Source organism: Paraburkholderia sp. Ac-20340 (genome assembly GCF_017104965.1).
Lineage (GTDB): Bacteria > Pseudomonadota > Gammaproteobacteria > Burkholderiales > Burkholderiaceae > Paraburkholderia.
The window spans coordinates 57,219-114,514 of the sequence record NZ_JAAGPR010000028.1 but is presented as its reverse complement, the minus strand read 5'-3'; the positions used below and the strand labels follow the sequence as shown (position 1 = coordinate 114,514).

55 protein-coding genes (2 of these 55 cut by a window edge) are annotated in these 57,296 nt (G+C 63.2%); 19 read left to right on the top strand and 36 right to left on the bottom strand.

Translation table 11 applies throughout. The features are described from left to right. From G3N59_RS27920 to G3N59_RS27790, 27 genes are all read right to left on the bottom strand, one after another. Positions 1–180, bottom strand: the start of a protein-coding gene (locus G3N59_RS27920) for a Rieske 2Fe-2S domain-containing protein (protein ID WP_205986061.1). Its footprint begins 897 nt before the window's first position; 180 of the gene's 1,077 nt are visible here — the first part of the coding sequence; its start codon is at positions 178–180; its stop codon lies off the left edge, out of view. 130 nt (positions 181–310) lie between these two features. Beyond that, entirely contained in the window at positions 311–718 is a 408-nt protein-coding gene (locus tag G3N59_RS27915) for a hypothetical protein (protein ID WP_205986060.1), read from the bottom strand. Between the two features lie 70 nt (positions 719–788). After that, positions 789–3,218: an MMPL family transporter gene (locus tag G3N59_RS27910; RefSeq protein WP_205986059.1), complete on the bottom strand. Its 2,430-nt coding sequence runs from the start codon at positions 3,216–3,218 to the stop codon at positions 789–791. A gap of 49 nt (positions 3,219–3,267) precedes the next feature. After that, positions 3,268–4,269, bottom strand: a complete 1,002-nt coding sequence (locus tag G3N59_RS27905; RefSeq protein ID WP_205986058.1) for a sialidase — start codon at positions 4,267–4,269, stop codon at positions 3,268–3,270. 53 nt (positions 4,270–4,322) lie between these two features. After that, a complete protein-coding gene (locus G3N59_RS27900; protein ID WP_205986057.1) occupies positions 4,323–5,528 on the bottom strand; it encodes an acetyl-CoA C-acyltransferase in 1,206 nt (401 codons plus the stop codon). A 45-nt stretch (positions 5,529–5,573) separates the two neighbouring features. Next, on the bottom strand, positions 5,574–6,062 hold the full coding sequence (locus G3N59_RS27895) for a MaoC family dehydratase (protein WP_241024316.1): 489 nt from the start codon (positions 6,060–6,062) through the stop codon (positions 5,574–5,576). Beyond that, positions 6,062–6,865 (bottom strand): SDR family oxidoreductase, encoded by an 804-nt coding sequence (locus G3N59_RS27890; RefSeq protein ID WP_205986055.1) that lies wholly within the window; start codon positions 6,863–6,865, stop codon positions 6,062–6,064. Before G3N59_RS27890 ends, G3N59_RS27895 begins: the two co-directional genes overlap by 1 nt. Next, positions 6,862–8,070 (bottom strand): acyl-CoA dehydrogenase family protein, encoded by a 1,209-nt coding sequence (locus G3N59_RS27885; RefSeq protein WP_205986054.1) that lies wholly within the window; start codon positions 8,068–8,070, stop codon positions 6,862–6,864. Before G3N59_RS27885 ends, G3N59_RS27890 begins: the two co-directional genes overlap by 4 nt. Then, positions 8,067–9,251 (bottom strand): acyl-CoA dehydrogenase family protein, encoded by a 1,185-nt coding sequence (locus G3N59_RS27880; RefSeq protein WP_205986053.1) that lies wholly within the window; start codon positions 9,249–9,251, stop codon positions 8,067–8,069. The genes G3N59_RS27885 and G3N59_RS27880 overlap by 4 nt, the downstream gene beginning before the upstream one ends. A gap of 4 nt (positions 9,252–9,255) precedes the next feature. Continuing rightward, positions 9,256–10,134, bottom strand: a complete 879-nt coding sequence (locus G3N59_RS27875) for an SDR family oxidoreductase (RefSeq protein WP_205986052.1) — start codon at positions 10,132–10,134, stop codon at positions 9,256–9,258. Positions 10,135–10,177: 43 nt separating this feature from the next. Next, positions 10,178–11,329 carry an acetyl-CoA C-acetyltransferase gene (locus tag G3N59_RS27870; protein WP_205986051.1) on the bottom strand — a complete coding sequence of 384 codons (1,152 nt, stop codon included), beginning with the start codon at positions 11,327–11,329 and terminating at the stop codon, positions 10,178–10,180. A gap of 2 nt (positions 11,330–11,331) precedes the next feature. Continuing rightward, positions 11,332–12,390, bottom strand: a complete 1,059-nt coding sequence (locus G3N59_RS27865; protein ID WP_205986050.1) for an acyl-CoA dehydrogenase family protein — start codon at positions 12,388–12,390, stop codon at positions 11,332–11,334. Between the two features lie 60 nt (positions 12,391–12,450). Continuing rightward, positions 12,451–13,620 (bottom strand): acyl-CoA dehydrogenase family protein, encoded by a 1,170-nt coding sequence (locus G3N59_RS27860; protein ID WP_205986049.1) that lies wholly within the window; start codon positions 13,618–13,620, stop codon positions 12,451–12,453. After that, positions 13,617–14,444, bottom strand: coding sequence for an enoyl-CoA hydratase family protein (locus G3N59_RS27855; protein WP_205986048.1), 828 nt, complete (start codon positions 14,442–14,444; stop codon positions 13,617–13,619). The genes G3N59_RS27860 and G3N59_RS27855 overlap by 4 nt, the downstream gene beginning before the upstream one ends. A gap of 28 nt (positions 14,445–14,472) precedes the next feature. Further along, entirely contained in the window at positions 14,473–15,570 is a 1,098-nt protein-coding gene (locus G3N59_RS27850; protein ID WP_205986047.1) for a nitronate monooxygenase, read from the bottom strand. Beyond that, positions 15,567–16,451, bottom strand: a complete 885-nt coding sequence (locus G3N59_RS27845) for an enoyl-CoA hydratase (protein ID WP_205986046.1) — start codon at positions 16,449–16,451, stop codon at positions 15,567–15,569. Before G3N59_RS27845 ends, G3N59_RS27850 begins: the two co-directional genes overlap by 4 nt. 17 nt (positions 16,452–16,468) lie before the next feature. Then, positions 16,469–17,266, bottom strand: a complete 798-nt coding sequence (locus G3N59_RS27840; RefSeq protein ID WP_205986045.1) for a ketoacid CoA transferase — start codon at positions 17,264–17,266, stop codon at positions 16,469–16,471. 11 nt (positions 17,267–17,277) lie between these two features. Beyond that, a complete protein-coding gene (locus G3N59_RS27835; protein ID WP_205986044.1) occupies positions 17,278–18,165 on the bottom strand; it encodes a CoA transferase subunit A in 888 nt (295 codons plus the stop codon). 12 nt (positions 18,166–18,177) lie between these two features. Beyond that, positions 18,178–19,080, bottom strand: a complete 903-nt coding sequence (locus G3N59_RS27830; RefSeq protein WP_205986043.1) for a VOC family protein — start codon at positions 19,078–19,080, stop codon at positions 18,178–18,180. A gap of 97 nt (positions 19,081–19,177) precedes the next feature. After that, entirely contained in the window at positions 19,178–20,761 is a 1,584-nt protein-coding gene (locus tag G3N59_RS27825; protein WP_205986042.1) for a FadD3 family acyl-CoA ligase, read from the bottom strand. Positions 20,762–20,837: 76 nt separating this feature from the next. Then, positions 20,838–21,872 carry a ferredoxin--NADP reductase gene (locus tag G3N59_RS27820; protein ID WP_205986041.1) on the bottom strand — a complete coding sequence of 345 codons (1,035 nt, stop codon included), beginning with the start codon at positions 21,870–21,872 and terminating at the stop codon, positions 20,838–20,840. A gap of 21 nt (positions 21,873–21,893) precedes the next feature. Next, complete coding sequence (locus G3N59_RS27815) at positions 21,894–22,658, bottom strand: SDR family oxidoreductase (RefSeq protein ID WP_205986040.1); 765 nt, start codon at positions 22,656–22,658, stop codon at positions 21,894–21,896. Positions 22,659–22,674: 16 nt separating this feature from the next. Then, positions 22,675–24,363, bottom strand: coding sequence for an FAD-binding protein (locus G3N59_RS27810; RefSeq protein ID WP_346777947.1), 1,689 nt, complete (start codon positions 24,361–24,363; stop codon positions 22,675–22,677). 17 nt (positions 24,364–24,380) lie between these two features. Then, positions 24,381–24,893, bottom strand: coding sequence for a flavin reductase family protein (locus tag G3N59_RS27805; RefSeq protein ID WP_205986038.1), 513 nt, complete (start codon positions 24,891–24,893; stop codon positions 24,381–24,383). Beyond that, positions 24,890–26,650, bottom strand: coding sequence for an FAD-dependent oxidoreductase (locus G3N59_RS27800; RefSeq protein ID WP_205986037.1), 1,761 nt, complete (start codon positions 26,648–26,650; stop codon positions 24,890–24,892). The genes G3N59_RS27805 and G3N59_RS27800 overlap by 4 nt, the downstream gene beginning before the upstream one ends. Before the next feature lie 11 nt (positions 26,651–26,661). Then, positions 26,662–27,855, bottom strand: coding sequence for an acyl-CoA dehydrogenase family protein (locus G3N59_RS27795; RefSeq protein ID WP_205986036.1), 1,194 nt, complete (start codon positions 27,853–27,855; stop codon positions 26,662–26,664). Between the two features lie 52 nt (positions 27,856–27,907). Beyond that, positions 27,908–29,047: an LLM class flavin-dependent oxidoreductase gene (locus tag G3N59_RS27790; protein WP_205986035.1), complete on the bottom strand. Its 1,140-nt coding sequence runs from the start codon at positions 29,045–29,047 to the stop codon at positions 27,908–27,910. A gap of 273 nt (positions 29,048–29,320) precedes the next feature. Here G3N59_RS27790 and G3N59_RS27785 point away from each other — a divergent pair, with 273 nt between their 5' ends. After that, on the top strand, positions 29,321–29,671 hold the full coding sequence (locus G3N59_RS27785; RefSeq protein ID WP_205986034.1) for a VOC family protein: 351 nt from the start codon (positions 29,321–29,323) through the stop codon (positions 29,669–29,671). Between the two features lie 56 nt (positions 29,672–29,727). On the opposite strand, the gene G3N59_RS27780 is transcribed toward G3N59_RS27785, so the two are convergent. After that, positions 29,728–30,906, bottom strand: a complete 1,179-nt coding sequence (locus G3N59_RS27780) for a helix-turn-helix transcriptional regulator (protein ID WP_205986033.1) — start codon at positions 30,904–30,906, stop codon at positions 29,728–29,730. 383 nt (positions 30,907–31,289) lie between these two features. Here G3N59_RS27780 and G3N59_RS27775 point away from each other — a divergent pair, with 383 nt between their 5' ends. From G3N59_RS27775 to G3N59_RS27750, 6 genes are all read left to right on the top strand, one after another. Continuing rightward, positions 31,290–32,237, top strand: a complete 948-nt coding sequence (locus G3N59_RS27775; protein ID WP_205986032.1) for an alpha/beta hydrolase — start codon at positions 31,290–31,292, stop codon at positions 32,235–32,237. A gap of 7 nt (positions 32,238–32,244) precedes the next feature. Continuing rightward, entirely contained in the window at positions 32,245–33,060 is an 816-nt protein-coding gene (locus tag G3N59_RS27770; protein ID WP_205986031.1) for an enoyl-CoA hydratase-related protein, read from the top strand. Then, on the top strand, positions 33,057–34,250 hold the full coding sequence (ribBA, locus tag G3N59_RS27765; RefSeq protein ID WP_205986030.1) for a bifunctional 3,4-dihydroxy-2-butanone-4-phosphate synthase/GTP cyclohydrolase II: 1,194 nt from the start codon (positions 33,057–33,059) through the stop codon (positions 34,248–34,250). The genes G3N59_RS27770 and ribBA overlap by 4 nt, the downstream gene beginning before the upstream one ends. A gap of 16 nt (positions 34,251–34,266) precedes the next feature. Continuing rightward, the gene (locus tag G3N59_RS27760; protein ID WP_205986029.1) at positions 34,267–35,121 is read left to right on the top strand and encodes an SDR family NAD(P)-dependent oxidoreductase; all 855 of its coding nucleotides are present in this window, start codon (positions 34,267–34,269) and stop codon (positions 35,119–35,121) included. Between the two features lie 72 nt (positions 35,122–35,193). Further along, on the top strand, positions 35,194–35,880 hold the full coding sequence (locus G3N59_RS27755; RefSeq protein WP_205986028.1) for a hypothetical protein: 687 nt from the start codon (positions 35,194–35,196) through the stop codon (positions 35,878–35,880). A 73-nt stretch (positions 35,881–35,953) separates the two neighbouring features. Then, a complete protein-coding gene (locus G3N59_RS27750) occupies positions 35,954–36,859 on the top strand; it encodes a LysR family transcriptional regulator (protein WP_205986027.1) in 906 nt (301 codons plus the stop codon). 14 nt (positions 36,860–36,873) lie between these two features. Here G3N59_RS27750 and G3N59_RS27745 read toward each other — a convergent pair whose 3' ends face one another. Further along, positions 36,874–37,884 carry an aldo/keto reductase gene (locus tag G3N59_RS27745; RefSeq protein WP_205986026.1) on the bottom strand — a complete coding sequence of 337 codons (1,011 nt, stop codon included), beginning with the start codon at positions 37,882–37,884 and terminating at the stop codon, positions 36,874–36,876. Between the two features lie 336 nt (positions 37,885–38,220). On the opposite strand from G3N59_RS27745, the gene G3N59_RS27740 reads away from it, so the two are divergent. The 7 genes from G3N59_RS27740 (at position 38,221) to G3N59_RS27710 (ending at position 45,578) form a co-directional block, all read left to right on the top strand. Further along, positions 38,221–39,537: an MFS transporter gene (locus G3N59_RS27740; protein ID WP_205986025.1), complete on the top strand. Its 1,317-nt coding sequence runs from the start codon at positions 38,221–38,223 to the stop codon at positions 39,535–39,537. Positions 39,538–39,645: 108 nt separating this feature from the next. After that, complete coding sequence (locus tag G3N59_RS27735) at positions 39,646–40,974, top strand: FAD-binding oxidoreductase (protein ID WP_205986024.1); 1,329 nt, start codon at positions 39,646–39,648, stop codon at positions 40,972–40,974. Positions 40,975–41,653: 679 nt separating this feature from the next. Continuing rightward, complete coding sequence (locus G3N59_RS27730) at positions 41,654–42,370, top strand: ABC transporter permease (RefSeq protein WP_205986023.1); 717 nt, start codon at positions 41,654–41,656, stop codon at positions 42,368–42,370. Further along, complete coding sequence (locus tag G3N59_RS27725; protein ID WP_205986065.1) at positions 42,370–43,278, top strand: glycine betaine ABC transporter substrate-binding protein; 909 nt, start codon at positions 42,370–42,372, stop codon at positions 43,276–43,278. Before G3N59_RS27730 ends, G3N59_RS27725 begins: the two co-directional genes overlap by 1 nt. Before the next feature lie 10 nt (positions 43,279–43,288). Continuing rightward, positions 43,289–43,942: an ABC transporter permease gene (locus G3N59_RS27720; RefSeq protein WP_205986022.1), complete on the top strand. Its 654-nt coding sequence runs from the start codon at positions 43,289–43,291 to the stop codon at positions 43,940–43,942. Next, a complete protein-coding gene (locus tag G3N59_RS27715) occupies positions 43,939–45,108 on the top strand; it encodes an ABC transporter ATP-binding protein (RefSeq protein ID WP_205986021.1) in 1,170 nt (389 codons plus the stop codon). Before G3N59_RS27720 ends, G3N59_RS27715 begins: the two co-directional genes overlap by 4 nt. Positions 45,109–45,245: 137 nt before the next feature. Beyond that, positions 45,246–45,578 (top strand): hypothetical protein, encoded by a 333-nt coding sequence (locus G3N59_RS27710; RefSeq protein WP_205986020.1) that lies wholly within the window; start codon positions 45,246–45,248, stop codon positions 45,576–45,578. A 13-nt stretch (positions 45,579–45,591) separates the two neighbouring features. Here G3N59_RS27710 and G3N59_RS27705 read toward each other — a convergent pair whose 3' ends face one another. The 3 genes from G3N59_RS27705 to G3N59_RS27695 form a co-directional block, all read right to left on the bottom strand. Beyond that, entirely contained in the window at positions 45,592–45,819 is a 228-nt protein-coding gene (locus G3N59_RS27705; protein WP_205986019.1) for a hypothetical protein, read from the bottom strand. 145 nt (positions 45,820–45,964) lie between these two features. After that, positions 45,965–47,176 carry a M20 aminoacylase family protein gene (locus G3N59_RS27700; RefSeq protein WP_205986018.1) on the bottom strand — a complete coding sequence of 404 codons (1,212 nt, stop codon included), beginning with the start codon at positions 47,174–47,176 and terminating at the stop codon, positions 45,965–45,967. 70 nt (positions 47,177–47,246) lie between these two features. Then, on the bottom strand, positions 47,247–48,536 hold the full coding sequence (locus G3N59_RS27695; protein WP_205986017.1) for an MFS transporter: 1,290 nt from the start codon (positions 48,534–48,536) through the stop codon (positions 47,247–47,249). A gap of 318 nt (positions 48,537–48,854) precedes the next feature. On the opposite strand from G3N59_RS27695, the gene G3N59_RS27690 reads away from it, so the two are divergent. After that, positions 48,855–50,399, top strand: coding sequence for a methyl-accepting chemotaxis protein (locus G3N59_RS27690; protein ID WP_205986016.1), 1,545 nt, complete (start codon positions 48,855–48,857; stop codon positions 50,397–50,399). A gap of 57 nt (positions 50,400–50,456) precedes the next feature. Here the strand turns inward: G3N59_RS27690 and G3N59_RS27685 are convergent, their stop codons facing one another. Both G3N59_RS27685 and G3N59_RS27680 read right to left on the bottom strand, forming a co-directional pair. Further along, the gene (locus G3N59_RS27685; protein ID WP_205986015.1) at positions 50,457–50,681 is read right to left on the bottom strand and encodes a hypothetical protein; all 225 of its coding nucleotides are present in this window, start codon (positions 50,679–50,681) and stop codon (positions 50,457–50,459) included. A 127-nt stretch (positions 50,682–50,808) separates the two neighbouring features. Beyond that, entirely contained in the window at positions 50,809–51,771 is a 963-nt protein-coding gene (locus tag G3N59_RS27680) for a D-glycerate dehydrogenase (protein WP_205986014.1), read from the bottom strand. Positions 51,772–52,106: 335 nt separating this feature from the next. Between G3N59_RS27680 and G3N59_RS27675 the strand changes: the two genes are divergently transcribed. The 4 genes from G3N59_RS27675 to G3N59_RS27660 all read left to right on the top strand — a co-directional run bounded on the left by G3N59_RS27675 (position 52,107) and on the right by G3N59_RS27660 (position 55,970). After that, positions 52,107–52,865 carry an SDR family oxidoreductase gene (locus G3N59_RS27675; RefSeq protein ID WP_205986013.1) on the top strand — a complete coding sequence of 253 codons (759 nt, stop codon included), beginning with the start codon at positions 52,107–52,109 and terminating at the stop codon, positions 52,863–52,865. A 54-nt stretch (positions 52,866–52,919) separates the two neighbouring features. Beyond that, positions 52,920–54,239 (top strand): MFS transporter, encoded by a 1,320-nt coding sequence (locus G3N59_RS27670; RefSeq protein WP_205986012.1) that lies wholly within the window; start codon positions 52,920–52,922, stop codon positions 54,237–54,239. A 22-nt stretch (positions 54,240–54,261) separates the two neighbouring features. Continuing rightward, entirely contained in the window at positions 54,262–54,648 is a 387-nt protein-coding gene (locus G3N59_RS27665) for a VOC family protein (RefSeq protein WP_205986011.1), read from the top strand. A gap of 71 nt (positions 54,649–54,719) precedes the next feature. Continuing rightward, positions 54,720–55,970, top strand: coding sequence for a citrate synthase (locus G3N59_RS27660; protein WP_205986010.1), 1,251 nt, complete (start codon positions 54,720–54,722; stop codon positions 55,968–55,970). 37 nt (positions 55,971–56,007) lie between these two features. Here the strand turns inward: G3N59_RS27660 and G3N59_RS27655 are convergent, their stop codons facing one another. Further along, positions 56,008–56,946, bottom strand: a complete 939-nt coding sequence (locus G3N59_RS27655) for a helix-turn-helix domain-containing protein (protein ID WP_205986009.1) — start codon at positions 56,944–56,946, stop codon at positions 56,008–56,010. A gap of 57 nt (positions 56,947–57,003) precedes the next feature. Further along, positions 57,004–57,296, bottom strand: the 3' portion of a protein-coding gene (locus tag G3N59_RS27650; RefSeq protein WP_205986008.1) for a cupin domain-containing protein. It continues 76 nt past the right edge of the window; only the last 293 of its 369 coding nucleotides appear in the window; its start codon lies off the right edge, out of view; its stop codon occupies positions 57,004–57,006.

Here is a 57,296-nt window from a genome sequence, read left to right as displayed (position 1 = left end):
GCCATCGACAATACGAATGCGGCCCGTAGAATCGGCAAACGCCGCGAGCCGTCGGCCGAATATATTCAGCGTGTGCGGCTGCCCGTCCTGATACTCGCTTGCGAGGCCAAGGCAGTGCCAGCCCCGGGCGTAGCGTTGTACGAGCGGCTGGGCTTCGATCTTGTAGGGACGTGCGGACATAGGTTCTCCTCCTGTTTGAATGGAGCGCGTGGCATATAAGATTGCTCATGCCACCTTAATCGCGCGCCGCGCACCATTCATCGTCCCGACGGACTAGGGACGAACGAGGAGAATATGACCGCTGGTTCACTCAGTCATCGCACTTGATGTCCTGCTTGCGCACCACGATGATGAGCGGATAAGTACCGTGTTCGAGTTCGATGCGCGCGACCACCGTGGTCGTCACCGGGTCGCTGTCGTCGTACACGCTAACCTTGTCGTTGCGCAGGTTGACGAGGCCCACGCAACCCGTGGCGCGCCCGTCGTCGCCAACACGGCAGTCGATCTGGTGATCCGCGAAATAGCGGTAGCGGTCACGCTCGGGCAACGCCAGATATTCGCGCATGCTGGCCGCCGCGCCGGCCACTCCGCTGGCGCGGCCAATCGAGCATTCCTGTTGCGATGATGCCGCGTCGCTCGCGCTCTGAGCGTGCGCGAGCGGACTGCCGATGGCAACGGCCGCAGCAAGGGCGGCGAAAACTGAAGCAAGGTATTTCATGGCGCGAATCACGTTAATCGATGCGAAGCCTCGATTCTAACGGCATCGCGCCCGGGTCACAGCGAAGTCCTTACTGGCCTGCCTGCACCACCGCCGCGCTGCGCACCGTTTGCTGGCTGCCGAGCGTCTCGCGCCGCTCCGCGCGCTCCACACCGAGCCACGCTGCCAGCGCCGGCAGCAGAAACACCGCGCCAAACAGGTTGACCAGGAACATGAAGGCCAGCAGCACGCCCATATCCACCTGAAACTTCAACGCGGAAAGCGCCCACGTACCCACGCCGATAAACATCGTCACCGCCGTGAAAAGCGCCGCCGTGCCACGCTGGCGCATGGCCGCGCCAAACGCCTCCGGCAGCGGCGCGCCCGCGCGCAATTCGTGCTGCAATCGCTCGTACAGATAGATTCCGTAATCGACGCCCACACCCACGCCAAGCGTAATCACCGGCAGCGTCGCCACTTTGAGGCCGATACCCAACCAGGCCATCACCGCATTGCAGAGTATCGAAACAATCGTCAGCGGCACGATGATGCACAATACCGCGCGCCACGAGCGGAACGTCACGAAACACAGCAGCGCGATTGCGCCAAAGATCGACAACAGCATGGCGATTTCCGCATCGGCAACGGCTTCGTTGGTCGCCGCCATCACGCCCACGTTGCCGCCCGCCAGGCGAAACGCCACGCCTTTTGTTTCGTCCTCGGCAGCGAAGCGCTTGATCTCGTCGACGATGTGCGCGATCGTGCGCCCTTCGTGGTTATCGGTGTAGATCAGCACCTGGATCGCCTGGCAGTTTTCGGTGTTCATGCCGTTGTCGGGATCGAATGCGCTCGCGCCTTGCGTCAAGCCATCGCTCGAGCGCGGCAACGCTGCCCAGCGCGGATTGCCCTCGTTAAACGCGGCAATCGACACTTTGGCGAGCGACGGCACACTCACCACCGACTGCACACCGGCCACGCCACGCATCTGCATTTCAAAACGCTCGATCGCGCTCATCACCGGGTAATGAAGGCAGGCATCGTCATAACCTTGCGTTTCCACGATCACGGCAAGCGCATCCACGCCGATGTTGTACTGACTCGTGATGCGCGCGTTGTCCACGTTATAGCGCGAATTCGCACGCAATTCGGGCGCACCCGAACCGATATCGCCGATCTGCAATGCACGCGATGCCTGTGCGCCAAACGCCAGCAGACCGAGCGCCAATGCGAATACGCCCAGCGCCGGCAGCGGCCTCGCGAAGACACCAAAGCGCGCCCAGCCATCCGCTTTAGCACCGCTCTGGCCTCGCACCGCGCGACGCTGCGCACGCGCTAATGCACTGCGTTCAAGACGCGTGTACGAAAGCAGAATCGGCAAAAACACCTTGTTGGTGACGATCATCAGCAACACGCCCAGGCATGCCGTAATGCCCAGTTCTCGCACGATATCGATGCGAATACGCATGATCACCATAAAGCCCAGCGCATTTGTGAGCAGCGCAACGGTGCCCGGCACAAAGAGTTTTCGAAATGCGTCGCGCGCCGCATCGCTCGAATTGAGTCCAGTCGCAAGAGCCTGTTTCCACGCATTGGTCATTTGCACCGCATGCGATACACCAATCGAGAAGATCAAAAACGGCACGAGTATCGACATCGGATCGATACCTAGCCCGAGCATCGGCAATGCGCCCAACAACCACACTACCGGCAGCAACGCCACGCACAACGCAAGCGCCGTCGTGCGCAGCGAACGCGTATAGGCCAGCAGCAGCAATGCCGTGATCGCAAACGCAATGCCGAAAAACACCATCACGCCCGCAATACCCGCTTCTACATCGCCCACCAGCTTCGCAAAGCCGATAATATCGACTTCGACATTCTGCCCGGCATAACGCGTGCGAATCTGTTCGAGTTGCTTCGCCACCGCGCTATAGTCAAGCCGCTTGCCAGTGACGGGATCGGTCTCGCGCAATTCCGCACGAATCAGCGCGGCTTTCAGGTCGTTGCTCACCAGCCGGCCGATCTGCCCGGATCGCGCCACGTTGCGGCGCACCTTCGCAAGGTCGTTCGGATTGTTGCTGCTGAACTGGCCGGGCACCACCACGTCGCCGCGAAAACCTGCTTCGGTCACCTCCGTGTAGCGCACGTTCGGCGTGAAAAGCGAAAACACGCGCGAGCGATTCACGCCCGGAATGAAGAACACATCGTCCGTCGCGTGACGCAGCGCGTCCATGAACGGCTCGTTGTAGATATCGCCTTGCCCCTTCCAGCGCAGGCTCACGAGGACCGTGTTCGCGCCCGGAAACGCACTCGCGTAGCGATTGAACACCTGCATATACGGGTGTTCCATCGGAATCATCTTGTTGAAGCCCGGATCGAGCCGCAGCCGCGTGGCCGAATAACCGAATGCAGCAGTCAGCGCCACGCAGATGGCGAGCAGCGCGAGACGATGACGCATGATCGCGCCGGCGCAGCGGTCCACGAAGCGCGCGAGCGCGGAAGGTCGGGAATTGGCGGTCATGTGCTAGCCTTTTATTTCGCAGTACGAGGTATAGATAAACGGCCCGGCTTCAGGATGGCGTATTAGCCTTTGCGGCCGATGCAGGCAGCGCCCAGCGCGTCACGCCCGCTTCGCCCGCTACGAGCAGGTGCACCTGCCCTGCCCCTTGCCCCGGAGCCTCGCCCAGCACGGCAGCCAGGCTTTGCACACCGCCTGCCTTGCGCACGGCATAGTGTTCGCCGCCATCGTCCGAGGTGACGATCGCACCGCCCTGGCCCACCAGCACCAGACGCCCGCCAGGCAATTCCGTTGCGCCGAAATACGAAACGCCGACGCCGCTGTCGATATGCGCCCACGTCTGCCCGTCGTCGTTCGAACGCAGCACGTTGCCGCGCATGCCATAGGCCAGCCACGAGCGATTACCCAGCGGCAAAACGCCAAAGAGCGAGCCCGCGTAAGGCGAGTCGCGCTTTTCCCAGTTCGCGCCGCCATCGCTCGACACCAGCAGCGTGCCCGTTTCGCCTGCGATGACGATACGGCCATCGGCGTCACCGGCAATCGCATTGAGATGGCGGTCGCCCGCCGGTGTCTTTTCCACACGCCAGGTCGCGCCTTCGTCCTGCGAAACCAGCAACTGGCCGAAGCTGCCCGCCACAAACATCGGCCCGTTGGCACGCCCCCAGATCGCGAGCAGCGGGTCCGAATGGCGACGATCGAAACGCACTTCCTGCCAGTGTTCGCCGCCATCGACCGTCCGCACGATCCAGCCGTCGTGCCCCACGGCCACGCCCACGCGCGGCGTGACGAAGAACACTTCGGTGAGCGTCGAGGCTTCATCCGGCGACACCGCTGCTCGCCGCCAGTTCGCCCCCGCATCGTCGCTCAGCAGGATCACGCCGCGCTCGCCCACCGCCACCGTGCGCGAGCCCGCCTGCGCGAGTCCGTTGATCTGCAGCCGGTTGGCCGCAATCGCGCTCGCGGGAAACGCGGGCAAAGGCCGTGGCGCAAACGCGAAGAGCGCCGCGCCCAGCACCGCCGCCGACATCAGCAAGCCCGGAAGCGAAGTTTTCATGGGGTGTCTCCTCGATGTTGTCGTGTGCTGCTTTCTTGATGCTGCGCTGCGTTTTATGCGGGAATCTCGAACAACGCCGCCGCGCCCATCCCGCCGCCGATACACATGGTCACCACGGCCAGCCGCGCACCGCGCCGCCGCCCTTCGATCAGCGCATGCATCGTCATACGCGTGCCCGACATGCCGAACGGGTGCCCCAGCGAAATCGCCCCGCCATCGACGTTCAATCTTTCCATTTGGATACCTAATTGATCTCGGCAATAGATCGCCTGGCAAGCGAATGCTTCATTCAGTTCCCAGATGCCGATATCGCTCACGCTGAGGCGATGCTTTTCGAGCAGACGCGGCACCGCAAACACCGGGCCGATACCCATTTCGTCGGCTTCGCAACCCGCCACCGCAAGACCGCGAAAGATGCCGAGCGGCGCAAGTCCTCGCGCGCGGGCACTCTGTGCGCTCATCACCACCACCGCCGCCGCGCCGTCCGAAAGCTGCGAAGCATTGCCCGCGGTGATGAATTCGCCTTGCGCCACGGCGTCGCCGCCGCTCCATACCGGCTTGAGCGCGGCCAGACTTTCGGCGCTGGTATCGGCACGATTGCATTCGTCGCGCGTGGCCCGCAGATCTTCGTGACCTGTGATGTTACCTTCCTTGTCGAACAAGGCGCGGCGCACATGCATCGGCGCGATCTCCGCATCGAATCGCCCAGCCGCCTGCGCGGCTGCGGTACGACGCTGGCTTTCCAGCGAAAACGCGTCCTGATCCGCGCGGCTGATGCCGTAGCGGCGCGACACCACTTCCGCCGTTTCGATCATCGCCATATAGGCGGCGGGTTGATGCGCAAGCACGCTTTCGGCACGCGCGCGATAGCTGTTTTTATGGCGATTCTGCGTGAGCGTGATCGACTCCACGCCGCCGGCCACGACAATATCGGCGTCGCCGCTCGCGATGCTGCGCGAAGCCACGGCAATCGACATCAAGCCCGACGAGCACATGCGATCGAGCGCCATGCCCGGCACACTCGCTGGCAAGCCGGCCGCCGCCGCTGAAAGCCGCCCGATGTTATAGCCTTGCGTACCCTGTTGCGCGGCGCAACCCATGATGACATCGTCGATCTCGCGGCCTTCCAGCCCCGCTCGCGCGATGGCAGCGCGCACCACATGGCCGCCCAGCGCGGGCGCCTCGGTATCGTTGAAGGCGCCCCGGTAGGCCTTGCCGATGGGAGTACGCGCCACCGAAACAATCACGGCTTCGTTCATCGAATGCTTTCCTGTTGCAAATGACCCAATAGAATTGGGTTGAAATCAGAAGTAATAGCGGCTGATGGTATCGGCGACGCAGCCCGGTTTCGACTCGCCTTCGATCTCCACGCTCACGCGTATCCATGCCTGCACGCCGCCTTCCAGTGCCTCGGCGCGCAAGAGTTCAGCCACACCGCGCACGCGCGCACCCACTCGTACCGGCGCGGGAAAACGCACGCGCTCGCAGCCGTAATTCACGCCCATGCTTGCACCATCGATACGCACGATCTGCGGCAGAAAATAATTGACGAGCGAAAGCGTCAGATAGCCGTGTGCGATGCAGCCGCCGAATGGCCCGCTACCCGCACGCGCGGGATCGACGTGAACCCATTGATGATCGAGCGTGGCATCGGCGAACAGATCGATGCGCGCCTGGTCGATAGCCAACCACGGACTCTCGCCCAGGCGCTCGCCCACCGCATCGAGCAAGTCGCCCGGTTGCGCAAATACACGCACCGGCGCGACGCTTTCATGAAGATCGGTGGCGTTCATCATGCGTGCTGGCTGCTCACAGAAAGCACTTCGCCCGTGAGATACGACGCGTAATCGCTTGCGAGAAACACCATCACGTTGGCCACCTCCCAGACTTCGGCGGCGCGCCCGAAAGCTTCGCGCGACGCCAGTTGTTCGAGCAATTCGGCCGGAGCCGACTTCTTCAGAAAATCGTGCAGCGCAATACTGGGCGCAACCGCATTGATGCGCACGCCATAAGGCGCTGCTTCCAGCGCGGTGCAGCGCGTGAGCGCCATTACGCCAGCCTTGGCCGCCGCGTAGTGCGCCTGTTCCGCCTGCGCGCGCCAGCCCAGCACAGAAGCGTTATTGACGATCACACCGCGCCCACGCGCCTGCATCGGCGGCAGCATCGCGCGCATCATGCGAAACGTGCCAGTCAGGCTAATGTCGAGCACGCGCGACCATTGCGCATCGTCCATATCGACTAGACGGCACGAGCCGCCCAGCCCCGCGTTGTTGATCAGCACGTCCACGCCGCCCGTTTGCGCTTCCGCATAGGCCACCAGCGCGCGCACGGCGGCTTCGTTCGAGACGTCGCAAAGCTGGCCGTGGATGTCGGCAAGGCCAGTTTCGTCGCGCAACTTCGCTACCGCATCGCTCAGGCGCTTCTCGTGGATATCGGAGACGATCAGCGCGCGGCAGCCTTCTTCCGCGCAACGCTTCGCCGCCGCGAAGCCGATGCCCGCACCCGCAGCGGCCGTAATCAGCACGCTCTTGCCTGCGAGGAGTTGATGCCCTGCTACATAGGCCGGTGCAACGGCGAGACGATGTTCTGCGTTCATGCTTGACCTCGAGGTTCTTTCGGCATGCCGAGCCCGCGCTCGGCGATGATATTGAGCTGGATTTCGTTGGTGCCGGCGTAGATTGTGTCGGCGCGCGAGAAGAGAAATACGCCTTGCAGGCGGCTGCGTTTCGTATGACCCGCGTCGGCGGCGTCGACGAAATTCGCCTGCTCGCCCAGCACGTCCATCGCCAGTTGCCCCAGATCGCGATGCCAGTTCGACCAGTAATACTTGTAGATCAGCGCCGCCTTGTCCTGAGCGCCGTCTGCGTTTGCCGCGCCCAGCATCCGCACCGCGTTATGGCGCATGACACGCAGCCCGGCCCACGCCTGGGCGATACGCGCGCGAATCGAAGGCTCGTTTGCCACGCCAGCCTCGCGCGCGGCTTCGATCACCCAGTCGAGCTCGCGAATAAACTGCATCTGCTGGCCCAGCGTGGAAATGCCGCGCTCGAAACCGAGCAGCGTCATGGCGATACGCCAGCCGTCGCCAGGTTCGCCCACCAGATCGGCGGCTTCGGCGCGCGCAGCGTCGAAAAAGACTTCATTGAATTCCGCACCGCCATTCATCTGCCGGATCGGGCGAATGTCGATCCCAGGCTGATCGAGCGGCACGAGGAAAAACGACAGCCCCTTGTTGCCGCGCGATTGCGGATCGCTGCGCGCGAGCACGAAAATCCACTCGGAGTCGTGCGCGAGCGAAGTCCACACCTTCTGCCCGTCGATACGCCAGGCGCCGTCCGGCTGGCGTTCGGCGCGCGTGCGTACGTTGGCGAGATCGGACCCTGCGCCGGGCTCCGAATAGCCCTGACACCAGAACTGCGTGCCGGCGAGAATGCCGGGCAGAAAGCGCGCGCGCTGGTCGGCGTTACCGCAGGCAATCAGCGTGGGGCCGAGCAGCCCTTCGCCGATATGGCCCATGCGGCCGGGTCCGCCTGCACGTGCATATTCCTCGTGAAAAATCACCTGATCGGCCACGCTCCAGCCGCGCCCGCCGACTTCCACCGGCCAGCCCAGTCCCGTCCAGCCGCCCGCCGCCAGTTCGCGTTCCCATGCCTTGCGCAACGCGGGAAATGCGTCTTCGTCGCCGGGGCCGCCGCGAAAGCGCAGGCAGGCGAATTCGCCACACAGATGCGCTTCCATCCATGCAGCAATGGATTCGCGCAGATGGCGCTCGCTGCGGTATTCATCGATGCGTGCGTTCATGCGTGTGCTCCTGCAACGTCGATTACGTGGCGTGCCAGCCAGTCGAGCAAACGCGGCGTCGATCCGAACAGCGCGCCAGATGCCTGAGCACGCTTGAAATAAAGCTGTGGATCGTACTCCCAGGTAAATCCAACTCCGCCGTGCAATTGAATGGCTTCCTGCGCACAGTAGCGCAGTGCATCGTTAGCGCTGGCTTTAGCGACGGCCACCTCGGCGAAAGCAGCCGCCGTCGGCGCGCCCTGCGTCGCGTCCCACACGGCCGCCGCGCCGAGCACTGCGGATCGCGCCGCTTCCACCGCGATCAGCATGTCCGCGCAGCGATGCTTGACCGCCTGAAACGAAGCGATCGTGCGGCCAAACTGCACGCGCTCCGACGTATAAGCGAGCGTGAGATCGAGACATTGCTGCGCCGCGCCGAGTTGTTCGGCGGCAAGCGCCAGCGCGGCGAACCATGCCGTGCAAGTGAGCGCATCACGCACCGTCTCGCCGCGCGCGAGGCAGGCCGAACGTGCAACGCCTACGTTTTCAAGCGCGATGGACGCGAAGGGCCGCGTGCCGTCCAGCGTCGTTAGCGGCCGGCGAGAAACGCCAGGCAGGGTCGTCTCCACGGCGAACAGCGCAAGCTCAGCGCCATCGCGTGCAGGCACGATCAGCAAATCGGCCATCACGCCGTCGATCACTGCGCCCGCTTTTCCGCTGAGTTTGTAGCCGTCGGCCGTTTTATGAGCCTCGATAGACCACGTTTGCGCATCGCCTGCCTCGAATGGCGCCGACTGCGCCAGCGCCAGCGCGGCCCGCGTCTCGCCCGCTGCAATCCGCGCAAGCCAGCGCACGATCTCTTCGTTGGGTTCCGCATGGGCACGCTCGTGCGGCAGGCATTGCGTCAGCGATTGCGCGGCCAGCACCGCCGTGCCGAAGTACGGCACGCACGCAAGCCGGCGCCCCAATTGCTCCATCACCAGCGCAAGCGCCTTCGCGCCCAGCCCCGCGCCGCCCGCCCGCTCAGGCACGCTCAAGCCACACCAGCCCAGTTCCGCGGCGATCGTCTGCCAGAGCGCCGCGTCGTAGCCCGCATGACGCTCCAGTGCGCGACGTACATCGGCGGATGCGCTTTGCTGCGCCAGCACTTCGGCGGCGCTATCGCGTATCAGCGCTTCCTCTTCGCTCAGCCCGAGATCCATGGCATCAGCTTCCATAGACACGCTGCGCCGGGCGAACCTGCGTGAGCAGCGCCGCCACGGCAGCGCCCACTTCGCCCGCCGGCCAGCGCGCGCCGCGATCCACGCGCGGGCCGCTGCGCCAGCCTTCGGCCACCGAGATCATGCCGCCCGCGACTTCGAAAACCTGGCCCGTGACATCGCCCGACTGCTCGCTCGCAAGCCACACGACCAGCGGCGCAACGTTCGCCGGATCGAAGGCATCGAAGCTGCCGTCCTCGGGTTTTTTCATCATGTCGGCAAAGACGGCTTCGGTCATGGCCGTGCGCGCCGATGGCGCCAGCGCATTCGCGCAGACGCCATAGCGCTGCAACTCCGCTGCCTGCATGAGCGTGAGCGCGGCGATGCCGGCCTTCGCCGCGCCGTAGTTCGACTGCCCGATCGAGCCTTGCAAGCCCGCCCCGGAACTCGTATTGATAATGCGCGCCGATACCGGCGTGCCAGCCTTGGCCGCGTCGCGCCAGCCACGCGCGAGAATCTGCGCGAGGCAAAAGTGGCCGCGCAGATGCACGCGCATCACGGTGTCCCAGTCGTCTTCCGTCATGCTCGTGAACATGCGGTCGCGGCACACGCCAGCGTTATTCACCAGCGCGTGGATGGTGCCGAACGCCGCTTGTGCCGCATCGACGATACGTTGCGCGGTGTCCATGCGCGTGATGTCGTCGGCGTTGGCGAGCGCGCGGCCGCCTGCCTGCACGATCTCGTCGCAGACGGCTTGCGCTGCCTCCGCGCGCAGATCGTTGACCACGACCGCCGCGCCTTGCGCCGCCAGTGCGAGCGCATATTCGCGCCCCAACCCGCCGCCTGCGCCCGTGACGATGACGGTACGTCCTGTACAGATTCCCATGCCTGACCTCTTGTGTAGTGCTCTTTCGTTTCGAAGCGTCGCTTCAAAGACGTTCGATGATCGTCACGTTCGCGAGTCCGCCGCCTTCGCACATCGTCTGGAGTCCGTATCGTCCGCTCGTGCGCTCCAGTTCATGCAACAAGGTCGTCATCAGGCGCGCGCCCGTTGCCCCCAGCGGATGACCCAATGCAATCGCACCGCCATTCGGATTCGTGCGTCCAGGGTCATACGCCGATTCCGCAAGCCAGGCCAATGCCACCGACGCAAATGCCTCGTTGATTTCGACGACATCGATATCTGCCAGCGAAAGCCCGGCTTTTTTTAGCGCGTGACGCGTGGCCGGAATCGGCGCGGTGAGCATCCAGAGCGGATCGTCGCCAAGCACGCTCAGGTGATGAATACGCGCGCGCGGCACGAGACCATAACGGCGCAATGCGTCCTCGGAAACGATCAACAGCGCCGCTGCGGCATCGCAGGTCTGGCTCGACACGGCTGCCGTCAACGAGCCGCCAGGGATCAGCGGTTCGAGCGCCGCCATCTTCTCCAGAGACGTATCGGGGCGCGGCGTTTCGTCGTGCGCGAGCCCAAAACACGGCACGATTTCACGGGCAAAACGCTTCGATTCGATCGCAGCAACCGCACGCCGATGACTCTCCAGCGCGTAACGCTCCATCACTTCGCGCGAAAGCCCCCAGTGATCCGCAATACGCTGCGCCGCGTCGAACTGCGATACGGGCGCATCGCCAAAGCGCGCGCGCCAACCCGTGCTGCCCGAAAAGGGATCGCTAAAACCCAGTGGCACCGCCGCCGTCATCGCAGACGAAATAGGAATCTGCGTCATCGTCTGCACACCGCCCGCGATCACCACGTCCTGCACGCCGCTCATGACGGCCTGCGCCGCAAAATGCACAGCCTGTTGCGAGGAGCCGCACTGGCGATCCACCGTCACGCCCGGCACCGTGAGCGGCAAGCCCGCAGCCAGCCAGCACGTGCGCGCGATATTGCCCGCGAGCGGGCCGATGGTGTCCACGCAGCCGAACACCACGTCGTCATAATCCTCTGCGGGAATGGCGTTACGTGCGACCAGCTCTTTCAGCACGAAGCCGCCGAGATCCGCTGCGTGCACCGCAGCGAGCGAACCTTTGCGCCGCCCCGTGGGCGTACGCAGCGCATCGACGATATAGGCCTGTTTCATCTTCACTCCAGTTCGAAAGTGCGAGCCGGACCGATCGGTGCGCGCGCATCGATCAGCGTGCGTGCGACGCGTTCACGGTGGAACGTCGTATCGCCCCAATGTCCAGCCAGCGCCCAGATGCGCTTGACGAAAATCTGCAAATCCAGCTCCCACGTGTAACCCATCGCGCCGTGTACCTGAATTGCGTTGCGCGCGGCGAGTTGTGCTGCGGATAGCGCGGCGAGCTTCGCGTGCGAGACATAAAGCGCACATTGCGGGTCGTTGGTCGCAAGCGCGCAGGCAGCGCGATACACCACGGGACGCGCGAATTCATAGCGGATCGCGACATCGGCGAGCAGGTGCTTGACGGCCTGATACGCGCCGATAGGCTTGCCGAATTGCTTGCGTTGCGAGGTGTAATCGATCGCCGCGTCCAGCACGCGCTGTGTGAGGCCGAGCAATTGCGCCGCTACGGCAAACGCGCCGTGATCGAGCATGGTGTCGAGCAAGGGCGCGGATTCTTGCGCATTGGCGATGCGCGTGGTTGCATCGGGTGTCCAGCCGAGCGCGAATAAACGCCGCGATGGGTCCACGCTTTCCACACCCTGCAGCGAGCAGGCTGCGGGCGTTACGCGATGCAACTCACCGTCGCGTTCGCACAGCAGCACGTGTGCAACATGCGCATCGGCCACATACGGATTGACGGGATGCCCGAGCGCAACGCGCGCGCCGCCCTGGGCAATCTGCGCGAGCAAGGTGTCGCGCCAGTCGCTTGCGGGCAGACGATTCAACAGCGCCACGGCCACCAGCGCGGTATCCATCAACGGATCGGGTCCGCCAAAATAGCCCCACGTTTGCGCGAGCAAAGCCCATTCGTTGGTGCTCATGCCCAGACCGCCTTGCGCCTCGGGCACCGTGACGCCCGTCATGCCCTGTTCGGCGAGCTGCGCCCAGTGCCGCTCCGAGCGGCCGGTTTCGCTTTCCCAAAGCTCGCGAATCAGTTCGGGCGTCAGCTCGGTCATCAGGAAGCGGCGTGCGCTATCGGCAAACGCTTCCTGGTCATCGTCGAATGAAAAGTCCATGTTTTGATCAGGAATCCATATCGAATGGTGTGTCGTGTATTCCGCTGTTCGACTGCCGGATTAACCGCGCGGCATGCCCAGCATGCGTTCGGCGACGATGTTGCGCTGGATTTCGTTGGTGCCCGCGTAGATCGGCCCTGCCTGCGCAAACAGAAAGCCGTCGAGCCAGTTGCCCAGGCGCGCGCGGTCCTGCGCACTGTGCGGCACCACCTCCGCCTGCGCGCCCAGAATATCGAGCGCCGTCTGATGCATGCGCAGATCCAGTTCCGACCAGAACACCTTGTTCGTGCTCGATTCCGCGCCAATATGCCCGCCCTTCTGCAAGCGGCTCGCCGTCATGTACGTGGATAACGCGTAAGCCTGTGCGTCCATCCAGGCCGTCGCCACGCGCTCGCGCAATGACGGATCGCGCCGCGCCGCTTCCGGGTGCGCAATCAGCAGATCGCGCAATGCTTCGGCGGTGCGCTGGAATCGCGCGGGCGAGCGCAGCATCAAGCCGCGCTCGAAGCCCGCCGTCGCCATCGCCACCTGCCAGCCCATGCCTTCTCCGGCGATGCGGTTCGCTGCCGGCACGCGCACATCGTCGAAGAAGATTTCGGCGAAACCGGTCTGCCCGTTCAACTGGCGAATCGGCCGTACCGTGATGCCCGGCGCGTTCAGCGGCACCATCAGGAAAGTGAGGCCGTGATGGCGCGTGGACTGCGGATCGGTACGAAAGAGGCCAAACAACCAGTCGGCCCAGACCGCGCGCGTCGACCAGATTTTCTGGCCGTTGAGCAGATAATCGTCGCCGTCGCGCAGCGCGCTTGCGCGAATCGCGGCCATGTCCGAACCGGCGTTCGGCTCCGACCAACCCTGCGCCCAGACATGCTCGCCGGAGGCCATCGCCGGTAGAAAGCGCGCCTTTTGATCTTCGGTGCCGAAGTCCATCAGCGTGGGGCCAAGCAGGAAGATGCCGTTCTGGTTCACGCGCATCGGTGCATCGGCGCGCCAGTATTCTTCTTCGAAGATCAGCCATTCGATCAGATCGCAGCCGCGTCCGCCCAGCTCGCGCGGCCACGTGACCATGCTCCAGCGCCCCGAATGCAGTGTGCGTTCCCAGTCGCGATGGGCCGCGAAACCCGCTTCCGTGTCGAAGCTCGGCAGCGGCGCACGCGGCACGTGATCGGCGAGCCAAGCGCGAATCTCCTCGCGGAAGGCGCGCTGTTGCGGCGTGTAGTCGAGTTTCATGCGCGGCCCTCGCGCGGTTGGCGTGCGTCGTCGAATTGCGCGCTGCGCTTTTCCACAAAGGCGCTGCGTGCTTCGGTCGAATCGTTCGTCATATAGGCCTGCAACGTGAAGCCCTGTTCCCAGCGGTATTTGTCTTCGAGGTCGCCGTCTTCCACGCCGTTAAGCGCTTCCTTGGCGAGCGCCAGCATCGCACCGCTCTTTTCCGCAATGCGCTGCGCGAGTTCAAGCGCCGCGTGGCGCAATGCTTCGCGCGGCACGACGCGCTCCACGGCGCCTAGTCGCCAGGCTTCATCCGCATCGACCATATCGCCGGTGAAGTACATCGCGCGCACCTTCTGGACTCCGAACATTCTCTGCAGATGCGCGCCGCCGCCCATCGCACCGCGGTCGATTTCCGGTACGCCAAAGCGCGCGCATTGCGAAGCAATCACAATATCCGCCGCCCCGCAGATGCCGATACCACCGCCCAGCACGAACCCATGCACCGCCACGATCACCGGCTTGGTGCTGCGATGCACTGCGCGAAACGTCGCGTAATTGCCCGCATTCACAGCGACGATACGCTCGGGATACGCCGCCAGTTCCTTGATATCGACGCCCGCGCAAAAGCCCCGGCCTTCGCCGCGCAGCAGGATCACGCGCACGCTGTCGTCACGGCCCAGTGCGTCGATGGCGGCGGCCAGCGCGTACCAGTCTTCGCTGTCGAGCGCGTTGACCGGCGGCCGGTCGAGCGTCAATTCGGCCACTGCGCCCTGCGTGCCCACGCGCGCGATCGTGAATGCCGGCCGGCGCGCGGCCCCTTCGTCATGGCTTGCTTGTGTCATGTTCCCCGTCCCTGTTTCGTGAAATGCGTCAGTGCGTGTTCTCGGCGAGTTCGCCCCGCAAGGCGCAGATTGCCTCGATACGTTCGACGGCCTCCTGCACGATGCGCTCGATCACTGCCGCACACGGTTCGATTGCGCCGATCATCGCGGCGGCCTGGCCACCCGGCAGCACGCCTTCGTCGGGCATGCCATCGACAATCGCGCGCTGGATCAGATATGGCGCATTCGCGGCCATCAGCGTCTGGCTCGCCGTATAACCGTGTTCGCGCAGCGCCTTCATGCCGATCGACGCCATCTGCGCCAGCGACAAGCCGTTCTGCCGCCGCCACGCCTGCGCCGTGCGCAACGCAAAGAGCGTGCGGCGCAGCGGCCCGAGCGCTTCCAGATGCAGCAGATATGGGTTGTCGATCATGCGCTGCGGCAGGCCGTCGAGCGCCGCGGAAACGCGAATCTGCGCCGGATCTTTCACGGCCACATAACGCGCGAGCGTTGCCTGCGGCACGGGAGATTCGGCGGTCATGAGAAAGCGCGTGCCCATGGCGATGCCCGCCGCGCCGTAACCGAGCGCGGCCGCCAGACCGCGCCCATCGAAGAAGCCGCCCGCCGCGATCACCGGCACCTGCACGGCGTCCAGCACACGCGGCAACAACAGCGTGGTGGGCACGGACCCCGTGTGGCCGCCGCCTTCCGCGCCCTGCACCGTGACCGCATCCGCGCCCAGTTCGACGGCTTTAGCCGCGTGCTTCGGCGCGCCGACCGTGGGAATGCACAGCACGCCCGCGTCCTTGAAACGACGGATCGTCGCGGCATCCGGCCCGCGCCCATAGCTCACCGCACGCAGCCGGTGGCGAATCGCCAGATCGACCACTTGCGCCGCGTTCGGCTGGAACATATGAAAGTTGATGCCGAACGGACGGTCCGTGAGCGACTTCACGCGCAGAATCTCGGCCTCGACATGATCGGGTTCGAGTGTCGCGCCCGCGAGAAAGCCGAAGCCGCCCGCGTTACAGGTCGCCGCGACCAGTTTCGCATCGGCCACCCATCCCATCGCCGTCTGAATGACCGGATAACGACAGCCGAGCAGATCGGTCAGCGGCGTCCGCAATGCGGAGATCGTCGCGCTCATGATCTGGATTCCTTATCGTCTGCCGAAGCGCGCTGCGACTGCGCCATTTTGCGCGCGTCATAACCGCCAAGACGGTCGCCGCTCACGAGTTCGTTATGCGCATGCGCGAAGTGATGCCAGGCGAAAGCCGCATCCATTGCCGCGCGTTTGCCCTGCAATTCCTCGACATGATTGAGCGCCTGCTTCGTCAATGCGAGTCCGAGACGCGGCATCGCAGCGATTTTTCCCGCGATTTCCTGCACCGTAGCGCTCAAGGTTTCGCGCGGCACCACACGGTTGAGCATGCCCATCTGCTGCGCGCGCTGCGCATTCATCCGCTCGCCCAGAAACAGAAACTCCTTGGCGATACGCGGATTCAGTTCGTAAGCGTGCGCGAAATACTCCACGCCGGGAATGCCCATGCGCACGACGGGATCGGCGAAGAATGCATCGTCGGAGGCGACGATCAGATCGCACACCCACGCGAGCATCAAGCCGCCCGCCACACACGCGCCCTGCACCATCGCAATGGTCGGTTTGGGCAGATCGCGCCAGCGCCGGCACATGCCCAGATACACTTCCTGCTCGCGCGCATAGAGGAATTCGCCGCCCTCCTTGCCAACGTGGTCGTACCAGAGCGACTGACGCTCGAACGAGACGTCGATATCGCGGCCTGGCGTGCCAATATCGTGCCCCGCCGAAAAGTGCTTGCCCGCACCGGCGAGCACGATGACCTTCACGGCATCGTCGTGCGCCGCGCGCCGGAACGCGGCGTCCAGCGCATAGGTCATCTGCGAATTCTGCGCGTTGTGATACGCAGGGCGATTCATCGTGATGGTCGCGATGCCGTTATCGACCGCGTAGAGCACCACGTCTTCGGTTTGCGCAAGCGTCTGCTGCATGTTGGCCTCGCTTCGCGTTACGCGCGCCGGGGCGCGGGATTATCGCGCAGGATCGACGCGCGCAGATTGTGCGGATCGAGCGTGCGCAGGATCTGCAGATCTTCGGCGCGCGGCGCGGCAGTGACGCTGATGTCATCGGCTTGCTGAAGCGCGAAGCCGGTTGCTGCCTGCACTTCGTCGAAGCTCACGCCCGGATGGAGCGAACGCACGCGCACCGCATGATCCGTGCCGCCGAAGTCCATCACGCAGAGATCGGTGACAATGGCGCGCAAATCCGTGAATGCACGCATGCCTTCGATCTCGCGCGCCGGGTTGTAGCCCACGCTGCAGACCATATCGACTTCGTCTGCCACGAAGGTTCGCGTCGTGTGGCTGGTCACGAAGAACGAATTCGCGTGATTGATGCTGTTGCCGGGAAAACCGCGCGCGCCCAGCAATTGCGTCTTCGGCTTTGCATAATCGCGGCCCAGCCAGGAGATATTTGCCTGCCCGTAACGGTCGATCTGCGTAGGCATGACCAGCGCGTGGCGGCGGCCGTGCCAGACGCAATCGAACACGCGCTCGTAGGTCATCCAGCCGCTTGCGGCCACACGGTACGCGTCATCGCGCGGGCCCAGCGGCACGGGCGATTCCACCAGATACGCTTCGCCGTCCGTGAGCATCAGCCCGGCGTTGTAGGCGAGACGTGCGAGACCCGCTGCGAGACGCGGTCCGGTGCCGATGCCGGTCGCCAGCACTTCGCCGTCGTCGCGCCAGAGCCGCGCCGAGGCGACGATCATCAGTTCGGCGAGGGAGTATTCCAAAGCGTCGTTCACGCGCGCTCCTATCAGAGAATCGGCAGCGGCAATGCCGCTACGTGGGAGGGACCGCCCGCGCCTGCGAGCCATGCGGATTCGTCGGGGCCGACTACGTCGCGCAGATAGGCCGCTGTCTGCTGTTCGTCGGCGGCTGCCGCACAATAAGCCTTCAAATGCGGCAGATCCCAGCCGTAGGCAGGCGCGCAGGAAGTGGGATGCGCACCGCACGGCGCATGCACCACGCCGCTCACCAGCGAACGCTCGAACGGATTGCGACGCGCAGCTTCGAGGTCCACACTCGCAAGCGACGTTTCCAGCGTCTCGCAACTCACGTATGTGCGCCTGGCCGCGCGCGCAAACCAGGCGTCGAAGAACGGATCGGGGCCATCGATACGGGTGTTGCCCATTGCATCGGCGGCATTGACGTGCAGCAGCGCGGCGTCGAGTTCGATTGCCGGCATCGCCAACAATGTTTCGGCATCCTTATAAGGTGAACGAACCGTGCGAAGCTGCGGTGCGTGGCGCAGCAGATCGGTGCCGAGCCCCACGCGGGTCGGCAGAAACGGCAGACGTGCAGCCGCAGCGCGCAAGCCGAGTTGCAGCAAGCCTTCGTCCAGTTCCAGCACGTCGATCGCACCGTTCTCGCGGGCACGGCGGAAATGCGGCTCCAGCGGAATCACGTCGAGCGACACGAAGCCGAACACCACCTTCTTCACCTTGCCAGCCGCGCAGAGCAGGCCCACATCCGGCCCGCCGTAGGCCACCACCGTGAGATCGCGCAGCGGCGAGCGCACGATCTCGCGCACCAGTGCCATGGGCTTGCGGCGCGGTCCCCAGCCACCGATGCCGATTGTCATACCGTCTTCGAGCTGCGCCACCACATCGCGCGCACTCAGACATTTATCGAGCGTTTTCATTCGCTTCCCTGTTTAAAAGCCGATGCTGAAATCGTGGCCCCAGAGGCTCACGCGCGTCGCTTCATAGACGCTGTGCTCGCTCCAGTCCACCTCCAGACCGCCAAAACCGTATTCAAGGTCGAAGCCGCCTGGCGTCTTCATATAGAACGACGTCATGCGATCGTTGCAGTGACGGCCGAGCGTGGCGGACATCTTCACGCCATGCGCGGCCACGCGGTCGAGCGCGCGGCCCACCTCGTCCATCGATCCGACTTCGGCCATCACATGGATGCAGCCCGAAGGCACGGCCAGATCCATGATCGCGAGGCTGTGATGGCGCGCGTTGCCGCAATGGAGAAAGTGAATGCGCTTTTCGGGTTCCGCGGGATCGGCGGTAAAGCGCACGCGGTAGATATCGGAGAGCGCGAAGCCGAGCACGTCGCGCAAAAACGCATCGGTGGCGTCGAAGGCCGGCGCGGGCAACACCGTATGTCCCAGACCCATGGCGCCGGTAACGAAGCCGGGCACGCCCACGGGCGAAACGAAGCGGCGAAAGTCCGCCCGCACGCCCCAGAAGAATTCATGCCGGTTGCCCGATGGGTCGAGGCACCAGACCATCGCCTGCACGCGGCGCAACGCGGTTTCCTGAGCGCTCGCGCGGTGCGGCTCCATGCCCGCGTTTTCCAGCTTGCTCACCAGGGACGCGAGCGCCGCTTCATCGGCCAGTTCCCAGCCCGAGGCGAAGTAGCGATCCTCCTTGCCCGGCACGATCAGATAGCGGAAGTCGCGCTCGTCCATCTTGAGGTACAACGCGCCGCTATCTTTTTCACCGGCCTCGTGCGCTTGCATGCCCAGCACGTCGCGCGCGTACTCGCGCCACTTGCCCGCATCCGCCGACTGCACGACGACGTAGCCCAATGCCCGCACATCGCTCATCTTCGCCCCTCCAGAAAACCCGTTGTAGTGAGGTCTATTCTGGCCGCGAGGGGCGGTACGAACATCGTCTGTTGAGACTATGATGTTCCGGCTTCGACTACGCTCCCGCGCCCTCAGCGAAGGCTTCGCGCAGACGGTACTTGAGTACCTTTCCGGCCGCGCTGGTGGGCAGAGCGGGCACGATTTCAATGCGGCGCGGCACCTTGTAATTGGCCATGTTGCGGCGCGCCCATTGCGCGAGCGCTTCGCCATCGGCTTGCGCGCCCGCACGCAGCACGACCCACGCGTGCCCCACTTCGCCCAGGCGCGCGTCCGGCACGCCGATCACGGCGATCTGCGCGACGGCCTCGTGCGCCGCGAACAGACGCTCGATCTCCGCCGGATAGCAGTTAAAACCGCCGACGATAAACATGTCCTTGATGCGATCCGTCACGCGCAGATTGCCGCCTTCATCGAGCGAGCCGATATCGCCGGTATGCAGCCATCCTTGCGGATCGATTGCATTGGACGTAGCGGCCGGATCGTCGAGATAGCCACGCATGACGTTGTAACCGCGCACCCAGACTTCGCCCGTTTCGTTCGGCGCGAGCGCGGCGCCGTCCACGCCTGCGATGCGCATCTCGACTCCAGGCATCGCGCGGCCCGAGGTTTGCGCGACGGTCTGGGCATCGTCGCCGTGGCGGCAGAGCGTGGCGAAGCCACAGGTCTCCGTGAGGCCATAGCCGGTCAGCACGGTTTCGAAGCCCAGTTCGGCGCGCATGCGTTCGATGAGGCTGGGCGCAATCGCGGCCGCGCCCGTCACCGCCACGCGCAATGACGCGAGATCGCGGCCCGCGAGGTTCGGCGCATCGAGCAGCGCGTAATAGAGCGTGGGCGGCCCAGGCAGAACGGAAATCCGTTCGCGCACCACACGTTCGAGCACGGCCTGCGGATCGAACACGGCATGCGGCAGCACGGTCGCGCCGCTCGCGAGCGCCGCAAGCCAGCCTGCCTTGTAGCCAAAAGCATGAAAGAAGGGATTGACGATCAGATAGCGGTCGCCCTCGCGCAGCGTGGCAATCTGCGCCCAGTCGTGCACGCCGCGCAGGTTCTGGCCGTGCGTCGTCATCACGCCTTTCGGGCGGCCCGTGGTGCCCGAGGTGAACATCACGTCCATCAGGCTATCCGGGCTAACCTGTGCTTCGCGCGCGTGAACCGCGTCGAGCGGCGTCTGCCCGGCGCGCTGCAAAAAGGTCTGCCAGCTTTCGCAGCCGTGCTCGACATCGCCATCGAATACGATCACGCGTTCCAGCGATGCGGGCCGATGCGGCGCCAGCATCGACGGATACTGCTCGCCAAGAAATTCGCCACAGCAGAACAGGATGCGCGCGCCGCTATCGGCGAGAATCGCCCCTGCTTCAAGGCCTTTCATGCGCGTGTTGACGGGCACGAGCGCCGCGCCCGCGCTCTGGATCGCCAGCGCCGCGACGATCCATTCCGCCACGTTGGGCGCCCAGATCGCCACGCGGTCGCCGGGTTCGATCCCGCACGCCATCAGCGCGCGTGCCGCTTCGATCCGCGCGGCGTCGAGTTGCGCGTAGCTGAGGCTGAGCGCTTCGGATTCGATCGCCATGCGTGCGCCGTAGCGCGCGGCGCCGCGTGCGATCAGCGCGGGCGTTGTGAAAATGCCGTTAGGCTTCATCCAGGGTCTCCGGAAAGACGAGCGCCGCCGCAAGACAAGCTGCGGCGGCGCGGATAAATCGGAACATAGTGTGACGCTAATCGGGGAATACGATGCGGATCTGGGCGCTCGCGGGCCTGGCGCTGCATGCCAGCGTCCAGCCGTCGGCACGTTCTTCTTCGTCCAGCGCGGCCTCGGCATTCAGCGCGACTTCGCCAGCTTCGACACGGCACATGCAGGCGCCGCACAAGCCGTTGCGGCAGGAACTGGGCGGCGCGAGACCGGCGCGCTCCATCGCGTCGAGCAAGGTCTCGCCAGGCTCGCAGGTGAAACGATGGCTCGCACCATCGAGCTGCGTTTCGACTTGCGCCTGCGCGCCTTCGCTTGACTCGCTGGTTGCGCCCGCAACTTTTTCAACGCGATCGGGCAACGAAGCAAAGCGCTCGACGTGAATCTTCGCGCGCGGCAAACCCAGCGCCAGCATCGCCGCCAAAGCGCTTTCCATAAAGAGCGCCGGGCCGCAGATAAAGCAGGTTTGCTGACTCCACGGCCGCGCGAGTTCTTCCAGATGACGTTGCTGCGGCACGCCCTGCACACTGTCGAGCCAGTGAATCACCCGCAATCTGCCCGGATGGCGCTGCGCCAGTTCGCGCAACGCCGCCCCAAAGATCACCGACGATTCATCGCGGTTCGCGTAGATCAGCGTGAGCATGCCGCGTCCGCCCACCAGCGCCGCCTTCAGGATCGACAGCACCGGCGTAATGCCGCTGCCGCCTGCGAACAGCAGCAGATCTTCGTCGAGCGAGCGCGGCGTAAAGACACCCGCGGGCGTCATCACGTCGATTTCATCGCCGGGTTGGACGGCATCGCATAGCCAGTTCGATGCGCGCCCGTCACGCACGCGCTTGACCGTGATCTTCGGCGCTGCGTCCACGCCCGGCGCGCTCGACAACGAATAGCAGCGCTGTAGCGATGCCTCGCCGTGCGGCAGGCGCAGCGTGAGAAACTGCCCCGGCCGGTAGGCGAATGTATCCGCGAGCGCGCCCGGCAGTTCGAACACGAACGAGCGCGCATCGGCGCTTTCGGCAATCACCTCGGCCACACGCAGCCGATGAAAACGCGCTTCGGTCATGGCAGGACTCGCGTGCATGCGTCAGGCAACGCCCATGATCATCTGCGCATTGTCGATGCGGTATTCGCTGCCGTTGATAAAGCGCGATGCATCGGAAGCGAGGAACAACACCAGTTGCGCGATATCTTCGGGCAGGCACATGCGCGAACGCGGATCGACCGACTCCGTGAGTTGCGCGCGGCCCGCTTCGGCCGAGCCGAAGAACGGTTCGGTCATCGGCGTGAGAATGCCGTCGGGGTGGATCGTATTGGCACGCACCTTGTAGCCCTGCGTCTTGCAGTGCGCAGCAATCGCACGCGTGAGCGCCGTCACCGCGCCCTTGCTCGCCGAGTACGCGCAGAACGCGCCCAGACCGCCCAGCGCCGCCACCGACGACATATTGACGATCGCGCCGCCCTTCTCCTTCATCGCCCGCACCGCCGCCTGGCAGCCGAGGAAATAGCCTTCGGCATTGATGCGCATGATGCGTTGCCACTGTTCGAGCGTAGCGTCCTCGATGCTGCCAAGCTGGAGGATGGCGGCGTTATTCACCAGCACGCCCGGCGTGCCGAAGTGCTTTTGCGTCGTGCCGAATACGTCGTTCCAGCCCGCTTCCGATGCAATATCGTGACGCACGAACAGCGCCGCATCGCCGATCTGCGCGGCCACCGCGTGGCCCGCTTCCTCGTTCACGTCGGTCAGCACCACGCGCGCGCCTTCGGCTGCGAACAGCAATGCGTCGGCCTTGCCCACGCCGCTTGCTGCGCCCGTCACGATGGCGATCTTGCCTTTGAGTCTGTCTCCCATCTTCGTTCTCTCTTTGTCAGTGTGTCAGTGGATGAAGGGGTAAAACGGTTGCGCCTGCAACGTTATTGTTTGAAGCGTCGTGCGCGGCCAGCACTTCACGTGCTGCTGCGCGGCCGGCCTGACGGCCCGACCAGATGCAATCGGCCAAAGACAGGCCGCTTACGTAGTGATTCGATGCCAGCCCGCGTGCGGCGCGCCCTGCGGCGTACAACCCTGCAATGGCGTTGCCGTTCGCGCGCAGCACGGCATGGGTGGTTTCGTCCACGCGCAGCCCGCCCAGCGTGATCGCCGGACAGGGAAACACGCGGCTATCGGCGGAAATATCGAGCGCGTAGTACGGCGCACTCGCGAACGCCGAGAGCATTGCGGCAGACTTGCCGAATTCGCCGTCGCATCCTTGCGCAAAGGCTGCGCGATAGTTGGCCAGCGTGCGTTCGAGCGTAAGCGGATCGGCGCCGATCAGCGATGCCAGTTCCGCCGGGGTATCGGCGCGCCGCCGGTTCGCAAGCATCAGCAGCAAAGCAGGCACGCTCTGGAATGCCCACAGACGCCCTCGCACGCATTCGCGCAACGCTTCACGCACGAGCGCAGAATCCAGAATCAGCCACGCACGGCCGTCACGCGTCTCGCACATCGCATGGCCGAGTTTCGCGCCATACACTTCCTCGTTGCAGAAGCGCTCGCCACGCGCATCGACCACGCAGCCGCGCGCCCACGCAAACGGCGGGTTGATAAATCGCCACGCGGAAACACGCTCCATATAATCAGCAACCCCGCCCGCCGATTCACCCAGGCGAATTCCCGAACCATCGCAAGCGGTGGTACCAAGCCGCCAGTTCGCGAGGTAATGCGGCGCGTGTTGCGCCACCATCTCGCGGTTGAAAATAAAGCCACCCGTTGTGAGCACAACGGCATTGGCGCGGATGTCGCGTACCTCACCTGCGTTCTGCTCCAGCTTGAGAATGGCGGTACGCAGGCGATCGGCCAGCGCGGGCAAGCCGTTGTGCAGCTTGTCGGCCCAACGCGCGAGCCGGGCATGATGCCTGCGGGCGCGGCCGGGCTTCACGCTCCAGACCTGCGCGCCCATCACGCGCCCCGTTGTATCGACGATCAGGCGGCGCACGCTGGCGTGCTGCTCGATCTCGACATTCGGTTCCGCTTCCACGGCGCGACGCAGCGTGGCGAACAACGCGCGCCCCGACATGCCGCGCGCCACCACGCGATGCCCGCGCGGCGCAGGCGGCACCTCGGGTGCGTCGCCCACGGCCTCGTTGCCCGAGTAATACAGGTAGGCGCGCTCAGGCGGATACGACGTCTTGCGCTCGGGCATCGTGGCGCTAAAGCGAACGCCGTGCCGTTCCAGCCACGCGAGTTGCGCCACGCTACCGTGGCAGAAACGTTCGAGCGCGGCAGGCGTGACCGCATTGCCCACTTCGCTGCGCAGATACGCGGCCATGGCTTCGGGCGTATCCGCGTAGCCCGCTTCGCGTTGATACGGCGTGCCGCCGCCCGCGTAAATCACGCCGCCACTCTTTGCGCTCGCACCGCCGCCTTCGAGGCGCTCGACGATGCGCACGCGTGCGCCCGCCTGTGCCGCTTCGAGCGCGGCGCAAGCACCCGCTGCGCCAAAGCCCGCAATCAGCACGCCGCAGGTGTCGTCCCAGCGATGCGCATTCGCATCGGCGATAACGAGTGGTGTTTCCACAGGCGTGGCGCTCGAGTTCATGCGCTGGTAGCGGCGTTCGTAGCGGTCGTATAAGCGCCATCGAGGTAAAGCAGCGGTTCGATGTCGCCGCTAAGCTTCACCTCGCGCAGCTTGCCGATAAACACCGTATGCGTGCCGTAATCGAAGCGTCCGTCCTGCGTGCAAAGCAGATTCGCCTGCGCGCCGTCCAGATACGGCACGCCCTGTTCCGAGCGCTGCCAGTCGCCGCTCGTAAAGCGCGCTTCGCCTTTGAGCCGGCCGCTGCAATCGATGGCGATATCCTGCTGGCTCGCCGCAAGCAGATTGACGCAGAAGTCCGCCCCGGCCGCGAGCGGCGGATACATCGACGACGACTGGTTGATGCAGATAAGCAGCGAAGGCGGCTCGGTCGACAGCGAATCCACTGCCGTTGCCGACATCGAATAACGCCGCTCGCCGTCGCAGCAGCTGATGACCGCGACCGACCGCGCAAGGCGGCGCATGGCCAGCATCATATCGGCGCGCAGCGGCTCGATTGAAAGTTCGCTCATTGTGTGACTCCACGAAACTCGCGATCCGTGCGCGAGGCTGAAACAGAGAAGGAAGCGCCGGCTTGCGCCGCGCAATGATCGGCGGCGCGATAGCCAAAGGTCATTGCGGGACCGAGCGTCGAACCGGCGCCCGGATAACTCGCGCCCATCACCGATGCGCTCGTATTGCCGATCGCGTAGAGCCCGGCGATCACGCTGCCATCGGCGCGCAATACACGTGCGTGTTCGTCGGTGACAAGGCCGCCTTTGGTGCCGATATCACCCGCATCGATGCGCACAGCGTAGAACGGCGCATCGCCAATCGGCGCGAGACACGGGTTCGGCTTCACCGCGGGATCGCCGTAATACGTGTCGAACAGATTGCCGCCTTTACCGAATTCTTCGTCGATACCGCTGGCTGCATAGTCATTCATGCGCGCAATCGTCGCGCGCAGTCCCGCCGCGTCCACGCCAATTTGTGCCGAGAGTTCGTCGAGCGAATCCGCTCGATGCAACAACGATCGATAGGAATCCGGAATACGTGAGTCTGGCATCATCGAACCCGGCATGATCGGGCCGCACGGATAACGCTTGCGAAAGCGCGCATCGAAAATCATCCACGCGGGCAGACAGGCGCCGGTTTTCGCATGATCGCGATACATCGCGTAGATGAATTCCGAGTACGGTGCGGCTTCGTCGACAAAGCGCTGACCCAGGCCGTTGACGATCACGCAGCCCGGCAGATTCCGCTCGACGAATAAGGCGCGCTGCTTCTCTTCGCCCGCCACGTTCAACGTAGGCGCGCCCCACACATGGGACATCAGTGCGAGCGCGCCGCCTGCGCGTTCGCCCGCGAGCATGCCGTCGCCGGTGTTGTGCGGTGGCGTGGCGCTCCACTGCGCTTCGGTAGGCTGCGGCAGATAGCGTTCGCGCAAAGACTGGTTGCGCTCGAAACCACCCGAAGCCAGGATCACGCCGCGCCGCGCGAGCACGCGCAGCATCTGCCCCTCGCGCTCGACCAGCACGCCATCGATATGACCATCGAATTCGATCAGATCGCGCATTGGCGTATCGAGCCAAAGCGGCACCTTGCGTTCGAGCAGCGCGTAGCGCAGCCCACCTACGAGCGCATTGCCAAGCGTGAGCCGCCGGTCGCGCCGCGAACGCAGCCGCGCGCGAATATCCAGCCAGTAACGGCCGAATTGGCGCAGCGCGAGCATCATGAAGCCGCGCTCTTTCGACAGCAGCGTATGCGCCTCTTTCGAAGTCACCGCCACACGTGCGCCAATCAACGTGCCAGGCGATGGCTGACGCAAACGCGCAAACTCATGGCCTAATCGCGCGCCGTCGAACGGCAGCGGATCGAGCGCGCGATAGCCGGGCATGGCGCCCGGCAGCGCCTGAAAATAATCGGCGTAATGCGGCAGCGACTGGTAACGCACAGGTGTACGCGCTTCCAGATAGCGCAGCATTTCCGGCGCGGTGTCCAGATAGGCATCGAGTCGTGCGCGCGAACTTGCGCCCGCCGTGCAGGCGTCCAGATAGACCCGCGCGGCTTCGCGCGTATCCTGGCCGCCCGCTTCGGCGATATGGTGATTGCACGGCACCCAGATGCCGCCGCCCGACACCGCCGACGTGCCGCCATACTCCCCGCTCTTTTCGATCACCACCACGGAAAGCCCCTGATCGGCGGCACGGCACGCGGCAAGCAGGCCGCCCGCGCCGGAGCCGACGATCACCACGTCGAATGTTTCGGTCTGCATGGGCTGCTCGCTCATGATCGCCGCCCTCAGATAAAGAAGTCGGTATTCGGGCGGCCGAGCATCACTGCGCCCAGGTTCTGGCCGAAGCGGTCGACGTTATTCGCGTAGTGCGCGCGCGCCGCGTGCAGGTCGAGAAAACGGCGCACGAGCGGATTGCGGCGATAGATGCCATTGCCGCCCGCATAGCGCAGCAGCGTGTTGGCCGCCTGCGCGCAACGCTCGGCCACCTGCGCCGATTGATAGCGAAACAGCACGCGTCGCGCGATCGGCACTTCGGGGCCGCCTTGCGCCGCGGCCAGCAATTCCGCGAAATTGCGGCGCAACAGCACCTGCATTTCGTCGATGGCCGTCGAGGCGTTCGCGCACGCGGACTGAGCGCCCAGATCGTCGGTCGTTTTCGCGCCGCTATTGGCGCTCACGCGATTCGCCGCATATGCGGTGAAGTCGTCGAGCGCGCCCTGCAATGCGCCGATGCAGGCCGTGCACACCGCACGCACGAAAATCTGCGCGAACGGCAGGCGAAACAGCGGCGCATCGTTCACCTCGAGCCCGGGGCTCGTACCCATCATGCCGTCCACCGCTTTATGCGTGCGATAGGCGGGCACGAACACATCCTCGACCACGATGTCGTGACTGCCCGTCGCGCGCAGACCCAGCACGTCCCAGTCGCGCTCGATGCGATACGCGCTTTTCGGCAGCAGGAACGTGCGATATTCGGGCGGTTCGCCATCGCGCGCGGGTGGTACCAGCGCGCCAAGGAAAACCCACTCGCACAACTCGCTGCCGCTCGAAAACTTCCAGTGCCCCGAAAGCCGGAAGCCGCCTTCCACCGGCGTGACCTTGCCCACCGGCATATAGGTCGAGGCGATCAGCGTGGAAGGATCGTCGCCCCAGACATCGCGCTGGGCCTGCTCGTCGAATAGCGCAAGCTGCCAGTTATGCACGCCGACCACGCCATACACCCACGCCGTGGACATACAACCGCGCGCGAGCGCCATCTGGATTTCGAAGAACACCTGCGGCTCCAGTTCGTAGCCGCCATAGCGCTTCGGTTGCAGCACCTTGAAGAAGCCGCCCGCCTGCAGGTCCGCGAGCGTTTGCGCCGGAATGCGCCCTTCGGCTTCCGCGGCATCGGCGCGCTGCGCCAGCACGGGCGCGAGCGCCTGTGCGCGCGCGATCAGTTCGGCCGCAAGGGCATTCGAATCGTGTTCTCGATGCACCGCTGTCTCCTTGTGTCTTCTTGATGTTGTGGCCGGCTTGCCGGTGTCAGGCTCAGGCGACCGCGCGCGCCTTCACGCGGTTGAAGTACGGAATCACGTGTTCGCCGATATTGCGGATGGTTTCAAGCTGCGCTTCATGCGGCACCGTACCCATCTGGCAGAGGAACAGCACTTCGTCCACGCCCGCTTCCATCAGGCGTCCTACATAACCAATGCAGTCATCGACCGTGCCGTAAGCGTGATTCGGGTTCATCATCGACAACGCCGGATCGCTGAAGTCCACCACCACTTCCTCCGATGCGAAGCGCGAGCGGATCACCATCTGGCCGCCGTCCGCCTGGACAAGATCGTCGCCCCAGCTCGACGGATCGGGACGCTCGCCACCGGTGTACCAGTACGCGAGCGACTCCATGAAGTAGCGCTGGCCGCGAATGCCGATCTTGCGGGCCTGCTGGCCGTCCGCCATGACGATGGCCGGGCACAGCGCCGCGAGATGTTCGGTCGGGCGGAAACCCACCTGATCTTCCGCCTTGCGCGTGCGCCACGCTTCGCGATAGAGCGCGTTCTTCTTCGCCACTTCGTCGGGGCCGCCAAAACCCAGCACCAGCGCACCGAGCCCACGCTGACCGGCGCGCAGCAAACCATCGCTATTGGTACAGGCCATATACATCGGCGGATGCGGGTCCTGATACGGTTTCGGGTGAATCGGACGTTTAGGAATCTTGATGTATTGACCGTTGTGTTCGATCTCGTCCTGCACGAACATCTTCGGCACGAGGTACATCGATTCGTCGATCATCGGCTGCAGTTCCGCGAGGTCGTAGCCGAACGCGCCCGCTTCCTGCTGGCTGCCGCCCTTGCCCACGCCAAAGTGCACGCGGCCCTGCGAAAGAATGTCGAGCATCGCGACGCGCTCGGCCACCTTGATCGGATGATTCATCGCGGGCGGCAGGCAGATTACGCCGTGACCGAGGCCAATGCGCGTCGTGCGGCCCGCGAGATAGGCAAGAAAGGTTTCCGGCGCGCTCATATGCGCGTAGTTCGTGAGCGAGGTGTGCTCGACGCACCAGACGGTGTCGAAGCCCATCTGCTCGGCCAGCAGCGCCTGCTCGACGGTCTCCTTGAAGACGCGGTGGTCGCCCTCGCGCGATGCATCGGTCGTCTGGGCTTCGTAGATCAGGGAAAACTTCATCGCGGGTGTCTCCTTGTTGTGTCGGACTCGCCGGCTGCGCCGCCGCGGATGGGCCAGGTCGGGCGAGATGGGAACCGCGTGGCGGTCCATGAGAGGAAGTGTCGGCGCGCAAGGCATGCGCGGCATCGTCTATTTGGATTAGCGTGTTTTGCTGCGCCAGGCGCGCAATGCGAAGGGTTGTAGCGGCCTAGTCCAATCGGACATGGCGCGCCGCTACGCGCGCGCTAGCATCGGCTCGTGGCATGACCACAGAACACACAAGGGGAAGATGCGATGAAGGCTTCGATGATGCTGTACCCGGTGGACACGATCGACACGGCGCTGCCGTTTTTCGTCGATGGACTCGGGCTCACGGTGAAAATGCGCGACGGCGAGCGCTATTGCGCACTGGAAGGCGGTCCGCTCACGATTGCGCTGGTAGCAGGCGATGAACGGATCGTAGAACGTCCGGCACTAACGTTCAGGATTGCAGAAGATGACGATCTCTATGCGGCGATGGCGCGCGTGGTAGCCACGGGCGCTTCGGTGCGCGTGCCGGTGCAGCAGGGGCCGCATGAATTGCGTGCCGTGCTGGAGGATCGCAATGGCGCGCTGCTGGTGCTCACGCAAAAGCATCTGGCGTGACGGACGAAGCGGCCTTTAACAGCACGTTAAAGGCCGCCTTCCTGAGTGACGCGGCGTCAACCCAGCGGCACCACGCTGCCCAGCAGGATACGCACGAGCGTGGCCTGACGCGTCACGCCCGTCTTCGAAAAGATCGAGCGCAGGTGTGCGCGCGCCGTGTTCTTGCTGATGCCCAGTTCTTCAGCGGCCTCTTCGAGTGTGAGGCCGTTGGTGAGCAGCAGCGCGAGCGAGGTCTCGGCGGGCGTGAGGTCGAACAGCTTGCGCACGACCTCCTGCGAGCGCTGCGATTTGCGGTCCGGGTCGCGCAAAAACAGCACGGTCGCGGGACGGCGGCGATTATCCTCCGACCAGTCGGACAGCGGCACCGTACGCACCAGCACGCCCAGTTTCGGGCGGTCGCCGCTACGCGTGACGGGCATCGCTTCCACCAGCGGCCCCGCGGTGCCGAAGTGGCCCATCATCGCGTGGCGAATCAGCCGCTGCAGCGTGCGGTTTTCGTGGCTATCGGTGGCTTCGACATGACCGTGCGCGATACGCAGGCCATCCGTTTCCGCGAGGATTTCATCGGCGACGCTATTGGTGCTCATGATCGCGCCGTTTTCGTCGAGCGTGACGGTGCCCACCAGCATGCGGTCGATGGCGCTCGCATAGAGCGTGCGCTCCGATTCCACCACGTCCAGGCGCGAATGCAGTTCCACCGCGCGGCGCAGATGCGGCAGCAGCAGCGCGCAAAACGCCTTGTCGCGTGCGGAAAAATGCGCGACGCCATGCTTGCGGCAAACGCGAAAGCGGCACTCCACGCCGGTTTCCGTGCGCAGATCGGCGCCCATGATGTAGCGCACGTCGGCGGGCTGCAGAAACTGTTTGTAGAGCTCGCTCGACAGCCAGCCGGTTTCGCCGAACACCTCGTCCACCGTCACCACGCGTTCGGCGGGCAGGCCCACGAACGGGTCGAGCGAATAGTAATAGTCGTTATACGAGGCATCGTTGGGCGCGCCTGCGCCTTCGGCCGCGTGCACCATGAGACCGCGGCGGTCGCTCGACGGCGAACGCAGGATCAGCGTGGCGTAAGTGGCGTCCAGATGCACGCGTATGAGTTCCAGCGCGGCCTTCCAGGGCACCGTTTCCAGCGGCCCCTGATAGATGCGCGCAAGCAGCGCGCTGAACTGCGGAACGTCGATGCCCGCCACGGCGCTCGCGTCCTGGCCCTCTTCCGGGGCCCATCTCGTCTCCATCAACACGGTCTCCGTCCTCCATGCCGCCTGCACGTCGCTTTTGCGACGGCCAACTTTACGGGGCTGTCATGCGATCGGCATCGGGAGATTCCCCTGGCCGGTGCATCGCCTCGCGTCTCCTGTTTCTCGTGCGTCTCATCTGTGGACGCTTCTTTGGCGGGGCGCGTACAGCACGAACCCTACGTTGCGCCCCATTCCAGACATTACGCCGAACCGCCTGCGCGCCCCTCGTCTGATCGGACGATGCCGCCGCCGCGCCCAGACGCTCCAATGCGCTCAATGACTATTCCGGGCGCCATAGGGCGAGATTTTCGCTGTATTCAGCGCCTGTTTCATCGCTGATTCCGGTCCTTCACATCCATTCATTCCAAGGAGAAACCCGCATGGCGCTCGATCCCCAGGCCGCCGCGCTGCTTGCCTCGCTGGCTGGCGCGCCCGCGCCCGACTATGCGCGGCTCGACGCCGCCAGTTATCGCGCCGCGCTCGCGGCCGGCGGCGCGGCCAGTGCGTTCGGCGCAGGCGACGCTGTCGCCGCCGAGGAAGACCTCGCGTTGCCGGGCCCCGCCGGTGCGCTGGCTGCGCGTCTTTATCGTCCGGTTGCTGGCCTGGATGGCGGTGACGAGGCGCTTGCGCTCACGGTGTTTTTCCACGGCGGCGGCTTCGTGGCCTGCGGAATCGACACGCACGCCAACCTCTGCCGCACGCTCGCGGCGCGCGCCCGCACGCTCGTGCTATCGGTCGATTACCGGCTCGCGCCCGAAGCGCGCTTCCCGGCGGCCGCGCACGACGCCCTCGCTGCCGTGCGCTGGGCGGCCGCCCATGCCGTGCAGCTGGGCGCGCGTCCTGATGCGCTGGCCGTCGCCGGTGACAGCGCGGGCGGCAATCTCGCCGCTGTTTGCGCCCAGCAATTGCGCAACGAAGTCACGATTGCCCACCAATTGCTGCTCTACCCGGTGCTCGACTGCGCGCACGAGCATCCTTCATACGAAAGCTTCGGCCAGAGCTACCTGCTCGACGCCGGTTTGATGCGCTGGTTCAAACATCAATATTTCGATGCCGATGCGGATCGCGCCTGCCCGCTTGCCAGCCCACTCGGCACCGAATCGCTCGATCAGGTTGCGCCCGCAACCATCATCAGCGCCGAATACGACCCGCTGCGCGACGAAGCCGAACGCTACGCCGCGCGCCTCGCCCAGGCGGGCGTGGCCGCAACGCTGGTGCGCTGGCCGGGCCAGATACACGGCTTCGCCAGCATGCTGGGCGTGTTCGATGCCGCCGACGCCGCGCTCAGCTTCGGCGCGCACGCCTTGCACGCGGCGCTTTATCGCTGATATCGCCATGACGGAAATCCTTAGTTCCACCGATGCCCAGGGCGTCGCCACGCTCACGTTCAACCGCCCGGACGCGCTCAACGCGCTCAGCGAAACCATGGCCGTCGAACTTTGCTCGCGCCTCGATCGGCTGACGCAAGACCCGTCGGTGCGTGCAATCGTGCTGACCGGCGCGGGCCGTGCCTTCATGGCGGGCGGCGACGTCAACGCCATGCGCGCCGCGCTCGACTTGCCCGCAGCGCGCCGCACGCGCGCCATCGGCAAACTCGTGCGTCATGCTCAGGTTGCGGTCGCAACCATCGCGCGTTCCCCCAAACCGATCCTGGCAAGCGTGAACGGCGCGGCAGCGGGCTTCGGCCTCGCGCTCGTGGCCGCGTGCGACGTGGCGATCGCCGCCGACAACGCATCGTTCACCTCGGCGTACAACCGGCTCGGCACCTCGCCCGACGGCGGCGCGAGCTTCACACTGCCGCGTCTGCTGGGCACGCGCGTGGCCGCGCAATGGCTCTATCTGGACGAACGCCATAGCGCCGACGACGCCTTGCGCGTTGGCCTCGTCAACTGGGTGGTTCCCGCGGCAGAACTCGCGAGCGCAACACGTGAACGCGCCGAGCGTCTGGCCGAACTGTCGCCGGTCGCCTTCTCGCACACCAAACATCTGATCGCCGATGCACCGGGCCGCACGCTGGACGCGCAACTGCTGGCCGAACAACGCGGCTTTCTCGCCTGCGCATCGCAGGCCGATTTCCGCGAAGGCACCAACGCGTTTGCAGAACGTCGCGCGCCGCGCTTTCCCATCCGCACCGAGGAGCCCAAGCCATGAAACTGGCCGATACCGCCACCATCGTCGAAGAACTGCGCGCGGGGCGCATGGTGATCCTCGTCGATGAAGAAGACCGCGAAAACGAAGGCGATCTCGTCATTGCCGCCGATTGCGTGACGCCCGCCGCGATCAACTTCATGGCGCGCCACGCACGCGGTTTGATCTGCCTCACGCTCACGGCCGACCATGCAGCACGCCTGCAACTCTCGCCGATGAGCACGCGCAATGGCACACAGTACGGCACGGCGTTCACGGTCAGCATCGAGGCCGCGCAAGGCGTGACAACCGGCATCAGCGCCGCCGATCGCGCCCACACGATCCGCACGGCCACGGCGCCCGGCGTGCGTGCGGAGCATCTGGTGCAGCCTGGCCACGTGTTTCCCATCGTCGCGCGCGAAGGCGGCGTGCTGGTGCGCGCGGGCCATACGGAAGCGGGCTGCGATCTCACCGCGCTCGCGGGCTTCACGCCCGCCGCCGTGATCTGCGAAATCATGAACGACGACGGCACCATGGCGCGGCTGCCTGAACTCAAGCGTTTCGCACACGAACACGGCCTGAAAATAGGCACGATCGCCGATCTGATCCGCTATCGCAGCGAGCGCGAATCGCTGGTGGAGCGCATCGGCGCGCGCGCAATCGATACAGCGTGGGGTCGATTCGAGGCAATGGCCTATCGCGACCGCGTGAGCGGTGCAACGCATCTCGCGCTCGTGCGCGGCCAGCCAGACGCCGATATACCGACGCTCGTGCGCGTACAGGAGCGCGCCTCGCTGCTCGATCTGCTCGATCCTCTCGACGTGCGAACGAACGCGCACGTTCAGGCGCTGCACGCCTCGCTCGCGCGCATCGACGCGTGCGATTGCGGCGTGGCCGTGCTGCTCGATTGCGAATTGCGGGTGAATTCAGCGGAGAACCTGCGCGATGGGCAAGCCGCTTCGGCTTCGGTTTCTGGCAAACGCCATTACGGCATCGGCTCGCAGATTTTGCGCGACCTCGGTTTGAAAAGACTCAACGTGCTGTCCAGTCCGCTGAAATTGCCCGCGCTTTCAGGGCATGGACTGGAAATCAGCGCGTTTATTCCGCTAGAAGATCTGCCTGATATGGCGAGCGATAGCGTCAGCGCTTCTGTCGATTCGATTCGCGCTGCCGCGTTTGCGACGTATAGCGCGCCTGCGTTGGTCGAAGCATAAAAGAGAACACCCCACCATGAATCCAATCATCGCTCTCGTTACAGGCGCTTCGCGCGGCGCGGGCAAAGGCATTGCGCTCGCGCTGGGCGCGGCCGGCGCCACCGTTTATGTCACCGGCCGCTCGCAGCACGAAGGCGATGCGCCCTTGCCCGGCACCATCCACGCAACCGCTGCCGAAATCGACCGGCTGGGCGGACGCGGCATCGCCCTGCCCTGCGATCACGCCGACGATGCCCAGGTCGAAGCCGCCTTCGCCCGCATTTGCGCGGAGCAAGGACGGCTGGATGTGCTCGTGAATAACGCCACCGTGCTGCACGACGAGTTGATCCGCCCCGCGCCGTTCTGGGAAAAGCCGCTGGAGATGGTCGATATTCTCGACGTCGGGCTGCGCTCGGCTTATGTCGCAAGTTGGCACGCGGCAAAGCTGATGGCGGCGCAACGCAATGGCTTGATCGCGTTTACTTCGTCGTTTGGCGCGAGTTGCTATATGCACGGCGCGGCGTACGGCGCGCAAAAAGTGGGCGTGGATAAATTCGCCAAAGATATGGCTGTCGATCTGCGTGCATTCAATGTAGCGGCCGTTTCGATCTGGATGGGCATGCTGCAGACCGAACGCACCGCGCGCGTGATCGCCGCCCATCCCGAACAGTATGCGGGCTTCAGCGAACTCGCGGAAAGCCCGCAATTTACGGGTCGTCTTATCGATGCGCTTTATCGCGATCCGCAGCGCGCGGCTAAATCCGGCCTCGTGCTGGTCGGTGCGGAACTCGCGCGCGAATATGGTATTACCGATATCGACGGACGCCAGCCGCCTTCGCATCGCGAGCAACTGGGCGGACCGGTGCAGGCACATCCGGCTATCGTTGCCTGATTCGCGCGCGGTAGGGGCGTTGATTGTGCGTTCGTTGTGCGTTCAGTGCGCGTTCAGTGATACCCTGCGCGCATGACGACTCTCGCTTCCAATGCACTGGCCGCGTTGCGCGCTTCCTGCGATGCGTGCTTCGGCACGCCCACGGTGTGGCCGCTTATAGAAAACGCCTACAGCGAACCGCAGCGTTTCTATCACACGCTCGCGCACCTCGCGGAACTGTTCGATCAACTCGAACCGTTTCGCGGCGCAGCGCTCTGGCCCGCGATCGAGCTTGCCGTGTGGGGCCATGACGTGGTCTACGCAACTTCGTTGCCCGAATACGCCGATAACGAAGCGCTCAGCGCAACGTGGTTGCTGAACGTGACGCAAGCCCACTGTTCCGCAGACTGGCTGCGCACGCACGCCCTTCATCTGGCGTTAGCGCAGCAGTGGATACGCGCGACGAAAACCCATAAACTGCCGCCCGAATGCGAACGCGATCCGGCCCAAAAGCACGCGGCGCTGCTATTTCTCGATGCCGATCTCGCGATTCTCGCGGCACCGCTCGAACGCTTGATTGATTACGATAAGGGCATTGCGCAGGAATGGGCACAAGACCCAGATAATCCGGCAGAAGCGTTCCGTTTGGGACGTCTGCAAGCGCTCAAAAGCCTGCGCGAACATACGCCTTTATTTCATACCGATGAACTCGCGCGACGGGAATCACTCGCGCGCGAGAATCTCGATGCTTTAATCGCGCGATACGAGACTCGCCAATAATCAATTTGTATTCGCGAAGCTGCGCCGCGCCAATGGTAGGATTTGCACCAACTCCTACGCATTCGGGTTTTATATGCCGCGCGAAAATTTCAACGATCTGCTGGCCTTTATTGCCGTCGCGCGCGAACGCAGCTTTACGCGCGCGGCCGCGCAACTGGGCGTATCGCAATCGGCACTCAGCCACACGATACGCGCACTCGAAACGCGGCTTGGTCTGCGTCTGCTCACGCGCACGACGCGCAGCGTCTCCACGACCGAAGCGGGAGAGCGCCTGTTTCAGGCCGTGGCGCCGCGCTTCGAACAGATCGACACCGAACTCGCTGCACTTGCCGACCTGCGTGACAAGCCCGCCGGCACCATACGCATCACGGCCACGGACCACACTGTCGAAACGGTGATCTGGCCAAAGCTCAAGGACTTTCTGCCCGCCTACCCGGACATCAAGGTGGAAATCAGCGTGGATTACGGGCTGCGCGATATCGTCGCCGATCGATTCGACATTGGCGTGCGCACCGGCGATCAGGTCGCGAAGGACATGATCGCCGTACGCATCGCACCCGATCTGAAGATGGCGATTGTCGGCTCGCCCGAGTATCTCGCGAAGCAGAAAGCGCCCAGAACGCCGCAGGATCTGCTCAAGCACGACTGCATCACGCTGCGCCTGACCAGCGCAGGCGGCCTGTACGCGTGGGAACTGAAGAAGGACGACCACGACCTGCAGGTTCGCGTGGACGGCCAGCTCATCTTCAATACGATTCCGCAAATGCTGCATGCGGCGCTGGGCGGCTTCGGCCTGGCTTTTATGCCAGAGGATGTCGCGCTGCCTTATATTCGGGCGGGCCAGCTCAAGAGCGTGCTCAAGGACTGGTGCCCGGTGTTTCCCGGCTATCACGCGTATTACCCGAGCCGTCGGCAATCGTCGCGCGCGCTGGGTCTGGTCATCGACGCGCTACGTTATCGCGGCAAACTCCAGGCTTGATTCAGCCTGCGCGCTCAGAAACTACGACGGCCTTCGATCGGATAGTTAGGGTCCGTATAGCCGGGCGTGGAAACATGACCCGGCGGCACGAGGCTATCGATAAAGCGTTCGTCTTCGGCATCGAGTTTCAATTCGAGCGCCTGCATATAGCTGTCCCAATGCGCTTCGGTGCGTGGACCCGCGATCGTCGAACTCACGAGACGGTTGTTAAGCACCCACGCCAGCGCAAACGCAATCGCATTCGTGCCGCGCTGCGCGGCATATTCCGCAATACGTTGCGCGATCTGCAGCGATTCGGTGCGCCATTCCGTCTGCTGGATGCGACGGTCGCCACGGCCCGCGCGGCTATCCGCGGGCGGCGGCGCATCGGGCGTGTACTTGCCGGTCAGCACGCCGCGCGCGAGCGGGCTATAAGGCACCACGCCCAATCCATAGTGCGCGGCGGCGGGCAATTGTTCGACTTCGGCACTACGATCGACGATGTTGTAAAGCGGTTCGCTCGCCACCGGGCGATCGATGCAGAGTTGATCGGCAATACGCGCGACTTCGGCAATGCGCCAACCCCGGAAATTCGACAACCCGTAATAACGCACCTTGCCCTGGCGAATCAGATCGCCCACGGCGCGCACGCTTTCTTCGAGCGGCAGATCGGGCAGCGCGCGATGGAAATAAAGCACGTCGATATAGTCGGTGCCGAGCCGTTTGAGGCTTTCCTCCACGCTCTGATAAATCCATTTGCGCGACTGGCCCTGACGGTTCGGGCCTTGTGCCGGACCGGCCGCGTAACCGAATTTGGTGGCAACAACCCAGTCATCGCGATGCGCGGCAATGGCACGTCCCACGATTTCCTCGGAGCGGCCTGCGTGGTAGACATCAGCCGTGTCGATGAAGTTGACACCTTGTTCGAAGGCTTTTTCGATGATGCGCCGTGATGTCGCTTCATCGGTTTCGCCGCCGAACATCATGGCGCCGAGACACAACGGCGATACCTTGAGGCCGCTGCGGCCAAGATTGCGATAGTCCATCTGCTTTCACTCCGAAATGACTGCACGCCGGCACGACGGCCAGATCTGCATAACATCCGCATTAGAAACCAGATCTGTCGCGGGATAAAGACCATGAATCGGCATGCTTTCATGAATCCGCCTCATTAATTCACGGACCGGTGGCGCCAAGCGGATCGATCTGTTTCGCGCGCCATTTAATTCGCTATCCTTTCTATATTCGATCAATGAAAAGCGCGGTAGTTATCGCCCTACTTTTCGACCCGGCAACAATAGCGCAGAATGGAGCGGACGCATGAAACCGTTGTACGCGCGCTTTCCCACATTCTGGGTACACACAAAAAAACCGGAGACGTGATGGACGATAAGCTTGTTGCGAACGCTTCTGCTTCTTCTGCTGCTTCCCCTACGACACGCGCCAATTTTCGCTGGCACGTGCTGGTCTGGCTGCTCATCGGCGGCATCATCAACTACCTGGATCGTGCGAATCTGGCCATTGCCGCGCCCGGCATGATTCACGATCTCGGTCTCACACGGACACAGATTGGCCTGCTTGGCACGGTGTTTTCATGGACCTATGCGGTCATGCAATTGCCAGCGGGCTGGATCATCGACCGCTTCGGCGCCCGGCGCGTCTACGCAATCGGCATGATCTGGTGGAGCGTGGCAACGTGGCTCACGGGCATTGTTGGGTCCGTTGCGGGACTCGTGCTCATGCGCGTGCTGCTGGCCGTGGGCGAGGCGCCGTGCTGGCCCACCTCGGCCAAGATCACGGCCGCGTGGTTTCCCGCGAAAGAGCGCGGCTTTGCCACCGGCATCTGGGATTCGTCCTCGAAATGGGGCCCGGCGCTCGCGCCTGCTGTGCTGGTCGCGCTGATGATCGCGTTTGGCTGGCGTTCGCTGTTTCATGTGACGGGCGCACTCGGCATCGTATTCGCTGCACTGTTCCTGCTGCTCTATCGCAATCCGGCGCAAAGCCAGCGTCTCTCGCGCGAAGAATTCGCCTATATCGAAGCGGGCGGCGGCGGTCATGAACATTCGCTCGACAGCGCGCCCATCAAATGGCGCTCGCTGTTCGCCTCGCAAAGCGTGTGGGGCATGATCCTGGGCTACTTCTGCGCCATCTGGCTGTGGAATCTCTTTCTGGTGTTTCTGCCGTTGTATCTGATCGACCGCTTTCATATTTCACTGATACAACTGGGCTTTTACGCGAGTATTCCGTGGTTCGGCGGCGCGGCCGGTGAAATCATTGCAGGCTTTATTGCCGCACGACTCGTCGATCGCGGCGTGGCAACGCCGATGGTCGCCAAGCGCATCTTGATCGTGATCTGCTCGCTGGGCGCAGCGCTTTGCGCGATTGGGCTGCCGTTCGTGCAATCGATTGGCGCGACCATTACGCTAATGACAGTCGGTCTCGCGTGTATCGCGGCGACTATCGGCAATGCATGGGCGCTTGCGGGCGATATCGCGCCGCGTTCGATGATTGCATCGGTCAGCGCGATCCAGAATTTTGGCGGCTATTTTGGCGGCGCATTTTCACCTGTAGCCGCAGGCTTTATTGTCGATCGCACGGGCTCGTATACGCTGGCATTCGTGATCGGCGGCGCCATCGCCGGTTGCGCCGCACTGTTCTACTGGTTCATGGCGCGCCGCACGGTAGTGCCCGCAACCTGAGCATGTCTATGCACGTCTATTCAATACCCTGCCTTTATACTTCCTGACTCAAGTAAAAATACGGCGGCATGCTGCTATAGCGTGCCGCCCGCTAACAAGGAAGACAGGATGGGACCGTATGTGGACGCCGTGCCCTCGGCCGAGGTGCTTCCCGCGCGTGCGGACGTGGTCATCGTCGGCGGCGGGATTATCGGCGTATCGGCGGCTTGGCATCTGGCCTCGCAGGGCGTGAGTGTCGTGCTCTGCGAGAAAGGCTATGTGGCCGGCGAGCAATCGAGCCGCAACTGGGGTTGGTGCCGCCAGGCAGGCCGCGATATGCGCGAGATGCCACTCATCACCGAAAGCATGCGCCACTGGCGCGCGATGAGCGAGACCGTGGGCGCTGATGTGGGTTATCGCGAATGCGGCGTGCTTTATATCGGCGAAAGCGAAGCAGACGAGGCCGGTTTCCAGCAATGGTTCGACGACGCAAGCGGCTACGACACCGGCGCCCGCATGCTGCGCGGCGCCGATCTCGCGAAACTGCTGCCGGGTGCATCGCGCAGTTTCCGCGCAGGCCTGTTCGTGCCCACCGATGGCCGCGCGGAACCGCAACGCGCCGCGCCTGCCCTCGCGCGCGCTGCACAGGCGCGCGGCGCGACCATCGTCGCGCATTGCTCGGTCCGTGCGCTCGAACGCTCTGCGGGCCGTGTTTCCGGTGTGATTACAAACCGTGGCCGCATCGGCTGCGATGCGGTGATTCTCGCGGGCGGCGCATGGTCGAGCCTGTTCTGCGCACACGAGGGCGTGCGCCTGCCGCAATTGAAAGTGCTGGGCACCGTGCTGCGTACTTCGCCGGTTGAAGACGGGCCGCTCACGTGCGGCTGGCTCGGCGATATTGGTTATCGCAAGCGCCTCGATGGTGGCTATACGATCGGTTACGCCGGCCATCGCTATACCCCGGCGAGCCCCAATGGCCTGCGTTTTCTGCGCGAATATGTGCCCTTGCTCAAGCAGAACTGGCGCACGATCCGCCCGCGTTTCGATGCTGCCGCGCTGCGCGAATTCCGTGATCGGCCCGGCTGGCGATCCGACGAACGCAGCCCGTTCGAGCGCACACGCACCATGGACCCCACTCCTTCGCAACGCGGCGTGGCGGCGGCAATGGCCAGCATGACGCGGCTTTTTCCGGCATTCAAGGATGCGCAGGTCGTGCAGGAATGGGCCTGTTATATGGATGTCACGCCGGACATCATTCCGTATATCGGTGCGAGCGCAACGATTCCAGGCTTGACGGTGGCAACGGGCTTTTCGGGCCACGGTTTCGGTATCGGCCCGGCGGCGGGGCGCGCTGCCGCCGATATCGCAATTGGCCGCGATGCCGGCATCGATCTCGCACCGTTCTCGCTGGACCGTTTCGCACCCGGCATGCCGATCGTGCCCGGCGGCGAGATCTGATATCGCACGAGCGCGGCCCACGCGGCTACGTTCACGCTCAGGGCGGTGCAGCATTTCAGCGCACCGCCCTTTTTATTTTCCTCTCGATTTCAGCAGAAGAATGTGCATCCCGGAAAAACATACACGATTCATTTATTTCGGCATCCCGATTATTTACCCGATATGACGTGATATGCCGCTTTTATAGCCCTCTTTCTATCGCCTGCAATTCACTATGATCGATCCCTATGGTAGACGCGCTTAATTGATTGCTCTATACTCGGTTCAACTTCTTTACAAAACGCACGATCTTGTGCGAAACGGAAGGCAAGTTCGCGCTTCGTTGCGCGCGCATCCGTTTCGCCACCTCCAGGGGGCCTCCGGCTCCAGCGGTTTGAAATCCGGCCCAGAGAGTCATCGCCGGTTTCCACCGCATTCATGTCGTCTTTTTCATAGACGGCGCCCTGCCCGGGCACGCTTTTCGCTACGCCGGGCTGAACATGACAATCAGACGAACGCCGTTACGCGTTCACTCGACTGCCCGCTGCGCACGATCGCAGCCGGCAAGAACTGTTTCCGTCAGTTCAATCGCGGCCTTGCCGGGATCACGAACTTCCATTCGCGGCGCCATCTGGCGTCTTCGCAGCGCATTGCTTTCCGCTTTTTACGCGCTGCACCGAGTTTGAGGAGGCGTATCTTCATGAATCGACGCACTGTCCAGGTAGTGGGCAGCCTGATCGCACTAGCCGTTATCGCCTGGGCGCTTGCCCGCGGCATCGGCGCCGATACTTTCCGCGCTCATGCGGGAGATCTCGCGTATTACGCGGGCCAGCATATGCTGCTGGTCGGCTATTCGATGGTGCTTGCCATCCTTGTCGGCGTGCCCGCCGGCGTGCTGCTGAGCAGGCCGCGCTTTCAGCGCCAGGCTGAACGCTTCATGCAGATTTTCAACATCGGCAATACGATTCCCTCGCTTGCCGTGCTGGCCATTGCGCTGGGCATTTTCGGCATCGGCAATATTCCGGCTATCGTGGCCTTGTTCCTCGCCTCGTTGTTACCGATCACGCGTAACAGCTACGAAGGGGTGAAGAACGTGCCGGGTTCGCTGCGCGAAGCCGCCAAAGGTATCGGCATGACGGGCTGGCAATCGCTCACCCGCGTGGAGTTGCCCAATGCCCTGCCGATCATCGTGGGCGGCATTCGCACCGCGCTCGCGATCAATGTGGGCACGGCACCGCTCGCCTATCTGATTGGCGCGGACAGTCTGGGCTCGTTGATCTTCCCCGGCATCTATCTCGACAACGAACCGCTGCTGTTGCTGGGCGCCGCATTCACCGCGATCCTTGCGCTCCTGCTCGACGGCATCGTCGCGACCGGTAGCCGTCAATGGCTGCTCCGTCACGGAGGCGTCGTATGATGATTCGGAGTACGATTCGACGTTTCGCCAGCCTCTGCGCGATTGGCGTGCTGTGTGCTGCAGCAAGCAGCAGCGCCTTCGCCAGCAAGATCGTGCTGGGCGCGAAGAACTTTACCGAGCAATACGTGCTGGCCGAAGTCACGGCGCAATATCTGCGTTCGCGCGGCTACGACGTGGAAGTGCGCTCGGGTCTGGGCAGCACGCTCATGCGCAGCGCGCTCGAAAACGGCCAGTTCGATCTCGTCTGGGATTACACGGGTACGGCCGCGCTGGTCTATGACAAGCTCACCGACAAACTCGGGCCCGAGGCCATGTACCAGCGCGTGAAAGCGCTCGACGCGCCGCGCGGTCTGGTCTGGCTCAATGCTTCCTCGCTCAACGATACCTATGCGCTGGGCCTGCCGCGCCAGTTCGCCGAATCATCGGGTATCAAGACGGTTTCGCAGCTTGCCGATTATCTGAAGACGAGTCCCGAAGCCAGACATATTGTGTTTGGTATGGATGCCGAATTCGCCAATCGCCCCGATGGCCTCAAGCCGTTTCTCGATACCTACGGCATGCACTTCAAGCGTTCGCAGATGAAGCAGATGGACCCGGGTCTCGTCTACACGGCGCTGCATAACAATCAGTTGAAGATCGGCCTCGTTTATACGACCGATGGCCGCGTGAAGGGTTTCGGCATCGTGCCGCTGGAAGACGACAAGCACTACTTCCCGCCGTACAACGCCGTGCCGGTGGTGCGTAAAAGCGCACTCGAGCAGAACCCCAAGCTTGCTGCGCAACTCAATGCCCTTTCGGCCGCGCTCAACAACGAAGTCATGCAGGACATGAACAAGGCCGTGGACCTCGACGGCAAGCCGCCGCGCGAAGTGGCGCAGGACTTCCTGCGCGCGCATCCGCTGCCTTGAAGGAGACCGTATGAACGTATTCGACTATCTCGCTTCGAGCTGGCCCGATCTTCTGCAACTGACGTTGCAGCATATCTATCTCGTGGGTATCGCCGTCGGTTGCGCGATCATCGTGGGCGTACCGCTGGGCGTGCTGATCAATCGGCATCAATGGCTCGCCGGGCCGCTGCTCAGCGTCGCCACCATCGTGCTGACGCTGCCGTCTATCGCGCTGTTCGGGCTGATGATTCCGTTCTTTTCGCGCTTCGGCCAGGGCATTGGCGCCCTGCCGGCAATTACGGCGGTGTTTCTTTATTCGCTGTTGCCGATCATGCGCAACACCTATCTCGCGCTGCATAACGTGGATGCGGGCATCAAGGAAGCCGGCACCGGTATTGGCATGACGTCGTGGCAGCGTCTGCGTCTCGTCGATCTGCCGCTCGCGGTGCCCGTGATTCTTGCGGGTGTGCGTACCGCCGTGGTGATGAACATCGGCGTGATGACGATTGCGGCCGTGATCGGCGCGGGCGGGCTGGGCACGCTGATCCTGCGTGCGATCGGCCAGAGTAGCATGATGAAACTGCTGGTAGGCGCGGTGCTCGTGAGCATTCTCGCCATCGTTGCGGATCTGTTCCTGCAGATGCTGCAACGCGCCTTGACACCGAAAGGAGTACAGAAGACATGATCGAACTCGACAAACTGACCAAGACCTTCACGCAGAAAGGCGGCCAGCCCGTGAAGGCGGTCGATGCCGTGAGCCTTTCGGTCCAGGAAGGGGAAATCTGCGTGTTTCTCGGCCCTTCGGGCTGCGGCAAGACCACCACGCTGAAGATGATCAACCGCCTGATCGAGCCCACGTCTGGCCGCGTGCTGATCAACGGCGAGGACACCACGGGTCTGAACGAAGTCGATCTGCGCCGCCATATTGGCTATGTGATCCAGCAGATCGGTCTGTTCCCGAACATGACGATCGAGGAAAACATCACGGTCGTTCCGCGTCTGCTGGGCTGGGATAAAAAGCGTTGTGCGGAGCGCGCGAAAGAGTTGATGTCGATGGTCGCGCTCGATCCCAAGCAGTATCTGAAGCGTTATCCGCGTGAGCTTTCGGGTGGCCAGCAACAGCGTATTGGCGTGATTCGCGCGCTCGCCGCCGATCCGCCGGTGCTGCTGATGGACGAACCGTTCGGCGCAGTGGACCCGATCAATCGCGAGACCATCCAGAACGAATTCTTCCAGATGCAGCGGCAACTGAAGAAGACCGTGATCATGGTGAGCCACGATATCGACGAAGCGATCAAACTGGGCGACCGCATCGCCGTGTTCCGTCGCGGCCAGCTCGTGCAGTACGACCATCCCGATACGCTGCTGGCGCGTCCGCGCGATGAGTTCGTCGCGCAGTTCGTCGGCCAGGACAGCACGCTCAAGCGCCTGTTGCTGGTGAAGGCCGGCGACGCCGCCACCCAGCCGGAAACGGCACGCGTGACCACGCCGCTTGCGCAAGCCTTTGCAGTGATGGACGAAGCGGATACGCGCTATCTGACCGTGCTGGACGATTCGGGCCATGCGCTAGGCTTTGTCACGCGCCGGGCGGCACGCGGCACGGAAGGCGTTTGTGGCGATCGTGTGACGCCCTTCCCGGCCAGCGTTTCTGCTGAAGATAATCTGCGTGTGGTGCTCTCGAAGATGTATCAGTTCAGCGCTTCGTGGATGCCGGTGCTCGATGCCGATGGCGCGTATATCGGCGAGATCACCCAGGATTCGATCGCTGCGTACCTGAGTTCGGGCCGTTCGCGTCAGCAGACCGGCCAGCCGCCCGGCACGGCCAGTCCGATCGTGCACGCGGCAGCGTAATCACGTGTGAACGAAATAAGGGCCGGCGCTTTTTTAAAAGCGTCGGCCCATTTCTTAAGCGTTTCCTAAGTTGCGTGCACGCATAATCGAGGCATGCGCAACACGCCGCGTCCGATGCGGCGCCCACAGCCTCAGTCATGAAACGCCTTTATCAGCATCGCGGCCATGCCGTCGACGTCAGCGTCGAAGCCCAATGCCCCGCCTGGTCCACACAGGACAATCCCGTCACAGCGCCCGATTATGTCGCTATCCTGACGATTTACTTGAATGAATCGCATGCACAGCCGTTGCTTGGCCCGTTGCGCATCGAGCGCATGGCCGGACAGGTCTTTGCATCCGAGGTAGAAGCGTTGATGGGTGGATTCAGCGAAGGCCGCCGTCTTGTCGACCGGTTGGTGGAAAGCGGCGAAGGCCATACGCAAGCCATCGCAAGCGATGTGGAAAGCGCAGCGGAAAACAGCGCGGCCTGACAAGCAACAAGCCTTACGACGCCATCGCATTAAGCGCGGCACGGCGTTCGAACCAGCGCGAAACCAGCACCATCACGGCGACCGCTGCGATCACGCCATAGCGAAAGCCAGGCGTTGCGAAGACATGCTGTGGCACGCGCAACCATTCGATCGCTACGAATACCGCTGCCTGAATAACCATCGCCGTCATGGCGATAACAACAAGGTCCGCGCGTAGCTGGGCAAAGATCAGCGGCTTCATGGCGGGCACTCCATTACACGAAAACGGCACGCCGATCTTAGCGAAGCCTCCCTGAAGAGAAGCTTAACTACCCCGCGTCGGCGCGCCTCGTGCAATACAGCATATTACTGAAAGCAGGCTGTTAGCGCGATGTACGGAAAGCCCTTTATTCCACGAGGAATCGTTGCGCGAGCCGCACCCAAGCCGCCGCGCCCAGTGGCAAGACTTGATCGTTGAAATCGTAGCCCGGGTTGTGCACCATGCAGCCGCCAAACTCCCCTTCGCCATTGCCCAGCAGCAGATAGCAGCCTGGCACCGCGTTGAGCATCCACGCAAAATCTTCGCTGCCGTTCAAACCCTTGGGCGCTTGCACGACGACGTTTTCCGCGCCCACCAGTTCCGTGCAAACCTGTTGCGCAAGCAACGTTTCCTGCGGCGTGTTCACCATTGGCGGCGTGAGCTGACGATAATCGATCAACGCCTCCACGCCATGCGCCTGCGCCGTGACCGCCACGATTTCGCGCACGCGCTGCTCCACCAGTTCGCGCGTTTCGGGGCGCGCTGCGCGAATGTTCAGGCCCAATGTCACGGTTTCTGGAATCACGTTATGCGTGGCGCCGCCGCGGATGAAACCGACCGAGACCACGGCGGTATCGTCGGGAGCGACGTTGCGCGCAACGACCGTCTGCAAGGCCGTGACGATTGCAGCAGCCGCAACAATTGGATCTTTCACGCGATGCGGCATGGCGCCGTGACCGCCCACACCCTTGAGCGTGACGTCGGCCACATCCGAAGAAAGACTCACCGATCCTTCCAGCACGCGGAATGTGCCGGCGGGCACGCCCGGCATATTGTGCAAACCGTACACGGCGTCGCACGGAAAGCGCTCGAACAGACCATCGTCGATCATCGCCTTCGCGCCACAGAGGTTTTCCTCGTCGGGCTGAAAGATGAGATTGAGCGTGCCGTTGAAATCGCGCGCCTGCGCGAGCCGCTTGGCTGCCGCGAGCAGAATCGCCGTATGGCCGTCGTGACCACACGCGTGCATCTTGCCTGCGTTCTGGCTGGCATACGGCAGGCCGGTGTTTTCGACGATAGGCAGCGCGTCCATATCGGCGCGAATACCCAGACGGCGCGTGCCCGTGCCCACCTTCAACTGGCCAACCACACCGCTGCGGCCCACGCCCGTATGCACTTCATAGCCCCATTTTTCCAACAGCATGGCAACGAGTTTCGCCGTCGCGCCCACTTCGAATCCTAGTTCGGGCTGCGAATGAATCTGGCGACGAATCCCGACGAACTCTTCAGCGTCGATTTCGATTTCCGGCAACAGCGTGGGCAACAACTGGAACGGCGTAAGCGTATTTTCGCGTTTCATGTTTGTGTTTCCTCCTGAGCGTCTCGTGGCAATACAGCGTTATGGCATCTCACCTGCAATCGAAACCGGTTCAACTGATGCGGCGCTCGCGAATGCTCCCCACCGCACACAGCGTCACCAGCCCGCACGCAACCATATACAAGGCAGGCGCAAGCGGATTACCGGTCTTCGCGATCAACCAGGTGACAATGAATTGCGAGCTGCCGCCGAATACCGTCACGCCCACGCTGTAGATCACCGAAAGTCCACTGGCGCGCACCGACGTGGGCAGCATTTCCATCAGCACAAGCAGCATCGGCGTGGAGCCGAGGTTCGAAGCAGCGGTCAGAATCACCGAAAGCAGCAGCACGAGCGGCACGCTCGGATAGTGCGCCATCAGCCAGAATGCGGGCACCACGGCCAGCAGATTGAACACGATCGCGCCCATGACGAGCGGCTTGCGCTGCGCGAGGCGATCGGCAAGACGGCCGGAGACCAGCGAGGCGATCAGCATGGTGATGCCGGTTGCGCAGCCCGAAAGCAGCGACAGCGAAGGCGGCATCTTGAGCACGCGAATCATGTAAGTGGGCATGAAAAACACCACCAGATACATGCCGACGGTGCCCGCCGTGACCGCGAGAATGCCCTTGATCACCTTGTCGCCGTGCTCGCGCATCAGCGTGCCGAGCGGGCTGGGGGCATCGGGTTCGGCTTCGTGCGTTTCGTCGAGTTTCGAGCGGATATACAGACCCACCGGTGCAATCAGCAGGCCGCCGAGAAACGGCAGGCGCCAGCCCCAGCTTTCCAGCGCGGCGGGCGTGAGCGTTGCGTAAAGCGTGGCGCCCGTGAGCGCGCCCAGCAGCGCCGAAATGCCCTGGCTGCCGAGTTGCCAGCTCACGCGAAAGCCGCGCTGCGCGACCGAGCCCGATTCCATCAGCATGGACGTCGAGGCGCCAATTTCGCCGCCCAGCGAAAAGCCCTGCAAAAGACGGCCCGCGAGCAGCACGAGCGAACCCACCACGCCCGCCTGCTGATAGGTGGGCGCAAAGGCGATGCAGAGCGTGCCGCCCACCATCAGCGCGATGGTGAGCGTCATGGCTGCCTTGCGCCCGCGCCGGTCAGCGTAGCTGCCGATCACGAGGCCGCCCAGCGGACGCATGACAAAGCCAATGCCGAATGTCGCCACCGCGAGCAGCAGCGAACCGTAGGGGCTATCCGTAGGGAAAAAGAGGTGGCCGATCAGGAGGGCAAAAAAACTGTAGACGGTGAAGTCGTACATTTCGAGCGCATTGCCGATCGAACAGGCGGCGATCAGGCGAAACTGGCTCTGGCGCGCCGGCGTGGGGACGGCGGCGGCAGCGCCGAGCGTAACGTCATTCATGGCGGATCTCCGCGGGCAAGGTTGATCGTCGCGTTCGTGCGAGTTGAAATGCGCCAACGGCCAGGCGCAAATCGATATTCAGGCCTGGTGGGTTTTTGAAAGAAGTGAGAAATTTTCATCGTGATAACTGGATGGAATCGATGGGGTATTTGACTGAGGAATAGTCCGAATTTCCGCTTTCTGTACACACGCCTTCAGTTCCCCCGCCACCTGTCGTTAACCACTAGAGCGCGCGCCCGCAGCCCACGCGTGCGTTCAAGACCACCCATCCAAATATTCGATAAACGTCGCCCCATAAGGGTGCCTGGAGCTAACCGCGTGTTTGCCCGACTCTCTATTTCCGTCCGGCTGCGCATTGCAGTCGGCGTTCTGGCCACATTGATCGTCGCGGCCGGCGTTGCCGGTCTGGTCGGCATGTCGCATTCGAATGCGGCGCTTGGCTACGCCTATTCGAATCAGCTTGCCGCCGCGATCGACATCGGCAAATCGAATCTCAATCTGACGATCGCGCGCACCACGCTCGACCGCATTCTGTTGCACCCCGATTCGCCGGACGTGCCGCAACTGCTCGACAAGGCGCAGACCTATCTCGACACGTCGCACAAGGCGTGGGAAAGCTATCGCGCACTGCCGCACGATGCGGACGAACAGGCGCTCGCCGATCAGGTGCAGACGGCCCTAAGCGCGATGCTCGAACAAGGCATCCAGCCGCTGATGGCAGCGGTTAAACAAGGGGATCGCGCGGCGCAGGACGACATTGCGATGAAGCGCATTCCTCCGTTATCGGTGTCGCTCACGAAGGCGTCGGCGGCGCTGGAACAATCGCAAAAGGCGCGCGGCCAGCAGACATTCGATGGCGCGACGGACTTCTATGCGGCGTTGCGCGTGGGCAGCATCGCGCTGATCGTGATCGGAATGGCTGTGGCGATGGTCTGTGCCATCGGCCTGCATCGCGCGATTGCGGTGCCGCTGGCCAACGTGCTTGGCGCGCTGCAACGCATCGCGGCCGGCGACCTGAGCGCGCGTCTGGAAGTGCGCTCGCAGGATGAAATGGGCCAGTTGGTTGCCGGTCTGCAAGTGATGCAGGAAGAACTCGCGCGCACGGTGCGCAAGGTCACGCACAGTTCGGAATCGATCGCGACCGCCACGCGCCAGATCGCCGCCGGTAACGACGATCTTTCGCAACGCACCGAAGAACAGGCCGCATCGCTGCAGGAAACCGCTGCCAGCATGGAGCAATTGACGGCGACGGTGAAGCAGAACACGGAACACGCGCGCACGGCGCAGTCGCTTGCGGGCAGTGCGCAGGAAGTGGTCGGGCGCGGCACGCTGGTCGTCGGCGATGCGGTGCAGACGATGGATCGCATCGACCGCAGTTCGCAAAAGATCGCGGAAATCACCGGCATTATCGAAGGCATCGCGTTCCAGACCAATATTCTCGCGCTCAATGCCGCCGTTGAAGCGGCGCGCGCCGGCGAAGAAGGTCGTGGTTTTGCGGTCGTGGCGGGTGAAGTGCGTTCGCTGGCGCAGCGTTCGGCGGCGGCCGCGAAAGAGATCAAGACCTTGATTGGCGAATCGGTGGAACACGTGGCGTCGGGCGCGCAATATGTGCGCTCGGCAGGCGTGACGATGAGCGAGATCGGCGATTCGATCACCCGCGTGAACACCATCATCACCGAAATTGCCAACGCTTCAGAGGAGCAGCGCGACGGCATCGAACAGGTCAATCTCGCCGTCTCGCAGATGGATCAGGTTTCGCAGCAGAACGCGGCGCTGGTCGAGGAAGCCGCGGCGGCGGCAATGTCGCTGACCGAGCAGGCCGACGCGTTGCGCGACGCCGTGGGTGTGTTCAAGGTCGTCTGATAGCGTTTTAGCGTTTGCCCATGCTCTGCGCGAAGGCTATCGCGCAGAGCATGCCGGCTAGCGATACTTGTCCAGAAACGCGAGCGAGTATTCTTCCCACGCTTGTTCAAACGCTGCCGTCGCGCCAGGTCCGGCCTTGCGCAGCGCCAGATGATCCAGCCAGTTCGCCTTCCAGAGCCCTTCGGGCGCACCGATATCCGCGTTGATGACGTGCGCGAGGCGGCCCACTGCATCGCCGCGCGCGCTCTGCGTTCCAATCCAGGTCTTGAACGTCGTGACCATTACCTGCTCCTTTTCACTTTCTTGCGAGACAGGTAGCAGGATAGGCAGCAGGTGGCGCGCTTTATATCGAATGAATTCGAGAGTTGATGCGGCTGTGTGCGGGGTGAGCGCTGATCGCCCCACCCATTCAAACCGGATTCAACGCCGCCTCCCCCTTGAGCACCGCAGCAATATTGTCTAGCGCCGTGAAGCCCATCTGATCGCGCGTTTCGATCGTGGCGCTCGCCATATGCGGAGTGAGAAATACGTTGTCGAGACCGGCGAAACGCGGGTCCACATTCGGCTCGTTGCGATAGACATCCAGCCCCGCGCCAAAGAGTTGCCCGGATGTCAACGCTGCATACAGCGCATCTTCATCCACGAGTGCCCCACGCGCAGCGTTCACGAATACGGCGCCTTTCGGCAGGAGTCCGAATTCCTTGCCGGTCATGACCGGCAGACCACCGCCCGGCACGTGCAGCGTCAACACCTGGCTGTGCGGCAGCATCGCTTCGAGGCTCTCGTAGAACGTTGCGCCATTTTCAATGGCAGGCGCTGCGCGCTGGATATCGGTGTAAATCACACGCATGCCGAAACCCTGCGCGCGCCGCGCAACCGCGCGGCCAATGCGCCCAAAGCCGACGATACCCAGCGTCTTACCATTCAATCGCGTGCCGAGCATATCGGTCATGCCGAACGATTTGCCCCAACCTGCCCGCATGATGCGCTCATATTCCGCCGCGCGACGGCACGCAGCGAGCATGAGCAGCAATGTGAAATCGGCGGTGCATTCGGTTAGTGCGTCGGGCGCGTTGGTCACGACGATACCGCGCTCGCGCGCCGCCGCGACATCCATATGATCGACGCCTGCACTGGCATTCGCAATGATCTTCAGGCCTGGCGGCAGTGCCGCAATGTGCTCGGCCTGCAGCCCGGATTTTTTGCCGATCAGCACCGCCGGCAAAGCGTGCTTCGTGCAAAAGTCGACCACGGACCAGGCGTCCATATCGGCGTCGGTCACGTAAGCGTGGAATTCAGTTTCTGCTCTCTGGGCAACGGCAGTGGGAACCTTGCGTGCGATGAGGAGCCTGGTGCGGTGATTGTCCGGCATGGTGCTTTCCTTTGGTCGAGAGACGGGGAGAGACTACGAAGACGCATGCCAGCGCGTCAATCTTGATTCGATCAATCAACTTATTCCTTGCTTGTCCTGGCGAGCTCTGGCATTGAGTTTTGGCCCTTAATTGATGGGCGAAATTCGCGTATTCCCTGGTCTGCCGTTGCGCCTGTCGCGCCCTCCTCGCCTCCCGCACTGCATCGGGACAATCCCTGATGGGCGCCCCTGCAGTAAAGACCTTTCATGTTGATTCAACCAATCAAGATTGCTCGGCGTGTTGCGCGAGTGCAATTCTTTTTCCGTGTTCAACCGAATCGACATGAGGACGGGAAATGTCTGCATCGAAGCCAATTGCAGCAGTCACCGGCGCGGGTTCCGGTATCGGCCGTGCCGCGGCCATTGCGCTGGCCCAAGCCGGGTTCAGGCTCGCGCTCATTGGGCGCCGAATCGAGCCGTTGCTGGAAACGAAAGAAGCCATCGGCCTGATGAATGGCGAGGCGCAACCCTTTCCCGCCGATGTAACGGACGCCGCCTCCGTCGACAAGGCATTTGCGCAGATCGCCGAAACCTTCGGCCGCCTGGATGTGCTGTTCAACAATGCGGGCCGCAACGCAGGTGCGGTGCCGCTCGAAGACTACGAACTCGATCTCTGGAACGACGTGGTCGCCACCAACCTCACGGGCGTGTTTCTCTGCGCACGCGCGGCGTATCGGCAAATGAAGACGCAATCGCCGCAGGGCGGCCGGATCATCAATAACGGTTCGATTTCGGCGCATTCGCCGCGTCCCAATACGATTGCCTATTCGGCGACCAAACACGCCGTCACGGGCATTACGCGCTCGATTGCACTGGACGGGCGCGCATTCAACATTGCCTGCGGGCAGATCGATATCGGTAATGCGGCCACGCCGCTCACGGAGCGTATGAACCAAGGCGTGCTGCAGGCCGACGGCCGCATGGCGCCCGAAGCGCGCATGGATGTCGCGCATGTGGCGAATGCGGTCGTGCATATGGCGAAGTTGCCGCTCGAAGCCAATATTCTGGACATGACCATCATGGCCACCACCATGCCGTTCGTCGGCCGCGGATAGTCCGCATCAGCGGATCACAAAAGAATAAAAACCGCCCAAGACATGGAGACACCGATGAAATACGCAGAGGAACAACCGTTGCCGGCGGGCACTCCGGCTTATGCGCATAGCGCGAAACGCACGAAAGTCCGCTATGCCGTGCTGTCGATGCTGCTGGTCGCGACCATACTCAATTACGTCGATCGCTCTGCGCTTGGCATCGTCGCGCCGTCGTTATCGAAGGATCTCGGTCTCAACAAGATGCAGATGGGCGAACTGTTCGCGGCATTTGGTCTGGCCTATTCGATTGCGCTCGTGCCGGGCGGTGTGCTCACCGATGTGCTGGGTTCGCGCATCGCCTATGCACTCTCTCTGGTGGGCTGGTCGTTCGCCACCCTCACACAAGGTTTCGCGAATGGCTATCACATGCTGCTAGGCTCGCGTCTTGCGATGGGCGCGCTCGAAACACCGGCCTTTCCTTCGAATACGCGTGCCGTGACGTTGTGGTTTCCGGTTCAGGAGCGCGGCTTTGCCACCAGCGTCTATGTCATGGGGCAATACATCGGCACACCGCTTTTCACGGGCTTGCTGCTGTGGATTTCGTCGATGTATGGGTGGCGCTCGGTATTCTTCGTGACGGGCGCATTCGGCATTCTCTTTAGCGTGCTCTGGTATCGCACGTATCGCGATCCCTTCAAACATCGCGCCGTGAATGCCGCAGAATTGCAGCACATTAACGAAGGTGTGCCGCCCGCCGCGCGCAAACCGCGCGATAAATTCAACTGGCGCATGGCGCTCAAACTACTCGGCTATCGGCAGATTCTCGCTATCTGTCTCGGCAAGTTCTGCAATAACACCTTGCTGGTTTTCTTCACGACCTGGTTCATGACTTATCTGATCGAGGCACGCCATATGTCGATGATCAAGGTCGGCATTTTTCAGGCGATGCCGTTTCTCGGCGCGACGATCGGCATTCTTAGCGCGGGGTTTTTCTCGGACTTTTTCATCCGGCGCGGCGTATCGGTTTCCACCGCACGCAAAGCCCCGCTCATCGTCGGGACGCTGCTGGGTGCATCGATTGTGCTGGTCAATTTCGTCGAATCGAATGAGTTAGTGATTGCCATTCTGACGATTGCCTTCTTCGCTCAAGGCGTGGGTTCGATGTCGTGGGCCGCAGTCGCGGAAATCGCGCCGCGCCAGTATGTGGGCCTGACCAGCAGCATTACGAGTCTCGCCGCCAATATTGCGGGCGTCACCACGCCGCTCATGATTGGCTATATCACGCAGCACACCGGTCACTTTTATTGGGCACTGAATCTGATGGGTGCGATCTGTCTGATCGGCACGCTTTCGTATTCCGTCTTCCTCGGCAAATTGTCGCGAATCGAACTCTAAACCATCGCCAAGCGGATAAATCATGATCGAATTCAAATGGGACCATCTGCAACTCTGTTCGACCGATGCAGAAAATACGGCAGCGTGGTTTGCCCGTTGCCTGAATGCCGAAATCGTGCGGCGTCCCGGGCGCGTGGATCTGCGCATCGGCAATATCAATCTGTTCATCACGCCGCTCGCACAGGCGGCATCTCACGACGCGCCCATGAAGCGCGAAGGTATCGATCATTTCGGCGTAACCGTGGATGATCTCGACGCGGCCTTCGCCCATCTCACGCGTTGCGAAGCGCAGATTGTCGAACCGATCCGGCAAATCCGGCCCGGAGTGCGCGCATGCTTCGTCCGTGCGCCAGGCGAGGTGCTGATCGAAGTCCTCGAACGCCGCCCCGCGGAGATGACTTTTCAGTGAAAAGCCGTCAAGATGGAGCCAGGCCGGGCGCGACGCACGGCCTTTCCTCCTTCATCGCCGCGCGTACTCCCATGCGAAACTGGATCACTCTGGCCGAAGCCGCCCGGCAACTCGGCGTGCAGGCACAGACGGTTTATGCCTATGCAAGCCGCGGGAATATCGCGGTGATGCCCGATCCGCATGATCCGCGTAAAAGTCTCTATCGCGCCGACGATGTCGCGCGTCTGTGCCGCAAAAAGCAGGTGGGCCGCAAACGCGAGGCGCTGGCCGCCGGCACGATATTCGGCTCGGAGCCCTGCATTTATAGCGGTATTACCACGTTCGCGAAGGGACGGCCCTACTATCGCGGGCGCGACACGATCCGCCTCGCGGAACACGCCACGCTGGAAGACGTCGCCACGCTGCTGTGGAATGCCCGCGCACCGATTGTCTTTCCCTTCGAATCCGCCGATCTGGCGCTTCACGGCGAAACGCGCGGGCGGCAGTGCGCTTTCACATCGCTCGCGGCGCTCACGGCCAATGGCCATTCCACGCTCGGACGCACGGATGCGGCACTGCATGTCGAAGCCGGTCAACTGGTCGCCACCGTCGCGCAGGCATTCGGCGCGCGCAGCGACAACGCGGGCACGCCGCTACACGAAAGACTCGCGCTTGGCTGGGGCCAAAAGGCCGATGGCGCCGCACTCATTCGCAAAGCGATGGTGCTGGTCGCGGATCACGAGATCACGAGTTCAGCGTTTGCCGCGCGTATCACGGCCTCCACGGGCGCGTCGCTGCCGGGCTGTCTGTTGACGGGTTTATCGACGTTTTCCGGGCCGCTGCATGGCGATGCTTCCGGGCGTGTGCGCGCCGTATTCGACGATGTGAACCGCTTGGGCGCCGAGCACGTCGTCACGCATCATCTGCAATCGGCGATTCCCATTCCCGGCTTTGGGCATCATCTTTACCCGGACGGCGATCCGCGCGCCACGGCACTACTCGACGCCATCGAGCCGCCAGGCGAACTCGCTGCGTTTATCGCCAAAGTGGAAAAACTCACGGGTCTGAAACCCAATATCGACGTCGCGCTCGCGGCGCTTGCCGCGCAATTGAATCTGCCTCGCGACGCCGCGTTTGCCTTGTTTGCGACAGCGCGCTGCATCGGACTATTGGCGCATTGCATCGAGCAATTGCGGGTGGGGAAAGTGATTCGCCCGCGTGGGCGCTATACCGGCCCCGCACTGGAGGAGCCCGCCGCAGAGCGGGCAATACAAGGCGATGCCGATGCAATCGATGAACAGATGTTGCAGAAGAACCGGCTTTTTAAAGCGGTTGACGGATGATCGAAAGATCAAAGGATGTTCAACGTCTCTTCGATCTTCACGCTCTCCGCAACGTCTGCGATGGCAACTCGCCAAACAGCCCGCGATATTCGCGCGCAAAATAACTCGGATGCGTAAAGCCCCATTGCGCGGCGGCATCGCCAACCATCAACTCATCCTGGCTCGTCGAACGCAATAACCGTCGCACCGCATTGAGCCGCACCGAACGCAGATACTCCACCGGCGAGACATTGGCAACACGCTGAAAACTCGTTTGCAGCGTGCGGCGGCTGCAGCGCAGCGCCACGCATAAATCCAGCACCGTCTGCGGTTCGTCGGCACGCTGTTGCAGAATACGTTCGCTGCGCGAGACGATCTCGGCGTAAGTCGCATGCGTCAAGTCGCGCTTTTGCGCATACTCGGGATTGAAAAGCTCCAGCAGCATGCTGAGAATTTCATCGCGAAAGCGCTTGCTCGCCACGGGATTCGCAAATGCTTCCGGCTGCTGCCGGAACGCGTCGAGAAAGCGCGACAACTCTATGCCAACGCGCTCACCCGCATCCGTATCGACCGGCAGCAGATTTCGACCTAGCAGCGCAGCGGCGCCATCGCCCAGCACGCACTGCGCCAGCGCGCGCATTTCATCGGCGGGAATACTTGCGCCGAGGTAATACATCGTCTCTGGCGTATAAAAGCGGAAATCCTCGCCCGGTCCCAACAACCAGAGCGCGTAACCATCGAGCCTGCAGCCCTGGAATGTGCCGGAAACCGGCCGCTGCAACGGCAACGCAATCGACGCAAAACCGCGTGGCGCAATGCCCGATTGCGCCACGCTTCGATTGGTCGATTCGCGAAAGAAAAGAAAGTCCGCCGCCTGCGCCTGCATGACGACACTCTCGAAGCGCCCAGGCGTGAGTTGGCTATAGACCTGCTCCCACCCGTTCACCGCGGACGAATGATCGTGCACATCGGACAACGCCCGAATCCTGAACTCCATCGCCATTCTCCCGCGCTACGCCTCGCCGCTTTTCCTGTGATCGCGTACCAGGAAAAATCAGGCAAAAGCCAGATAATGCTTCACGAAACCATCGGAAATCACTTCCCAGACCGTCGAGGTGCCCTTGGTCACGAACCACGAATCGCCGGCCTTATACGTGCGTGTTTCGCCGCTCGATTCATCGGTCAGACGCACTTCGCCCTGCACCACGGTCGCCTGTTCCGAGAACGGATAGACCAGACGGAACTTGCCCTGATTCGTGCCGAAATAAGCGGCCGAAATAGCGTCGGTGGGCGCGCCGTGCGTCATCTTGCCGAAAGCGCCAATCTCGCCGCCTTCGAGAATCTGCG

Excerpts from the sequence above, each read along its gene's own strand:
- G3N59_RS27915 (WP_205986060.1), bottom strand. The coding sequence starts at position 718 with ATGAAATACCTTGCTTCAGTTTTCGCCGCCCTTGCTGCGGCCGTTGCC.
- G3N59_RS27910 (WP_205986059.1), bottom strand. The coding sequence starts at position 3,218 with ATGACCGCCAATTCCCGACCTTCCGCGCTCGCGCGCTTCGTGGACCGC.
- G3N59_RS27905 (WP_205986058.1), bottom strand. The coding sequence starts at position 4,269 with ATGAAAACTTCGCTTCCGGGCTTGCTGATGTCGGCGGCGGTGCTGGGC.
- G3N59_RS27900 (WP_205986057.1), bottom strand. The coding sequence starts at position 5,528 with ATGAACGAAGCCGTGATTGTTTCGGTGGCGCGTACTCCCATCGGCAAG.
- G3N59_RS27895 (WP_241024316.1), bottom strand. The coding sequence starts at position 6,062 with ATGAACGCCACCGATCTTCATGAAAGCGTCGCGCCGGTGCGTGTATTT.
- G3N59_RS27890 (WP_205986055.1), bottom strand. The coding sequence starts at position 6,865 with ATGAACGCAGAACATCGTCTCGCCGTTGCACCGGCCTATGTAGCAGGG.
- G3N59_RS27885 (WP_205986054.1), bottom strand. The coding sequence starts at position 8,070 with ATGAACGCACGCATCGATGAATACCGCAGCGAGCGCCATCTGCGCGAA.
- G3N59_RS27880 (WP_205986053.1), bottom strand. The coding sequence starts at position 9,251 with ATGGATCTCGGGCTGAGCGAAGAGGAAGCGCTGATACGCGATAGCGCC.
- G3N59_RS27875 (WP_205986052.1), bottom strand. The coding sequence starts at position 10,134 with ATGGGAATCTGTACAGGACGTACCGTCATCGTCACGGGCGCAGGCGGC.
- G3N59_RS27870 (WP_205986051.1), bottom strand. The coding sequence starts at position 11,329 with ATGAAACAGGCCTATATCGTCGATGCGCTGCGTACGCCCACGGGGCGG.
- G3N59_RS27865 (WP_205986050.1), bottom strand. The coding sequence starts at position 12,390 with ATGGACTTTTCATTCGACGATGACCAGGAAGCGTTTGCCGATAGCGCA.
- G3N59_RS27860 (WP_205986049.1), bottom strand. The coding sequence starts at position 13,620 with ATGAAACTCGACTACACGCCGCAACAGCGCGCCTTCCGCGAGGAGATT.
- G3N59_RS27855 (WP_205986048.1), bottom strand. The coding sequence starts at position 14,444 with ATGACACAAGCAAGCCATGACGAAGGGGCCGCGCGCCGGCCGGCATTC.
- G3N59_RS27850 (WP_205986047.1), bottom strand. The coding sequence starts at position 15,570 with ATGAGCGCGACGATCTCCGCATTGCGGACGCCGCTGACCGATCTGCTC.
- G3N59_RS27845 (WP_205986046.1), bottom strand. The coding sequence starts at position 16,451 with ATGCAGCAGACGCTTGCGCAAACCGAAGACGTGGTGCTCTACGCGGTC.
- G3N59_RS27835 (WP_205986044.1), bottom strand. The coding sequence starts at position 18,165 with ATGAAAACGCTCGATAAATGTCTGAGTGCGCGCGATGTGGTGGCGCAG.
- G3N59_RS27830 (WP_205986043.1), bottom strand. The coding sequence starts at position 19,080 with ATGAGCGATGTGCGGGCATTGGGCTACGTCGTCGTGCAGTCGGCGGAT.
- G3N59_RS27825 (WP_205986042.1), bottom strand. The coding sequence starts at position 20,761 with ATGAAGCCTAACGGCATTTTCACAACGCCCGCGCTGATCGCACGCGGC.
- G3N59_RS27820 (WP_205986041.1), bottom strand. The coding sequence starts at position 21,872 with ATGACCGAAGCGCGTTTTCATCGGCTGCGTGTGGCCGAGGTGATTGCC.
- G3N59_RS27815 (WP_205986040.1), bottom strand. The coding sequence starts at position 22,658 with ATGGGAGACAGACTCAAAGGCAAGATCGCCATCGTGACGGGCGCAGCA.
- G3N59_RS27805 (WP_205986038.1), bottom strand. The coding sequence starts at position 24,893 with ATGAGCGAACTTTCAATCGAGCCGCTGCGCGCCGATATGATGCTGGCC.
- G3N59_RS27800 (WP_205986037.1), bottom strand. The coding sequence starts at position 26,650 with ATGAGCGAGCAGCCCATGCAGACCGAAACATTCGACGTGGTGATCGTC.
- G3N59_RS27790 (WP_205986035.1), bottom strand. The coding sequence starts at position 29,047 with ATGAAGTTTTCCCTGATCTACGAAGCCCAGACGACCGATGCATCGCGC.
- G3N59_RS27785 (WP_205986034.1), top strand. The coding sequence starts at position 29,321 with ATGAAGGCTTCGATGATGCTGTACCCGGTGGACACGATCGACACGGCG.
- G3N59_RS27780 (WP_205986033.1), bottom strand. The coding sequence starts at position 30,906 with ATGGAGACGAGATGGGCCCCGGAAGAGGGCCAGGACGCGAGCGCCGTG.
- G3N59_RS27775 (WP_205986032.1), top strand. The coding sequence starts at position 31,290 with ATGGCGCTCGATCCCCAGGCCGCCGCGCTGCTTGCCTCGCTGGCTGGC.
- G3N59_RS27770 (WP_205986031.1), top strand. The coding sequence starts at position 32,245 with ATGACGGAAATCCTTAGTTCCACCGATGCCCAGGGCGTCGCCACGCTC.
- ribBA (WP_205986030.1), top strand. The coding sequence starts at position 33,057 with ATGAAACTGGCCGATACCGCCACCATCGTCGAAGAACTGCGCGCGGGG.
- G3N59_RS27760 (WP_205986029.1), top strand. The coding sequence starts at position 34,267 with ATGAATCCAATCATCGCTCTCGTTACAGGCGCTTCGCGCGGCGCGGGC.
- G3N59_RS27755 (WP_205986028.1), top strand. The coding sequence starts at position 35,194 with ATGACGACTCTCGCTTCCAATGCACTGGCCGCGTTGCGCGCTTCCTGC.
- G3N59_RS27750 (WP_205986027.1), top strand. The coding sequence starts at position 35,954 with ATGCCGCGCGAAAATTTCAACGATCTGCTGGCCTTTATTGCCGTCGCG.
- G3N59_RS27745 (WP_205986026.1), bottom strand. The coding sequence starts at position 37,884 with ATGGACTATCGCAATCTTGGCCGCAGCGGCCTCAAGGTATCGCCGTTG.
- G3N59_RS27740 (WP_205986025.1), top strand. The coding sequence starts at position 38,221 with ATGGACGATAAGCTTGTTGCGAACGCTTCTGCTTCTTCTGCTGCTTCC.
- G3N59_RS27735 (WP_205986024.1), top strand. The coding sequence starts at position 39,646 with ATGGGACCGTATGTGGACGCCGTGCCCTCGGCCGAGGTGCTTCCCGCG.
- G3N59_RS27730 (WP_205986023.1), top strand. The coding sequence starts at position 41,654 with ATGAATCGACGCACTGTCCAGGTAGTGGGCAGCCTGATCGCACTAGCC.
- G3N59_RS27725 (WP_205986065.1), top strand. The coding sequence starts at position 42,370 with ATGATTCGGAGTACGATTCGACGTTTCGCCAGCCTCTGCGCGATTGGC.
- G3N59_RS27720 (WP_205986022.1), top strand. The coding sequence starts at position 43,289 with ATGAACGTATTCGACTATCTCGCTTCGAGCTGGCCCGATCTTCTGCAA.
- G3N59_RS27715 (WP_205986021.1), top strand. The coding sequence starts at position 43,939 with ATGATCGAACTCGACAAACTGACCAAGACCTTCACGCAGAAAGGCGGC.
- G3N59_RS27710 (WP_205986020.1), top strand. The coding sequence starts at position 45,246 with ATGAAACGCCTTTATCAGCATCGCGGCCATGCCGTCGACGTCAGCGTC.
- G3N59_RS27705 (WP_205986019.1), bottom strand. The coding sequence starts at position 45,819 with ATGAAGCCGCTGATCTTTGCCCAGCTACGCGCGGACCTTGTTGTTATC.
- G3N59_RS27700 (WP_205986018.1), bottom strand. The coding sequence starts at position 47,176 with ATGAAACGCGAAAATACGCTTACGCCGTTCCAGTTGTTGCCCACGCTG.
- G3N59_RS27695 (WP_205986017.1), bottom strand. The coding sequence starts at position 48,536 with ATGAATGACGTTACGCTCGGCGCTGCCGCCGCCGTCCCCACGCCGGCG.
- G3N59_RS27685 (WP_205986015.1), bottom strand. The coding sequence starts at position 50,681 with ATGGTCACGACGTTCAAGACCTGGATTGGAACGCAGAGCGCGCGCGGC.
- G3N59_RS27680 (WP_205986014.1), bottom strand. The coding sequence starts at position 51,771 with ATGCCGGACAATCACCGCACCAGGCTCCTCATCGCACGCAAGGTTCCC.
- G3N59_RS27675 (WP_205986013.1), top strand. The coding sequence starts at position 52,107 with ATGTCTGCATCGAAGCCAATTGCAGCAGTCACCGGCGCGGGTTCCGGT.
- G3N59_RS27670 (WP_205986012.1), top strand. The coding sequence starts at position 52,920 with ATGAAATACGCAGAGGAACAACCGTTGCCGGCGGGCACTCCGGCTTAT.
- G3N59_RS27665 (WP_205986011.1), top strand. The coding sequence starts at position 54,262 with ATGATCGAATTCAAATGGGACCATCTGCAACTCTGTTCGACCGATGCA.
- G3N59_RS27660 (WP_205986010.1), top strand. The coding sequence starts at position 54,720 with ATGCGAAACTGGATCACTCTGGCCGAAGCCGCCCGGCAACTCGGCGTG.
- G3N59_RS27655 (WP_205986009.1), bottom strand. The coding sequence starts at position 56,946 with ATGGAGTTCAGGATTCGGGCGTTGTCCGATGTGCACGATCATTCGTCC.